The following is a 56,980-nucleotide window of genomic DNA, read 5'->3' on the forward strand; positions in this document are numbered from 1 at the left end:
ATCAGCTATCCAGGAAAAAAGAAGAAGCGGTAGGTTAGCCCAGCGATCAGGAAAAGGAACAGAAAAGGACAAAGCTCTGCGCTAGTACCGAGGCAGAGCTTTGTCTTCTTTTTGCAGCCATTGCTGTGCGTGCAGGGCGATTTCCAGACAGAGACGACGCTCAGGCGAAGCGAAATCGTCTCCGATCAACTCCGCGATTTTTTCCAGGCGATGATACAGCGTTTGCCGATGGATGAACAATTGCTCGGCGGCCGCCTGCTTGGACAGATTGGCATTCAAATAGACGTGCAGCGTCTGGGTCAGTGCTGATCCATGCTTTTCGTCGTGCGCAAGCAGCGGGCCGAGGTAATCGGTGATGAAATGGTCCAGGACAGGCTCGGCCGGAATGTGAAACAGCAGGCGAAACAACCCCAGATCGGAAAAAAACGGGCTGCTAGAGTCGCGCTGGAAGGTGAGCGCCTGCTCCGCTTCCGCCAGATGTCGTCCCGCATCGGACAAACGCTTGCCCACGCGCCCGATCCCGCAGCGAATTTGGGTGTCTGCTCCGAGCATTTGTACGGCGATCCGCTTCAAGTCAGCCCACGCCTTTTCCAATGCCCGCCGGGAATCTGCCCGCGGCTTCGGTTCGATCAGCAAAAAATAAAAGCGGTGGCCCATACAGCGGATGAACGGCAAAAAGCCTTGGCGCGTCAACAGCGAACGGTATATCGCGGTCAATTCGTGCGGCGGGAGGGCGCCTTCTGCGGCTGGTTCCGATTTTTCGCAGGAGACGATCAACGTATGGTAGCTCACTGTTTTCACGCTTCCCGACAACCCAAGGAGTGTACGCATATGATCTTCTGTCATCGGCCGATCGGCGATCAGATCGTCGAACAGTCGGTTTTCCATCACCCGGGCTTGTTCTTCGGCAAACATTTTTCGCATAAAAAACTGGGCCATGGCGGAGACGGTGTTGTCGAGCGCAAGCAGCATGTACTCGTCCGCATCCCGCTCGTACAAAATGACGCCTACATAGGCGAGCAAATGCCCCATTGCCATAACCGGCTGGTAGACGAGCTGCTTGGTCATGGATAACGGGTGGAAGCGGACGCTGGCATCACGGGTGTCCTCTTCGGCAAAAAGCGATGCCATCAGCTCGTTCATCTCTACCTGGACGGCATGGGGCAAAACGGGAACGTACTGGGCCGCGACATCCGGCGAGTAAAACAACACCTGGGTTTGCACGGCCGCCTGAAAATGCTGGAGCAGCTTGGGGATGCTTGCCGCCTGGAGGCTGAGCTGCTGCAAGCCTCGGGAATACGCCTCCAGATCACGCAAAGCCTGCATCTGGCGATTGATCAAATGCTCGTGCAAGTCTTGGGTAATATCGACAAAGCGCACGGGCTGATGGAAGATGATCAGCGGAAACTCGTGATGATCCGCCATTTCCAGCATGTCAGCGGGAATCGCCGGGATGTATTCGCCAAGCTCGATGCACAGCCCGGATGCTTTGCGCCGAATCAATTCAGCCAAATAGGCAAGCCGCTTCTCTTTTGCCCCGCCAAAACCAAGCCCTGTCGAGAGGATGAGTTCGCCGCCATTGAGAAACTGTCCCGTATCTGCTGTTTCCAGGACATGCACCCAGCGAACCGGACGAGCCAGTCCGCGGTGGCCCGCGACCACTTCTGCGTGCTGAAACAGCGGGCGTTTGATTGCTTCTGTGATCGTCAAGCGCCAGTCATTGCTCATGTGCTTCTCCTTTTCCTGCCCGTCTACGTGAAGAGAGCCTTTTTCCGAACGGACAATTGACACTATGTATGATGAATGCTACCGAATGCTTAGCGTTTTGTCTAGTGATGACAAGCTTTATTTTTGGATAAAATGGAATTGTCAAACAAATGAGCGTAAGGAGTTGAAAGGATGAACACAGCCGCTGTTGGAAATCCATTGAAAAACTACGTAGGAGGGCAATGGGTGGAGTCGCAGGCAACCCGTTTTGAGGATGTGCCCAATCCGGCGACAGGTGAACTGCTTTCCCGCGTACCGCTGTCGACGAAGGAAGACGTGGACAAGGCCGTTGCCGCTGCGAAGGAAGCTTTCGTAGGCTGGAGCGCAACTCCTGTAGTCGATCGGGCGAGGATCATGTTCCGCTTCCACAGTCTGTTGATGAAGCACGAGGACGAGCTGGCACGGATGATCACGCTGGAGAACGGCAAAAATTTGCCGGAGTCGCAGGCAGAGCTGTTGCGCGGGCTGGAAATGGTCGAGTTTGCCTGCGGGATGCCGACCTTGCTGATGGGCGAGACGCTGCCGAACATCGCGGCCAACATTGACAGCCAGTCGATCCGCTTCCCGCTCGGTGTCGTCGGCGGGATTACACCGTTCAACTTCCCGGTGATGGTTCCGATGTGGATGTATCCAATCGCGATTACGGCGGGCAATACGTTCGTTCTCAAACCTTCGGAGCGCACTCCGCTGTCCTGTATCCGCATTGCCGAATTGCTGAAAGAAGCAGGCTTGCCGGACGGCGTATTCAACGTCGTTCACGGCGCTCACGATGTCGTCAACGGCTTGTTGGAGCATCCTGATGTGAAGGCCATCTCCTTCGTCGGCTCGCAGCCTGTAGCGGAGTACGTGTACAAAACGGCGGCGGCTCACGGCAAACGCGTGCAGGCGCTGGCGGGCGCGAAAAATCACCATTTGGTCATGCCGGACACCGACTTGAAGCGGGCGGCGAAAACGATCGTCAGCTCGGCGTTCGGTTGCGCTGGCGAGCGATGCATGGCGGCGAGTGCCGTGGTCGCTGTGGAGGAAATCGCCGACGAACTGGTGGCGCATCTGATCGAAGAATCCAATGCGCTGAAGATGGGCAACGGTCTTGAGGCAGGCGTCGATCTCGGTCCGGTCATCCGTGACGCGCATTTGTCCAAAGTCCACAGCTACATCGAAAAGGGAGTGGAATCCGGGGCAGCGTTGGTGCGAGACGGACGGGAGGATGCGAAACAACAAGGGAGCGGCTATTTCCTCGGCCCGACCATTTTTGACCAGGCGGATGCGGAAATGGTCATCGTGCGCGACGAAATTTTTGCGCCTGTGCTCAGTGTCATGCGCGTGAGCAACTTTGAAGAAGGATTGGCGACGATCAGCCGTTCCCGCTTCGGCAACGGGGCGACGATTTACACGAACAACGGAAAATGGGGCAGAGAATTTGTGCAGCGGGTGGAAGCAGGGATGGTCGGCGTCAATGTCGGCGTGCCCGCGCCTATGGGCTTTTTCGCCTTCTCGGGCTGGAAAGAATCGTTTTACGGAGATCTCCACGCAAACGGCAAGGACGGCGTCATGTTCTTCACCAAGAAAAAGACGGTCACCTCCAGATGGTTTGAAGATGGCGATACAAGCATCGGCTCGCAAAAAGTGTTCGTCAAATAAAGGGGGCTTTCGCGATGGAGCAAGATCAACAGTTGCAAGAGTACGACAAGGACAGCCTGCTTGCGTCAGACCGCGAGCACATGTGGCACCACATGTCGCCCTACAATCCGAACCCGATGATCGTGACAGGCGCCCAAGGCTCCTGGATCACCGATATTGACGGCAATCGCTACCTGGATGGCATGTCGGGCCTGTGGTGTGTCAACGTCGGCTACGGGCGCAAGGAGCTGGCAGACGCCGCCTATGAGCAGTTGAAGCAGCTCGCCTATTTCCCGCTGACGCAAAGCCATGTGCCAGCGATCCGGCTCGCGGAAAAAGTCAGCGAGTGGCTGGGGGAAGAGTATCGCGTCTTCTTTTCCAACAGCGGATCGGAGGCGAACGAAGTCGCATTCAAAATCGCGCGCCAGTACCATCACCAGAACGGAGAACCAGGGCGCTACAAGTTCATTTCGCGCCACCGCGCTTACCACGGCAACACGATGGGGGCGCTGGCAGCGACAGGCCAAGCAGTGCGCAAGGAAAAGTACGAGCCGCTCGCACCAGGATTTTTGCACGTTCCGCCGCCGTACTGTTATCGCTGTCCAGCGGGAAAATCGTACGGCAAGTGCAATCTGGAATGCGCCCAGTATTTCGATCAGGTGATCAACTGGGAAGGCGAGAAAACAGTGGCTGCGGTGATTATGGAGCCGACGATTACGGGCGGGGGAGTGCTCGTCCCGTCACCGGAGTACATGCCGAAGGTGCGGGAGATTTGCGACAAGTACGGCGTCCTGATGATCGTCGATGAGGTCATTTGCGGGTTTGGCCGCTCCGGCAAACATTTTGGCCATCAAAACTTCGGCATCAAGCCGGACATCGTCACGATGGCAAAAGGAATTACGAGCGCGTACTTGCCTCTGTCGGCAACAGCCGTGCGGGCGGACATCGCCGACAAGTTCAACGAGCAGGGCAATAATGCGCACTTCCGCCATGTCAACACGTTTGGCGGCAATCCGGCCGCCTGTGCGCTCGCGTTGAAAAACCTCGAAATTTTGGAAGAGGAAAAACTGGTCGAGCGTTCGGAACAGTTGGGAGCGGAACTGCGGGCCAAGCTGGCGTTTCTCGCGGATCATCCTTACGTCGGCGACATTCGCAGCTTCGGCTTCCTGATGGGGATCGAGCTGGTGGAGGATCGCAAAACAAAAGAGCCTGCCGCACCGGCGAAGCTCACACAGGTGATCGGCGAATGCAAAAAGCGCGGACTCATCATCGGCCGCAACGGCGACACGATTCCAGGCTTCAACAACGTGCTCACCCTGTCTCCGCCGTTTTCCACGACTAGCGAGGACATCGACTTTATTGCCCGCGTCATGAAAGAAGCTTTCGATACGTTGGAGTAGGAGCGGTCTATATAGCGTACTAGAGAGAAAAAAGCAGCCGCACCCGGCGTTCCGCTTTCGTGAGCGGCCAGGTGCGGCTTGCTGTGATGCTATTTTTGGTCGTACCGTTTTTGCAGCTTGGCTTTATGGGCATCGAGAATCTCTTCAAACGGAATCTCGTACTGGTTGGCGAGCAGGATCAAGTTACCGAGCACATCCCCCAGTTCCTCGACCAACTCCTGACGCGCTTCATGCGCCGCTTTTTCCCCTTCGTCCGGCCGATCCCTGCCGATTTCAATCGCCCGTACCGCGCGGGCAAGCTCGCCTGCTTCTTCCATCAGGAAGCCGACGCGAATAAACGGCCCGTACTGCGTCCAACCGCGCTCCTCGTAAAAATCTCCTACCCATTTCTGAAATTCCGTGATATTCAAACGTATCTGTCCCTTCTAGATTTTTGTATAATTGTACTATACACCAAAAAGTGGTGCTCGCAGCCACACAACTTTGATTGGTCTAGGAGGATGACATGAAACGTATCTGTGTTTTTGCAGGTTCCAACCCGGGAGTAAACCCGGCTTTTGCCGAGTACGCAGAAGCATTGGGCAAAGAACTGGTCAAACGAGAGCTTGAACTGGTATACGGTGGCTCCAACATGGGACTGATGGGGCGAGTGGCGAATACGGTTCTCTCGGCAGGAGGGAGCGCGATTGGCGTCATGCCGACAGGATTGTTTCGCGGTGAGATCGTACATACGGGTCTGACCGAACTGCATGAAGTTGTATCCATGCACGAGCGAAAAGCGAAAATGAACGACTTGTCCGATGGCTTTATCGCCTTGCCGGGCGGCTACGGAACGTTTGAAGAAATTTTTGAAGTGGTGAGCTGGGGGCAGATCGGGATTCACAGCAAGCCGATTGGTCTTCTGAATGTCGACGGCTACTACACTCCGCTGATGGAACTGGTGCGGCACGCTACCGAGACAGGCTTCATCCCGCAGATGCAGGGAGAGTTGGTCGTGTGCGAGAGCGATCCGGCCGTGTTGCTCGATCGTCTGCGCGATTACAAGCCGCCTGTCAAAGGAAACAAATGGTCAGAGCTGACTGAAGAGTAGCCGCCATATAAAAAAGCAGTTCGCTGTTTCAAAAGGGCGAACTGCTTTGCTTTTCTGATAAAATCATTTTCATTAAACGAAAAAGCGTTGACACAAAGTAAGAGCAAGTGATAATGTAAATGATCATATATCCAAGTGAACATATAGGAATAGTCATTATATGTTTCTGCTTCATACATAAGGAGGAACGGTCATGATCAAAACAAACAAATGGCTCCAGCTTTCCGCCACAGCGGTACTGCTTTCTGCACTGGTGCTTCCGCAAGCAGCCGGAGCAGCGCAAGCGAATCAACCTGTTGCCGTATTGGCAAAAGAAACGGTGGCTGCAACAGCCAAAGCCGAATACGCCAGCTATCTTGCCCAGCAATATGGCATTTCTATTGACAAAACAGTATCGCGCAGCCAATTTTCCCAAGCGCTGGCGAAAGTTGTGGCCGCTACTCAAAGTATAACGGAAAAAGAAGCGCTCGCCAAAGCTTATGTTCCGGAAGCGAAGGCGGGAGCAACGAAAATCGCTGCCTGGGAAGCGATCAGTGCCTCTGTCAAGGCAGCGGGATTGGCTGAGCTTGCTTACACATACAGCGAGGACAAGGTAGCATCTGCCTGGAAGGAAGCAGGTCTTGCCTACCAAAAAGGCGGAGCGGTTTCGCTGCAAGCGGCACAGGAAGTAGCCGCAGCAATTGATACCGGGCTTGTATCGGCAAACACCTTGGCAGCAATCAAGGCCGAAGGCGATACGACAACTGAATTGGCGGTAGAGCTGCTGGCGAAAGTGGTAGAGTTCCACGGCGACTACAAGAACTATCTCGGGACTGTGCAGGAGTCGGGCATTTACGGCAAGCTGGCGCAAGCCTGGAGCGAATCGTCGATTATCAAGGCAGGGGAGCTGCAAAAGCTCATTGATACGGGCTTGAAGCAAAATCTGTACACAGGCTACAACTTGAAAGATGCGGCATTCGACCCGCATTTTGATCCGGCGCGCACAATCACGTACGGGCATAGCGACTTGACTCATGCGATTCAACTGATCGGCTTGCTCAAGAGCGAGGGCATCGACGCGAAAATCCAGTTTGAGCCGAAAACGTCTGCTTTTATCTACTTGAAAGAGTGGGGAGAGCCGACGCAGACAGATGATTATCAAGTGGTCCAGATCGAAAACGGCAATTTCATCGCTTATGCGAAAGAATACGATTTGAGCTTTGAGTTTGCGAGCGAGGCTGAGAAAGAGCGCTTCCAGCCGCTCGTGCTGAAATACGCCAAACGGGATCAGGAAGACACGACCGGGCTCTTGGCAGCATCCTGGTGGCAGCCGCTCTACCATTCCCGCACGGAGCTTGCCGATTATCCGGTAATTACGAACAACGTGATCAAAGAAGGTCGCTACGTCGTCCAGACGTTCTCCTTGAACGAGGAGTCGGCAAAAGTGGTTGCCGGCTTGAAAAAGCTCAGCGACAAACTGAATGTCGAGACGTACAAGTTTTGGGTAGACCAGCCGTTCTTCAATTACTTGCACGGCGAATCGAAGTAAAGTCCATCGCGATCGCTTTTCGTCCAAAAGCCTTGTTTTCCGTACGCGGGAGCAAGGCTTTTTCCTGTTGCTGTCCTGTTTTCGGCTTGCGAAGCAATTTGCCTCACCGAAAAGTGGAACCATTTGGTAAACTGGAAAAGACAAACATCCGGCAAGAGGGAAACGGGGAGAGAGTACCGTGATTGTGAAATATATGATTGCCTTGGTTTCTAGCGTATGCCTGTCAGCAACAGTGTCAGCCGCCGCCTACAGTGTGGCTCCTAGCTGGCAACAGGCGGATTCGAGTCAAGGGATGCACGCCCAAGCCGTACAGGAGCTGTCCCAGACTTCGCTGCTCGGTTTTTTGCAGACGGGCAAGTGGCAGCGAGATACTTTGCGCAGACAGCTTGGACAGCCAGTCAAAACATTTGACGGATATGAATATTTTCAAAAGGGCGTAGCCGTCAAGTGGGACGAAAACGAGCGTGCATTCGGAGTGCTGGCTGACTCTGCGTTCACGGGAGAGATCGTCCCGGGCATTACCGTCCAAACTGCGAAAAAGGAGCTTTTGCGCAAGCTGGGAACTCCACTATTCTCGCAACAGAAGCAAGAGCTGATCGGTTACGCGTATCCGAATTACTATTTGTTTGTGACGTTTGCCGGGGAAAAGGTCAAAGCTTTTTCGCTCTACCGTCGCGATCCTCTCACAGACACCCGGGCGATCCTTGATATGGCAAGACATTTGCAAGAATACGGCGAAAAGCTCGCAGAGCCGGCCAATTCCGGGTCATTTTCCATCTTTGCCGCCTGGGGCCAGCCAGATTTCACCTATCATCTGCACGGGATCGGCACGTACGCCTGGGAGTATCCGTCCAGAGGAATCGCCTATGACGGCGCCCCGGAGGATGGGACTTTGACGATTTACAGCAATTTTCCGGCGAAAAGCGAGCTGCCTGCCTTGGCGAAGCTGCCGCATGTGACGATTTCAGCGGAAGACGCGCTCTTTTTGGCGGAAAAAGAGCGAATCGAGCTGGAAAAAGCCAACGTGGCACGAGCGAAGAGCGAAGGAATTGCCTCGCCCGATCAAAAAACGATCGCGGTGCCCGATTCGGAAGGGTTGTACAGTTCGACGAACATTCGTTTTTACAATAAGGATTACCAGCCACTCGCCCAGTTGTATCCGGGACATTTTGTCAATAAGCTCACCTGGCTCGACAATAACTGGATTTTGTACGACACGATGCTGGGTGTTGGCGCGTACCACGTTCCTGCGCAAAAGAACAGTGTTATCGTCGCGATGGACAAGCAGCCGGGCGTGCCCTTCACGGTTTTTGATATCAACCAAACCCGCATAAACACAACGAAAAAAGAAATCGTCTTTGAAGTGGGGACAGAAGCGAAAAAGTTGTACACCGTCACGTACCAAATCGCGGGTGAGCGCATTTTCTTCACTTGGAAAAAATAAAGCCACCTCCCGTTGCGCGAAGCTGCGCAGGAGCTGGCAAGGCGAGCGTTGCTTCATTCGTTTCGGTCCTCTTCTTGTTCCGCGAGGTAGGAGCGCATGCCCCGCACGAACAGCTCGCGAATCACTTCCTGCTGGGTTTTGCTGCTGACGAGCGCGCGAATTTGCTCCAGTTCGGCAACCAGCTCGGAATCGAGGTGGAGATTGACGGTCTTTCCTTTGTGGCGGGGATGGATTTCTCCATGGCTGGCGACCTGGCGGATCGTCCCATCCAGAATGGTGCGCGGATCAAGCTGCTTCGGGTCGGGTATGTACAGGCACGGTGCTTCCAAAATAATATGGGTCAGTTCTTCGCTGAAACGAATGGCGAGGGGCTGCCCCTTTTTTTTGTGAAAGTCGCGTATTTGCCGGGAAAACGCCTGATTGTCCACGGTATTTTCCAGCATGATGACGGCCAGTTCCATAGTGCCTCCTTACGGGAGAGGGAGAAACAACTCTTCTTCCGGTACTGCCGGCACGACTTCTCCCGTTGTTTCCAATTGAACTTGGTAAAAAAAGCGAAGATCATGGCGCGAGACAGCCGTGACCAATGCCCAGCAAAAGTCCCGATTGGCCTGGCGGAGCTGCACGCGGTCCAAAACATCATACGCAGGGGCAAGCAGTCCTTTTTCATCTAAAAACGCCAGCACGGCTTCGCGCGGATACAGAAAGCGTTTGTTCCCTTGCTTGCTCGCGAGCAGGGGAAAAGCTTCCCGTTCATCGACGCCTTCTCCCAAGTAGCCGTTGTCCGACCAGCGCTTGATGGAGGCCATGCTGCCGTAGCGCCCCTGCTTTTGGTTCAGCAGGTCGAGAATTTCCCGCGAGGACAAATACGTTTTCCGCTGTTCCAGCTGCTCCAGATAGGCGTGCTGTTCCTGTTCCAGCTCGGCAAGCAGGGCGTGCAGCTCGGCGATTTGTTTTTTGGTCTGCTCGATTTTTTGGGCGTAGTCCCTCATCTGACAAACTCCTTTGCCGCCGTGGTTATTGTTAGCCTATTCGCTGCTGAAATCATTCATGACTGCGCGAGCGAAATGATTGCATCGCAAACATATGCTGCCGTGAAATGAAACAATCATAAAACGCGCTGCTTGCACATTGATTAATAGCAAGCATCTTATTCGAGCTGGCAAGGAGGTTGTGTATGGATGAGCGTGCCCAGTGATCTGCAAAAAAATTTTAGCGAAGTGGTGAGCGCCCTAAAACCGAAAGAGGCGGTCGATGAGGCGAATCGCTGCCTGTTCTGCTACGACGCCCCCTGTATCAAGGCTTGTCCCACATCGATTGACATTCCTTCGTTCATTCGCAAAATCGCCACAGGCAATTTGCTCGGTTCGGCGAGGACGATCATGGAATCCAATCCGGTAGGGGCAAGCTGTGCTCGTGTTTGTCCGACCGAGGAACTGTGCGAGGGTGCCTGTGTGCTCAATCACGCCTCCAAGCCAATCATGATCGGTTTGTTGCAACGCCACGCGACCGACTGGGCGATTGCGAACAAAGCCAGTCTGTTTCAGAAAGGAGAGCCTGCCGGAAAGCGGGTGGCGATCATTGGCGCGGGACCAGCCGGGCTGTCGGCGGCGCGGGAACTGGCCCGTCTCGGTTACGAGGTCACGATGTACGAGGCGAAAGAAAAAGCGGGCGGCCTGAACACGTACGGCATCGTTTCCTTCCGGCTGCCGCAGGAAGTTTCGCTGTGGGAGGTCGAGCAAGTAGAGGCGCTCGGCGTCAAAATCCACACCAACACGCGGATCGGCGTCGACATCATGCCCGATGAGCTTTTTGCCAACTACGACTCGGTTTTGCTCGCGGCAGGCATGGCCAAAGTGCCTTCGCTCCAGATTCCGGGGGAAGAGCTGGAAGGCGTTTTGGATGCGATTACATTGGTGGAGGAGACGAAAACAAAGCCGCTGTCAGCTGAGATGGTCGGCAAAAAAGTAGTCGTGATCGGCGCAGGGAACACAGCGATTGACGCCGCGACCTGTTCGAAGCGGCTGGGTGCGGACAACGTGCAAATTATGTATCGGAGAACCGTGCAGGAAATGAGCTGTTACCAGTTTGAATACGAGTTTGCCAAACAGGATGGCGTAGAGTTCCGCTGGCTGGTTGCCCCGACGCGCGTGCTTGGAGAAGGCGGGCGTGTGAGCGGGCTGGAGCTGATCCGCATGCAGCTTGGAGAGCCGGATGCCAAAGGCAGAAAACGCCCGGTTCCTGTCGCTGGCAGCGAGTTCGTGATCGAGGTGGATTTCGTAGTGAAAGCGATCGGCCAAAACCGCCATCTGCCGTTGATCGATCTGCTTGGCTTGCAGCATCAAAACGGCATCGTCGCGGTTGAGGAAGGCACGTATCGCACATCGAATCCGCAAGTATTTGCCGCAGGGGACGTGATTTTCGGCGGAGGGAAGACCGATGCGATGGTAGTGGATGCAGCCAATCACGGCAAGCGTGCCGCTCACGCGATTCACAAGGCGATCAGCGAGAAGCAGCCTGTCTGAACAAGCAGGCGGGCGCAGCAAGCAGCCCTCTGAGCCTGTTATTGCAGCAGATCAGGGGAGTACGGCGGGCATATTCTCGCCAAAAGATGGAGGAGTCCGATCATGGCCGATCTTTCTATCAATCTCGCAGGTATTCAATCCCCCAATCCGTTCTGGCTGGCCTCAGCGCCGCCGACGAACTCGGGCTATCAAGTCCAGCGCGCTTTCGAAGCGGGGTGGGGCGGTGCAGTCTGGAAAACGTTGGGAGAACCGATCGTCAACGTCACCTCGCGTTTTGCCGGATTGAATTTTGGCGGGCAACGCGTGTTCGGCTTCAACAACATCGAGTTGATTACGGATAAACCGTTGGAAGTGAACCTGAAGGAAATGGATGAAACGAAGAAGCGTTTTCCGAAACACACCTTGATTGCCTCGCTGATGGTGGAGCACAAGCAAGAGGCGTGGCACGAGATCGTCAAAAAGGTGGAAGCGATCGGCGTCGATGGCCTGGAACTGAACTTCGGCTGTCCGCACGGCATGGCGGAGCGAGGCATGGGTTCGGCGGTCGGGCAGCATCCCGACTTGATCCGCCAGCAGGTCGAGTGGGTAAAAGAAGTGGCGCAGACGCCTGTGATCGTCAAGCTGACGCCCAACATTACGGATATTCGCTTTACAGCCAGAGCCGCTTCAGCAGGAGGAGCCGATGCCGTCAGCATGATCAACACGATCAACAGCTTGATGGGCGTGGATTTGGACAAATGGCTGCCGATTCCCCACGTAGACGGAAAAGGGGCGCATGGCGGCTACTGCGGGCCTGCCGTGAAGCCGATCGCCCTGAACATGGTGGCGGAGTGTGCCCGCGATCCGTTTGTCCGCCTGCCGATTTCCGGTATTGGGGGCATCTCCAACTGGCGGGATGCGGTCGAGTTTTTGCTGATGGGCGCGACTGGCGTACAGGTGTGCACAGCGGCGATGCACCACGGCTTCCGGATTGTCGAAGACATGATCGACGGCTTGAACAACTATTTGGATCAGCGGGGAATCGCGTCAGTGATGGACATCGTGGGCAAAGCGGTACACACCTACTCGGATTGGGGCCATCTGAACCTCAACTACAAAGTAGTCGCCCGCATTCACGAAGAGACCTGTATCAACTGCAACAAATGCCATATCGCCTGTGAAGACACGTCGCACCAGTGCATCGATATCGTCAGCGATGCAGCGACTGGCAAAGAACGGCTGGTCGTGCGCGAGGAAGACTGCGTCGGCTGCAACCTGTGTTCGATCGTCTGCCCGGTAGAAGGCACGATTGAGATGGTAGAAATCCCGTCGAACCAGCCGCCGCTTTCCTGGAACCAGCGTCAGGCGGCACTTGCTGGCGGCGGCAGCTGCGAGACGTGAGTGGGACTTCTGGCATGATGGAGGCAAAAGCGGCATAGCATGTACGAGGAAAGATTGTCTCATTCACGCACGGCAGAGGAAAGGAGCGAAACAAGCGATGAAAAAATGGATTCGCAACGGGACGATTGTGACCGCGTCTGACACGTACCAGGCAGACGTGCTGATCGAGGGAGAGAAAGTCGTGGCGATCGGCTCTCAATTGCAAGCAGGCGATGCGGAAGTGATAGACGCGTCAGGCTGTTACTTGTTTCCAGGCGGGATCGACCCGCATACGCATCTCGACATGCCGTTTGGCGGCACCGTTACTTCGGATAACTTTTTCACGGGCACAAAAGCAGCGGCATTCGGCGGGACGACGAGCATCGTGGACTTTTGCCTGACGACCAAGGGAGAGTCGCTTCATTCCGCGATTGCTACCTGGCACGAAAAAGCACGGGGCAAGGCCGTCATCGACTACGGATTCCACTTGATGGTGTCCGATGCGAACGACGATGTGCTGGAAGAGCTGGAGGCGGTCGTCAACAACGAAGGGATTACTTCGCTCAAAGTATTTATGGCCTACAAAAATGTGCTGATGGCCGATGACGAGACGTTGTTCAAAACGCTCATCCGCGCAAAAGAGCTGGGGGCACTCGTCCAGGTGCATGCGGAAAACGGCGACGTGCTGGATTATTTGACCAAGCAGGCGCTGGCTGAGGGAAATACCGATCCGGTGTACCACGCCTATACACGTCCGCCGGAAGCGGAAGGAGAGGCGACGGGACGCGCGATTGCTCTTACGGCGCTGGCGGATGCCCAGCTCTACGTCGTGCATGTGTCGTGTGCCGATGCCGTTCGCCGGATTGCCGAAGCGCGTGAAAAAGGCTGGAACGTGTACGGAGAAACGTGTCCGCAATATTTGGTGCTGGACATCACGGCATTGGAACAGCCGAATTTTGAAGGAGCCAAATACGTCTGGTCGCCTCCCTTGCGCGAAAAGTGGAACCAGGACGTGCTGTGGAGCGCCCTGAAAAACGGCATTTTGCAGACAGTCGGCTCCGATCACTGCCCGTTCAACTTCTCCGGGCAAAAAGAACTCGGGCGCGGCGATTTCACGAAAATTCCCAACGGAGGGCCAATCATCGAAGACCGTATGACGATCTTGTTCTCCGAAGGGGTGCAGAAGGGGAAAATCAGCCTCAACCAATTCGTGGACATCACCTCGACGAAGGTTGCCAAGCTGTTCGGCATGTTCCCGCAAAAAGGCACGATTGCAGTCGGTTCCGATGCGGATATTGTTTTGTTTGATCCGAATGTTCAGCGGACGATCTCGGTGGAGACGCATCATATGAACGTGGACTACAACCCGTTTGAAGGAATGCAGGTGTACGGCGATGTCATTTCCGTTCTCTCGCGCGGCTCCTTCATCGTTCGCAACAAGCAGTTTGTCGGCCAGGCGGGAGCAGGGCGCTACGTCAAACGCTCCACTTTTGCCAGACCGTAGTGATTACGACAGGAAGGCGCGAGGAGGGATAGGCATGGCGGATCGAGTACGGATTGGTCTGATTCAGGCCAAAAATGAGGTGCATGGCGACGAGCCTGTGCATCTGCACAAGGAAAAGGCAATCGAAAAGCATGTGAAAATGGTGCGGGACGCCGCTGCCAAAGGGGCGCAAATCGTCTGCCTGCAAGAAATTTTTTACGGCCCGTATTTTTGTGCAGAGCAGAGCACGAAATGGTACGAGTCGGCGGAAGAGGTGCCCAACGGCCCCACAGTCCAGCAATTTTGCGCCCTGGCGAAGGAGCTTGGCACTGTGATCATTTTGCCTGTGTACGAAAAAGTCGGAATCGCCACGTACTACAATACAGCGGGCGTCATCGATGCGGACGGCACGTATTTGGGCAAGTACCGCAAGCAGCACATCCCGCATGTCGGGGTCGGCAGCAGCGGCTGCGGTTTTTGGGAGAAATATTACTTCAAGCCGGGCAATATGGGGTACCCGGTTTTCGATACCGCTTTTGCCAAAGTAGGCGTTTATATTTGCTACGACCGCCACTTCCCGGAAGGGGCGCGTCTGTTGGGACTGAACGGCGCGGAAATCGTCTTCAATCCTTCTGCGACTGTAGCGGGGCTGTCCGAGTATTTGTGGAAGCTCGAACAGCCTGCGCACGCCGTGGCAAACGGCTACTACGTCGCCGCGATCAACCGGGTCGGGACGGAAGCGCCGTGGAACATGGGCGAATTTTACGGCCAGTCGTATCTGGTCGATCCGCGAGGCCAGTTCGTCGCTGTCGGCAGCCGCGACCAGGATGAAGTGATCGTGGCGGACATGGATCGCAGCAAAATCAGGGAAGTGCGGGATACGTGGCAATTTTATCGGGATCGCCGCCCGGAAACGTACGAAGACATGGTGAAATTGCTGCCGTAATGCAAAGAGGGGGAGACGCCGGTTATGCGTCTTCCTCCTTTTCACATCGTGGGTACGTTCTGCAAAACGATGACGATACGGGAAAAAGGAGCGCTCCGGCATGAAGAGGAAAGAAACGGTCTATCGGGGAGTGGAGTATGAGGAAGCCATGCGAGTCGTCCAGGCGCAGAAGTACGAACGCGCCGAACGCCGTCATTTTACGAATGGAGCAAGCGCCAAAGCTGTGTTTGGATCAGGGGTGTACCTGGTAAGCAATCCGGTGGTTGCGGCGCAGTACGCCATTTGCCATGCCGAGACGATCGGAGACAAGGCTGTCGTGCTCAAGCAAGAGGTCGATGTGCCCGGGCTTCTCCAATTGGACGAGCGCTTTGGCGAAAACGAGCTGCGCAGGGAAGCGCTGCGGTACAGGCATTCCCCCGAAGAGCTGGAACAGCGTGTTGCGAACATGGAGCATCAGGAGTGGCTGGAATGGACAGGGGACGAGGTGCGGGCCTATTTGCTCGCCTGTGGATACCGGGGGATTCGCTATCGGATCACCCCGGACCTTACGTACTACGTCTGTTATGAGCCTGATGCGCAAATCAAAGCGATTTCGATCCTTTCTGTGCTCGAACTGTGAGAAATCACCCAAGACTATCGACGTACTCGCCGTAGTTTGGTAAGATTAGACAATATTCGAGCTTTTCCATCTATCTAGTTTGGACACAGGAGGATTGCCTACAGCTATGAATGTACTACGTAATCTCAGTACCAGGGCCAAAATGTTCAGCTTGATCATCTTGATGGCTGTCTTCTTATGTGTGGTTGGATTCACAGGCTATTTCCATGTGAAAATATCCGGTGAGCGGATGCAATCCATGTATGAAGAACAACTGCTTCCAGTGAAATGGATCAATGACTGGCGGCAAGACATCCGGGCCATCGACGGGCTGATCTACAAAATGATTCTCGATCCCACTCCTGCCGTTCTCGCCGGGTACATGGCCGAGCTGCAACAGCGAGTCGCTTCGGCAGATCAGACGTTCCAATATCTCCAGAACTCCCACCTGGACGAAAAGGAGCAGGAGAAAGTCAAGAAGCTGACAGAGCTTTTGGCGCAGTACGAGAAAGATCAGACAGAGGTTATCAATCTGATCAAGGAGCACAAGACGGATCAGGCTTACGCTTACTATCGGGCCACTGACAAAACGCTGAGCTGGATCAATCAGGAGCAGCTTGAATGGGCCAACTACAAATCGTCCCAGGCCGATATGATTCAGCAAGAGAACGCTGCCGATTCCGAGAAAGCCGTCTTGATGCTGTTTATTGTAGGAGGCGCCTCGATTGCTTTGGCATGCGTTTTAGGATATTTGATCTCTCGCATGATTTCCGAGCCGCTGCGTCTCGTAGCAACCCGGATGGAAGAGTTGGCGCAGGGCAACTTGGCGGTTGCGCCAGTCACCTATTTGGCAAAAGACGAGGTAGGCAAGCTCGGGGTTGCTTTCAATGAGCTGGTCGTCAATTTCCGTTCCTTGATCGAGCAGGTAAAAGTGGCAGGGGAGCAAGTCGCCGCTTCGTCTGAGGAGCTGTCAGCGAGCGCTGAACAGACCGTTCGCGCAACGGAGCAAGCGATGGGCAGCGTGGAGCATATTGCCGCTTCGTCAGAGGTGCAGACGCTTCGCACACAGGAAAGCGTACGCGTCATGGAGGAAATGTCGATCGCGATTCAGCGGATTGCAGACACGTCCAGTGCGGTTTCGGAATCGTCGGCGCTGGCTGCGGATGATGCCCAGCAAGGGAACACACAAATCCAGCACGCTGTCGCGCAGATCGACTCGCTGTCCCAAGGCGTCAATCACGCAGCAGACCTCGTGCAGCAGCTTGGCGTTCGCTCCCAAGCGATCGGACAAATTGTCGATGTGATTACAGGAATCGCTTCCCAAACGAATCTGTTGGCGCTGAATGCAGCGATCGAGGCAGCGCGCGCCGGAGAACAGGGCAGAGGATTTGCTGTCGTGGCAGATGAGGTGCGCAAGCTGGCGGAACAATCGGAGGAGTCTGCTCGGGAAATCGCCCGCCTGATCGGAGAAATCCAGCAGGAGACAACACAAGTGGTTTCCGTCATGCAGTCAGGTACGGAAGAGGCGAAAAGAGGGGCTGTCGCCGTTCAGGAAGCGGGGGACACGTTCCAGCGGATTGTGGCGTCAGCCAAAGACGTGGCTGGCCAAATCCAGGAAGTATCCGCAGCGACCGAACAAATGTCTGCGAGCATGCAGCAGGTTGCATCTGCCATGGACGAGATGAACAGGCTGTCAGAGGAAGCCGCCGTACATACGCAAGCCGTATCAGCGGGAGCGGAGGAGCAGTTGGCTACCATGCAGGAAATTGCTCGCTCCAGCAACAATTTGAACGAGCTGTCGCATGAATTGCAAGAATCCATCAGCCAATTCAAATGGTAGGGTAGAGCGTACCCGAACGAAGAAAAGACTGGCAACCCACGTGGTTGTCAGTCTTTTTTTGCTCATCTAATAGGAAAAGGCTCCGTCAAAAATGCGACGAAGCCGATCTTTATTTCGCAATATTTAGATAATAAATCAGGAAGCTTTTGACTCTCTTGCTTGCGATGTGATTTGCTCGTAATCTTTTTGGCTCAAAATCGTCGAGTCGCTCTTCATCATCCACGTATAAATCGCCAGCGAAATCAGCAGGCCGATGGTCCAGGCGTTGTCCCAAATGATGTGCAGGCCAGGGATGTACTTGCTGATAAACGGAATGGCGATCCCGATCAGCATCGCCCAGATCGCGCGGCTGTTGAAGCCGGTTTTGTAGGCGTACATGCCATCAGTTTTGTACAGCTCCGTCAGATGGATGCGTCTTTTGCGCACGAGCCAGTAGTCAGCGATGGCAATGCCGTCAATCGGTCCAAGCAGTGCGCCATAAGTGCCGAGCCAGAGGAAAATGTAGTTGCCGAAATTCTCCAGGATGTACCATGGCTGCATGAGCAAGGAGACGACACCGGCAATGATAGCCCCGGCTTCATAGGAAAGACGGCGCGGCGCGAGGTTTTCCACAGCACGGGCGGGCGCGACGATGTTCGCGGCGACGTTGGTAGTCAGAGTAGCGAGAATGATGCCGAGAGTACCGAGGAAGATGGCAAACGGCGAGAATTTGGCAAGAACCGCAGCCGGGTCCCACAAAGCTTCTCCATAAATGACGACAGTAGCGGAGGCGACAGCTACCCCGATGAAGGAGAAAAAGCCCATCGTTGTCGGCAAGGAAGAGGATTGGCCGACGACTTGCGCCTTTTGGCTTTTGGCGTAGCGACAGAAGTCAGGAATGTTCAGCGCCATAGTCGCCCAAAATGCGATGGCTCCGGTCAAGGCCGGGAAGAAGACGACTAAAAACTCGCTTGTCGTGGTGAACTTGGACGGAGCGGAGAGCATCGGGCCCCAGCCGCCTGCTTTGGTCAGCGCCCACACGAGCAAAGCGAGACTCATCAGGATCAAGATAGGGGCTGCCCACGCTTCCATTTTCTTGATCGCTTCTGGACCGCGATAGGCGACCCAGACGTTCAACAGCCAAAAGCCGAAGAAGGCGATCCACAGATGGCCGGGAACGCTTGCCCAATCTGTCATCGACATAAGCAACGTATCGATGGCGGCACCGCCGAACCAACAGTTGATGCCAAACCAGCCAGCTCCGATCAAACCGCGAGCGACGGCCGGAATGTGCGCGCCCTTCGATCCAAACCAGAGCCTTGCAAACACGGGATAAGGGATGCCGAATTTTGTCCCGGCATGAGAATTGAGGAGAATAGGGATAAGGACAATACAGTTTCCGAGAATGATCGTCAAAATTGCCTGCCACCAGTTCATGCCCAGCGAGATGAGTCCGGCGGCCATCGCGTACGTGGGAAGACAGATACACATCCCGATCCAGAGACTGGCGAAGTTGTAGGACGTCCACGTATGCTCTGCTTTGGTTGTCGGCCGCAGCCCTTCATTATAGAGCGGACTGTCCTTGACCAAATCCGTCCCTTCTTGGGTCAGGGTGACGATTCCATTTGATTCTGCCTGCGTCTTCATTGCTTTCCCTCCTTTTTTTGACCAAATCCGCTGGCATTCGGACAACCGCCCCCAGTTTGTCTCGAATACAAGTTGTAACATTATATTGGGGGAGAGAAGACCTAATTCCAGCTTTTTGCCGGGGAAAAAAGAACGCCTGGAACGGAAATGTTCCAGGCGAGCAGCAAGTACGAGCGTTATGCTTTTGGGAAATATTCATTCCAACGTTTGTCGACCAGTGCCGAAATTTCGGGTAGCGTTTCGACTTCATCCGGATAGAATGGCTTCATCCGCGCGTCGACGACCAGTGGCCCTTCATAACGAATCTTGTTGCGAACAATCGTCGATTTCGCGTACAGATCGTGTGCCGGATCGAAGCGGGTAAAGACGGTCCAGAGGAAGCTGCTTTGCTTCTCGGCGATCGCCGCGTCATCCACGATGCAGATCATCGGCCAGTCCGCGAGATTTTCATTGAGATAGGCCGTCAGTTCTTCACCCAGCTCTGGTCGGTCGGTGAAGCTCGGTCCGGAGATCACGAGACATCCGGGACAGAAAGCGCGAATATCGGAAATGCCCGGGATGCCGTGTCCTTTGTACTCCCGGGGAAGCTCGCGGACAGGATCGCCGATGCCGAGCATGATTCCTTTAGAGCCATGGTTCAGCTTGCGTCCGGTGTAGTCGAGCGTATCGTTCGACGTATCGTTGACGATGAGCAGGTCGCGTTCCGGCTGGAAGCGCGCCAGAATGATCTCCAGAAAATGCTTGAAGTTGCCCAGGTCACATGGCACATCTGTGACCATCAAAAACTTGGTCAGCGTCAGTTGCCCTTCTCCCATGATGCGGAAAGCGTGGGCCATCGCTTCTTTATAGTAGCTTTCGCGCACGATGGCTCCGGCCAGAGCGTGGAAACCCGTCTCGCCGTACGTCCAGAGCGCTTTTACACCTGGCATGACGACCGGGAAAAGCGGCGACAGCAGGCGCTGCAAGTATTCCCCGATGTAGTAGTCTTCCTGGCGCGGCTTTCCTACGACAGTCGCCGGATAGATGGCGTCTTTGCGGTGCCACATTTGTTTCACGTTGAAGACAGGGAAATCGTGCTCCCACGAGTAATATCCAAAGTGATCGCCAAAAGGGCCCTCAGGACGTCTAACGTGCGGCGGCACTTCCCCGGCAAACACAAATTCGGCCTCAGCGACGATCCGGTGCGGATGATTCGGCACTTCAGCCATTTTCAGCTTGTCCCCCATCAACAGCGAGGCGAAAACCAGCTCAGGCACCATTTCAGGCAACGGCGCGATCGCGGAAACAATCAGGGCAGGAGGGCCGCCGATTGTAAGGGTAACAGGCAAAGCCTGGTTTCTTTTTTCAGCTTCATGGTAATGGAAGCCGCCGCCTTTTTGAATTTGCCAGTGCATCCCTGTCGTGTTTTTGTCGTAAATCTGGATACGGTACATCCCCAGATTGTGATCTTTCGTATCAGGGTGCTCCGTGTACACGAGCGGAAGCGTGACGAATGGTCCGCCATCCAGATGCCAGCTCGTCAGCGCAGGCAGCTTGGTCATATCGACATCTGTCGTCGCGATTTGGGTCACAGGCGCTTGGGAAGCCGATACGGTTTTGGTTCCGGTGCGCATCACTTCCAGCAGCGGAGCGCGCAGATCCCACAAACTGGAGAGCTTCGGCGGCAAAAGCTTGTCCATCCCGTGCACCAGTTCGCGGACGATAGCCTCGGGCTTTGGCCCAAAAGCCATATCGACCCGCTCTACAGTCCCGAACAAGTTCGTGACCACGGGAAACGATTTTCCTTTGACATTCGTGAAAAGCAGGACAGGCCCGCCTTCTTCAATAACTCTGCGATGAATCTCGGCCAGCTCCAGATTCGGATCGACTGGTGCGTCGATCTCGACGACTTGTCCGGCGCGGCGCAATTGTTCTATGAACGAACGAAGGTTCGCGTGCATCTCTAGATACCTCCACATCCCCGTAATTCCCTTTTAACTGTACACGAACGCAGGCGATGAAGCTACCTTTTTATCGGCTTGGAATGGTAAGATGAACCAAGAGGTGAGCGATTTGTGACGACTGCCCGAAAAGCGATGTCTTTGCAAACGAGAATGATTTTGCTCGTGACTGTCGGTATTATTTTGATTATTTCGTCAGTTGGCGCCGTGTTTTCTTCGATGGTCGCTTCCTCGATTGAGGACCAAATCGGGAAGAAGGCGCTGAGCGTAGCGAAGATCGTCGCCAACGATCCCGAGTTGCGCAGAGCTTTTGACACTGCCTCCCCGTCCGCGCTGATTCAGCCGATTGCGGAAAACGTCCGGATGCAGACAGGCGCGGAATTTGTCGTCGTAGGCAACCGGGAAGGCATTCGCTATGCGCATCCGCTCCCGGATCGCATTGGCAAATCGATGGTGGGCGGCGACAATGAGCCGGGACTTGCGCATGGGCAATCGTATATTTCCAAGGCGATTGGCAGCATGGGGCCGTCCTTGCGCGGAAAAGTGCCGATTCGCGACGACGATGGCGCCGTGGTCGGGATTGTGTCTGTGGGCTTTTTGCTGGAGGATATCGAGGAAGCGATTGGCGACTACCAGTTGCAAGTGCTTTTGCTCACGCTCATCGCACTCGTCTGCGGAATTGCTTTTGCGATCTGGCTCAGCCGCTATTTGAAAAGGCTGACGTTAGGGCTGGAGCCGGAGGAGATTGCGGCGCTGTACGTGGAACGCAATGCCGTGCTCGAATCTGTCAGGGAGGGGATCGTGGCGATTGACCGGAACAATCGGATCACGATGATGAACAAGGCGGCGATCCGCATTCTGGATTTGCCGGAGGAAGACATCCACCACAAGCAAATTTGGGACGTGCTGCCGGACAGCCGCATGCCCGATGTATTGAAGACGGGCGAGCAGCAGCTTGACCGCGAAACGATTACCAGCGGCAAGGAAATCATCGTCAACCGTCTCCCGATCAAGCTTGGCGGCAAAGTCGTCGGGGTCGTCAGCAGCTTTCGGCCCAAGTCGGAAATCGACAAGCTGACATCGGAGTTGTCCCAAGTCAGACGCTATGCCGATGTGCTGCGCGCACAGACCCACGAGTTTCACAATTTGCTGTATACGATTTCCGGGCTGTTGCAGCTCGGTTCGGTACAGGAGGCAATCGAACTGATCACGAGCGAGACTTCCGCGCAGGAAGAGCTGATCCTCTTTGTCGCTAGGCGAATCCCTGATCCGATGATCGGCGCTCTGTTGCTCGGCATGCACAACCGCGCGAAGGAGCTGAAAATCCAGTTTGTCATCGATCAGGACAGCGAGGTAAAAGGGCTGCCGCCGCATATCAACCGCCAGCAAGTGATCGTGCTGCTCGGCAATCTGATGCAAAACGCGCTCGAAGCCGTCAATGAAGCGGGCGTCCAGCAAAAGCGCGTGGACATTTACTTGGCAGATACGGGGGAAGAGCTGTTGTTTGAAATCGCCGATTCCGGGCCAGGTGTGTCGGATGAGCTGCGCGATGCGATTTTTGCCTACGGCTTTTCCACGAAAGCAGGGGAGGAGCGCGGGCTTGGTCTGGCAAAAGTGCGCGGCATGATCGAAGAGATGGGCGGCTATATTCTCGTGGGAAAAAGTGATTGGGGCGGGGCGCTGTTTACGGTGTCGCTGCCAAAGAGAAAGGAGGAAGGACAGTGAAGCAAAAGCTGGAAGTGCTGATCGTCGAGGACGATTTGCGCATTATCGACATTAACAAAAGATTCGTCAGCAAACTGGATGGCTTTGAAGTCATCGCTACGGCGACCAATGGCAGTGACGCCAAAGAGCTGCTCGCCTGCACGCGGCCTGACCTGGTGCTTTTGGACGTCTATTTGCCTGACATGCTGGGAACCGAGCTGGTCTGGTACATCCGCCAGCACTATCGGGATGCAGATATCATCATGATTACGGCAGCCAAAGAGATGGAGATGGTTCAGGAGGCGCTGCGTGGCGGCGTTTTTGATTACATCGTCAAGCCGCTCGTCTTTGAGCGCTTCCGGGAGCGGCTGGAGAGCTATCGCGCCCATTTGCTGCGGACGCGAGAGGCAAAAGAGGTAGACCAGGACGTCATCGACCAAATCATGACCAGACGTTCCCTCAGCCCCAAAGGGCGGGAGTCAGCCATGCCAAAAGGAATCGACCTTTTGACGCTGGAAAAAGTCATGGAGGCGATCAGGCAAACCGGAGACAAAGGCGTCTCGGCAGAAGAAATCGGCCGCGAAATCGGCACGAGCCGCACGACTGCCAGACGGTATTTGGAGCATTTGGTGCAGGAGAAGCAGGCCAGGGCTGATTTGATCTACGGAAGTGTCGGCAGGCCAGAGCGGAAGTACCGTTTTTTGCCCGAGCAGGCGTGAACAATATGAACAAAAAGTTGCTAATTTTCAAAATATAACTTATGCACGAAAACTATTCCCCCCGAATCCCGCATGATACGTTAATGGCAAGCGTGACAGCGCTTACAAAAACAACGGGCTGAAGGGGGATTTTTGTTTGAAAAAGAAAAGAAGCGTGATCATCACTTTGTCGGCGTTCATCACACTGGCTCTGGCAGCATGTGGCGGTGCAGGAAGCGGCACGTCCACGCAAGGCTCCCAGCCGACACCTGCTGCATCTGCCTATCCGGAAAAAACGATCGTGTTTGTCGCTCCCTCTGGTGCAGGAGGCGGCTGGGACAAAACAGCCCGCTCACTCGGCAAAGTGTTGAACGAGAGCAAGCTGGTGACCGAAGCGATTACGGTCGAGAACAAGCCTGGCGGCGGCGGAACCGTATTTATGGCCGAGTACGTCAGCAAGGACAAAGGCAACGCCTACAAGCTGTTCGTCAGCTCGCCCCCGATCCTCATCAACCACAACAAAAAAGAGGGAAACAGTCCGTTTGGCTTCCAGGATGTGACCCCGCTGGCGCAAATGACGAAAGATTTCGGCGCTCTGGTCGTCCGGGCTGACTCGCCGTACCAGGATATGAAAAGCTTTTTGGAAGAGCTGAAAAAAGACCCTGCGAAAATGACGCTGGCTGGCGGTTCAGCGCCCGGATCGATGGATCATCTCGTAAGCGTCTTGCCCGCTGCCAAGTACGGAGTTGACCCGAAAATCGTCAAATACGTCTCCTACGACGGCGGCGGAGAAGCGATTGCAGCGCTCCTCGGCGGGAATGCGGACATGATTGCGACAGACGCGTCCGGCGTCGGAGAATACGTGAAGGCGGGCAAAGTACGGGTGCTCGGCGTTACTTCAACAGAGCGGATGGGCGGAGAGTTAAAAGACGTTCCCACATTGAAAGAGCAAGGAATCGACGCCGTCTTCACGATTTGGCGAGGGGTGTTCGGCCCGCCAAACATGCCAGCAGATGCCAAGGCGTACTGGGACAGCAAGCTGAAAGAACTGTCAGAGAGTGAAGCGTGGAAAAAGGAGCTGGCTGCAAACGGCTGGGAGAGCGAATACAAGGATGCCGCTGCTTTTGCCACCTTCCTGGAAGAGCAGGATGGGCAAGTAAAAGAGCTGCTGACGTCGCTCGGCATGGCGAAATAAGGCGTTGACTGCTGGGGGGAGAAGGAGGTTGTCATGAATCTGAGATTTGACCGCTACGGCAGTATCGCATTTGCCCTGATCGGCGCTTTTTTTATCACACAGAGCCAGTATATCTCCACGAGCGCATACGGCAGCCAGGTTGGCCCGAATCTGTTCCCGCTCGGCTTGGGCCTACTGCTTGTCGTGCTCAGCCTGCGCCTGTTTTGGGAAACTTTCCAGTCGAAGTACCGTTCTGACTCCAAAGCGGAAGCGGGACTAATGTACAAGCGCTTTTTCACGATACTGGCCGCGACGTTGTTGTACGTGCTGCTTCTGGAAATGATCGGATATGTGATCGCTACGGCTTTGTTCCTTTATGCAACATTTTTGGTCATGGGCAGCAAAAGTCAGCTGAAATCGCTTGTCGTCTCCCTGGCGTTTTCCGTCGGAGTATACGTGGTGTACGTGCAACTGCTGAAAGGGACGCTGCCGGGGCTGCCTGCCTGGTTGAGCGTCTAAGGAGGGACATATAGTGAGCGCTCTGCACTATTTGGCAGATGGATTTCTCATTGCATTCCAATGGCAAAATTTGATTTATGCGTTTATCGGGGTGCTGATCGGGACGGCTGTAGGCGTGCTGCCGGGGATTGGCCCGATGAGCGGCGTGGCTTTGCTGATGCCAGTGACGGCGTCGCTTACGGCGGGCTTGCCCCCCGAGATGGCGGCGGCGAGCGCTCTGATTTTGCTTTCAGGTGTGTACTACGGGGCGATGTACGGAGGATCGACGACATCGATTTTGCTGAACACGCCCGGTGAATCGTCTTCGGTTGTCACGACGCTGGACGGGTATCAGTTGGCAAGGCAGGGGCGAGCCGGGGCGGCCCTGTCGATTGCCGCCATCGGTTCGTTTGTAGCAGGCATCGTTGCGCTGATCGCGCTTGTGTTTTTGGCCGATCCGCTTTCTGATATGGCGTTGCAGTTCGGCCCGGCGGAGTATTTTTCGCTTATGCTGCTCGGACTGTGCGCGGTAAGCGGACTCGGAGGCAAGTCGATGACCAAGGCGCTGATGATGACCGTGCTTGGCCTTTTGCTGGCAACGATCGGGATCGACAACGTGTCGGGAGTGGCGAGGTTTACGTACGATATTCCCGATCTGTACCAAGGGCTGGAGTTTTTGACGATAGCGGTCGGATTGTTCGCGCTCGGAGAAGTGTTCAAAACGATTTTGGAAAGGGATCAATCTGCGCAGGAAATCATCAAAGTCGGGCGGATTCTGCCCAGCAAGCAGGATCTCAAGGAGAGTGCTGCTCCGATTGCTCGCGGCTCCTTGCTCGGATTTTTCATCGGCGTCCTGCCTGGTGCAGGCGCTACGCTGGCCTCGTTTTTTTCCTACATTTTGGAGAAAAAGTGGAGCAAGCACCCGGAGCGCTTCGGAAAAGGCGAGATTGCCGGAGTGGCTGCTCCCGAGTCCGCCAACAACGCCGCGTCAGGCGGAGCGATGATCCCGCTTTTGACATTAGGCATCCCGGGGTCCGGGACAACCGCGATCTTGATGGGCGCTTTGCTCATGTACAATGTGCAGCCAGGGCCGCTTTTGTTCAGCGACCACCCGCAAATCGCCTGGGGTCTGATCGCCAGCATGTTTATCGGAAATTTGATGCTGCTCGTGCTGAACATGCCGCTGGTCAAGATTTTTGCCAAAATCATCGAGACACCACCGCACTTTTTGCTCCCGATGATTATCGCCATCTCGGTGTTCGGGGTGTACGCGGTACAGATCAGCACGTTTGACCTTATCTTGCTCGTCCTGTGCGGTCTGGCTGGATATTTTCTGAACAAAAACGACTTCCCGCTCGCTCCGCTTGTGCTCGGTCTTGTACTCGGCCCGATGATCGAGAACAACATGCGCCGTGCCTTGACGACTTCCAACGGGGATTTCACGATTTTTTACACCAAACCACTCTCCGCGCTCTTTCTTGTATGTGCCCTCGCCTGGCTGGTCGTGCCGCTCGTCATGAAGCGGCGGGGAAAAACCGTTGTGATTAATGAAGAAGCGTAAAGCGCAGGGCCGATTTTCACGGATTCAACCTTGACAGGTATTGCCTCTCCCCTTATCATAGGAAAAATTTAGCGAAGCTGTTCTGTTTGGGCAAGCAAGCAGAACAGCAGAGGAGAGACGATGATGTTGACGATCGAACCCGTTACACTCGAAGGAAAACTCGTAAGACTGGAACCGTTGCGTCCCGAGCATGCGGAGGGAATTTTCGCATCCGGAGACTTTCCGGAAATCTGGAGCAATATGTCTGTCGAGATTCGAACGCTGGCGGACGCAGAGGCTTTTATCGCGAATGCGCTGAAAATGGAGGAAACCGGAACGGAGCTGCCTTTTGCCATCCGCAATCGCGCCGACGGCACCGTTATAGGCAGCACGAGATTTTTGGCGATTTCGGCAAAAGATCGCGGGCTGGAAATCGGCTTCACCTGGTTGACCCCCAGCGTCTGGAAAACGGGCGTCAACACGGAGTGCAAGTGGCTCTTGCTGCGGCACTGCTTCGAGCAACTGGGATGTATTCGCGTCCAACTGAAAACCGATGCGCGCAATGTCAACTCACAGCGGGCTATTGCGCGGATCGGCGGCATCCGGGAAGGCGTGCTTCGCAATCACATGATCAGACGGGACGGCTTGTTCCGCGACTCGGTGTACTTCAGCATCATCGACAGCGAATGGCCGGGAGTGAAGGAACGGCTGGAATTGTTGCTGTTTGGTGAATAAAAGGGCGTAGCGATTGTAGGCGCAGATTCTCCTGTGTACAATAGGGGTGAACATTGGAGAAAACTCCACATGCGTTTAGAAAAGAGGGTATACATGAGACTCCGCATCTTGCCGACTGGCTACGTGTTGCTTGTCGGGGATCTTGTCGCCTTTTTGCTGTTTGCTTACTATGGGAAGCTGGCTCATAATCTGCCTGTCACGATTTGGGGAATAGGCGAGACATTGGCGCCATTTTTAATCGGTTGGATCGTCGCCATGTTTGTGTTTCGCACGTATGGGGAGCGGGTCTATTCATCTTGGTGGCGGCAACTGCTCACGATGCTGTTCACGTGGACGCTCGCGGCACCGATTGGCCTTTTGATCCGCGCCTGGTGGACGGGCGTGCCGATCACCCTGATTTTTGCTGCCGTCGCGTACTTTGTGACTTTGGCGTTTCTCTTAGGCTGGCGTCTTCCTTTTGCCATCGTCCATCTCCTGTGGAAAAAGACGAGACATCAGACTATTCACTAATAAACCGTCCCAAATTGGTTACGCTATCCTGTGATGACAGCAGGAGGTGAATCATTTGGGCAAGAACAACAACAGCAAGGACCTGGGCAAAAATCGCGGAAAAACGTTGGATCATAACGATCAAAACACGAACCTGCGCCAATCCCAGCACAACGATCGGAATGAAGGTACTGCCAAAGACCGCTGAGCATTCAGCGGTTTTTTCATGGGCACGCAGCCTTTTTTCGGGAAATACAGGCGCCAGCATAATGGCTAGAAACTGACAGAGTCAGTCTGGGCAAATCGTTCGACAAGCAGCAAGATGTGTTATAATAGGTCTTGTTTTTCAAGCGAGTGGAGGGGAAAACCGTATGACGGAACCGATGCATGACGTACAGCCGGTGACCTTGTCGTCACAGGCATTTTTCATTTTGTGTCGACTGTACGACGGATGCTACGACGAACTGAGCAAAAACGAACAGGTTCGCGAGCTGGTAGAGTCGATCGGAGATATGCTTTTGGCCGGAGTGGAGACGCTGGAAAAGCAAGAGATAAAGCCAAAAACGATCACCTTTCCACTGACGGTGCAGCAAGCCTTTTTTTTGAGAAGACTTATCGTGGAGCTGCTCGCTTCGGCACCTGCTGGCAATGACGCAAAGACGACGCAATGGCTTCAGGAATGCTTGACGGCTTTGTCCGGGGGCGGTGCCAAAGCGGATGCGCACTAGAAAACAGCTTCACGTCATCACAAGCGGCAAACAGTCGCTGGAGAGCGTCATGCGAATGGCCGAGGCTGCCTATGCGGGAGGGATGGATTTCCTGCATATTCGCGAAAAGCAGCGGACAGCCAAAGAATGCATGGACTGGGTTCGGGCGCTGGCGAATGTCGTCCCGCTCTCTGCGCTTGTCGTCAATGATCGGGTCGATGTAAGTGCCGCGTCAGGCTGTGCTGGCGCTCATCTGGCTTATCACAGTCTTGCGGTCGGCGATGCCCGGCGAGTTTTGCAACCGGAACAAAAGGTGGGACGCTCTGTCCATTCCTACGAGGAAGCGGAACAGGCGGCGGAAGCAGGGGCAGACTATCTTTTGTATGGACATATTTATCCAAGCGCTTCCAAGCCAAACCTCGCGCCGAGAGGAACGTTCGAGCTGGCGAAAATAACCGCAGCGTGGACGATCCCGGTCATTGGGCTTGGCGGGATTACGCCAGAGCGCACAGGCGAGGTGCTTGCAGCAGGCTGCGCTGGAGTTGCTGTACTATCAGGAATTACCAATGCCACAGATGCGAAGCTGGCTGCTTTGGCCTATCGGGAGGCGTTGGATCGCTGGGAGGGGAATGCGAGATGAGAGACAGGCAAACACTTCGGGACAAAATGGGCGTTTACTTTGTCATCGGCACACAAGATTGCGGCTTTTCGCGCGAGAAAACGGTGGAGATCGTTCGCGAGGCGCTTGCGGGCGGAGTGGGCACGTTGCAGCTTCGTGACAAAGGCAGCAAGCTGACTTCCGAAGAACGCTGCGAACTCGGACGGCAGCTCCAGGAGCTGTGCCGCGAGCATCAGACGTTGTTCTTCGTCAACGACGATGTAGACTTGGCCGTTCGCTTGCAAGCAGACGGTATCCACGTCGGACAGGATGACATGCACTTGGCCGAGGTGAGAGCCATGGTCGGCGAAGCGATGTACATCGGGATATCGGCAGGCACGGTAGAGGAAGCGATTGCGGCGAAAAACGGCGGAGCGGACTGCATCGGAGTGGGAGCGATGTTTGCCACTTCTTCGAAGGCAGATGCCGGGGAGCCGATCGGGCCGGCAGGACTGCGGGAAATCCGCGAGGCTGTTGGCGCTGAGCTGCCGATTGTCGGGATCGGGGGCATCACTCTCGAAAACGCGAAGCAAGTATGCCAGGCCGGGGCAGATGGCGTTGCCGTGATCAGTGCGATCAGCAGAGCCGAATCGCCGAAGCAGGCTGCGGAAGACTTGCTGCGGATTGTACGATCGATCTAGCACGGACAAAGAGACGAATACATATGGTAGGGTAACATTACTCATTCAAGAAGGAACCCGATACTGGCGACCAGAAGGAGGTGGAACCGATGAAAAATCGGATTTACCGGATCGGATACGAATGGGTCAGCAAGAGGGAGTTGCTTGAACGACTGTACATGAACGATTGCATCCTGATTGAACATAAACGGCTCCAGCCACCGCCAGACGATCAGGATGCCGATGTGCCGCCGGAAAAAGAAGTCCATGCTGTCCTGATTCGCAGTCAGCGGCGTCCGGGCGAGTGGGTCACGTTTAACGGGCTGTACGAAATTCAAACCCGCGAACCGATTCCGTGGATTGATTCTCCCCTGGAGTATCACCAGTTCGGAACGGAGTTGATCCCGGGCAACATTCGCCGGGAAAAAGCGCCCCAAGCCAGGATTCCAGCCAGAACGAAGCTGCAGATTGCCGCCGTTCGTCAGGATACGGTTTTTGTCACAGTGCCTGGCCATCCTTCCAGACGATACGAAATGTCATTGGCTCACGCGCGCTTTGCCAAAGATTTTCCGACCGAGTTGGAAATGAAGCTGCAAGTGTATGCGTTTCCACCGCGGCACGACATCTTCGTCGACTGGCTATTGAAGGAAGGGCGCAAATCAGGGATCATCTCGCGACCGAATCAGGAGAGAGTGGAAAAGTCCGCTTTTCAAGTATGGGATGACTTGCGCAAGGAGTATGGACTAAGCGTCAGCGCAGCGTTGCTCGCCATCAAGCAGGCGCTGATCGTACTGGATCGGGCAGGTGTGGAGACGGACTTTCCGTACCCGGTTCAGGAGCGATCCGACTTGTCTTTGTTTAGTGAAACCGAACGCGATGCTTTTTACTCATACCAATCCGTGCGCTGCGCCATGGCGGCAGTGGCAGCCCTTTTGACCGTCGATCCAAAAGACCCTTTGCAGGACACATTGCTGATGGACATTATGCTGGAACAACAAATCAATCGCAGGCGTGACTGAAGCGTCTGCGGTTTTTTGGTTTTTGGCAAGGACGTTGTATAATGGAAGGGTAACCCATTTAGAAAAGGACGTGGACAAGCATGTACGTATCGATGAACAGGCTGAAAGTTCCTGCTGACTACCAATCCCACCTCGAACGGGCGTTTGGCGGCGGTGGCGAACGGATGAAAGAGGTTCCCGGTTTCCTTGAATTTCTTTTCCTGGCTCCAACAGAAGGAGATGAGTATATCGTCTTCACCAAATGGACAGACGAGGAATCATTCCAAAACTGGACGCAAAGCGAAGCCTTCAAGCGGGCCCATTCTGGGACAAACCAAAACAGTCCGGTAAAATCGGACTTGCGCAACTACCATGTGAAAGCTAACTCCTAGAATGTAGGCAAAAAGAAGCATTTGTCTTTGCTGGACAAATGCTTTTTTTCGTAATGATTGAACAATAAAGGTTTTTTTACCAAACTCATGCTTGATCGTGATATGATAGAAGGAGATAGGAAAGCGGTTTCATCTGCTGTGAAAATGAGCAACCGCTCATCCAAGCAAACCCGGGTGCCAGGATGGCGGAGCGCATCGCGAGAATCTATCTGTTTTGCGTGACACTTTGCTTTACATCATGTCGGTTTTGTGTCCATAATAGAATCACTATTATACATACTTGAACGATGGCCTCAATGAAGCAAGAAGAAAAGGAGTCAGAGCGTTTTGAAAAATCGAATAAGTAAGTATCTTACTCATTTGGCCCCTGCTGCGGTGGCCAAAACGTTTTCCTTTCTTTCTGATAAACACGACCACTCTGCTTCGCTTCTGGGAGACCGCGCACAAACTGAGGCTTTGCTAGTCCAACTGCTTATTCGTTGGGCGGAAGCCGTGAAATCAAACGATTCTACGGCTTTGGAACAAGAAGTTAACGAAATGGCTTACAAGTGCTTCCTGCACGGATTGAATGTTGCCACCCTGGTACAGTGCATCCGAGTATGCCGGGACAGCATCATGGAGCAGATGAACTATGATGCTGCCACATTCGTTTCGAGCGAAGCCGAGCAGCTGGAGCTTTTGCGGGAACAATTCGCTTTTTATCAGGCGATGGATCAGTTGATCGCACAAGTGGTAAGCATCTACAATGAAGAAAAACAACGAGAAAATACCGGAACATCTGTGGAAAAGGCGCAAGGGGAACAGTTTGCCGTCCTTGCCGAGCAAGAGCTGGTACAACTGGTTTTGCATTCGAGCGATATCGCTGTCTTGATGATTGACCGCAGCCTGAAAATCATTGAGGCAAACCATGCGCTGTGCCACCTGTTTGGCGTCAAACGCGAGCAAATTATTGGAAAAAACATCGATGAAGCATTTTTGCCGCATGAGAGCGAGCGCTTTGTGCAATGGGTCGTAGAGCGCGGTCAGTCGGGCCATTACATGGCAGAGTACAACTCGAAGTGGACGACAGTCAGCACCAGTCCGATTTTTTACATGGGCGAAATGTGGGGCGCTATCGCTGTGCTTCGCAACATCACGGAGAACAAACGATACGAAGAAGAGCTGAACAAGCGGGAAGCACTGGCGGCGGTCGGGCAATTGGCTGCCGGGATGGCGCACGAGATCCGCAATCCGCTCACTTCGATCAAAGGCTTTATTCAACTGTTGCGCGAGCAAGGAAATTCTGCGCGCAGCGAGTCGTATTTTTCCGTCATCTTGACGGAGATCGAGCGCATTGACGGTTTGCTGAATGACGTGCTGGTTTTGGCCCGGTACAGGGATGACAAAATTGTTTCCGAGCGCTTTCTTGTGCTGGACGAGCTTTATGGGGTCATTCGTTTACTGGAGCCAGAAGCCAATCGCAGAGGCATCAAACTGGAGCTGGATATTACACCCGGTGAATGGTACGTTTTTGGCTATCGTTCCCGGATCAAGCAGGCCATCCTGAATATCATGAAAAACGCGTTTGAAGCTTTGCTGACACAAGGCAGCGTTGTGCGCGTCACCGTGTACGCCTCGATCAGCCAAGTCGTCATCGTCGTGGAGGACAACGGACCAGGTCTTAGTCCTGCTTGTCTGGAAAATTTGTTCGTGCCGTTTTACACGACCAAACAAGAGGGAACGGGGCTCGGCTTGTCCACGACACAGCGAATCATTGCCGATCACGGAGGCGAGATTTTTGCGGAGAACTCGCCGCGATTGAATGGAGCACGTTTTGAAATTCGCCTGCCGCTATCTGTTGCAGCGAGAACATAAGCAGACACGAGCAAAAGACGGATGATTCATCCGTCTTTTTTGCATGCGCGAAAACAGGGCTGGGTCGAAGCGGCCTTCCCTTGCGTCAAAAGACAGAGAGAAATCGCTTTTTTAGTTTTCAAACTGGTCATGTAGTCCTTTGTTTTGAAAAGGTTGCAAGTCTTTTGAATCAATTTTTTGTCGAGTTGTTGTCAAACCGTGTCGTTCAGTGGAATAATTTACAAAAAGACGGAACGGAGTGAACATCAAGTGATCCGCATGCTGCTGAAAAACGAAAAGAGGTGGAGCTACTGGGAGGTATGGTATGACGAAACAGACCGTTTGTATTCGGTACATTACGGTCATGTGGGAGAAATCGGCGACCATTACGCGATTGTGGCTGAACAAATCGAGGGAAAGCCGAAGCACGTCCTGAAAGTCTGGGCGGAAGAAATGAAGGAGAAGGGCTACGTCGAGCTTGCGGAAGAAGACTTGCAAAAGCTGATCGTTTGCTTCCCGCATCTGTCGGAATCAGATGTGGAGATGCGCTATTTCATTGAACAGTTGCTGGATGAATGTCTCGGCAAAACCGGAAATGGGCATTGCGATGGAGGAGATGACAGCGAGGGCAAGCTTGCTGTTTGCTGCCGCGTGATCGATCTGGAAAAAGCCGTGGTTGCCGTCCAAGAGGCCATGGCTATCGCTCGTTTGGAAGAGGGGATGTCGCTGTGGACTTTGCAGGACGACGGCACTCGCATCGCCCTGCATGTCTCTGTCTGAAAATTTCCGTTATTTTACAATTTTGAGCCGCAGAGCCTTGGCGACTGCCTGTGTTCGATCTTCCACACCCATTTTTTGTAAAATGCGGTGGACGTGTGTTTTTACTGTGCCTTCCGATATAAACAAGTTTTGGGCGATCTGGTCATTGCGATACCCGTAGGCGATTTGCTGGAGGACATCAAGCTCGCGGTCTGTCAACTCGTCGAGCAAAGCCGAGGGGGCAACGGTCACGTCCGCGACGCTTGGCTGAGCCTTCAAGGCTTCGGCGAGCGCCTTGGCGGCTGTTACCGTATGGAAGAGAGCTTCCCCCTGGGAGGCTCTGCGGATCAGATCGAGCATCTCCTGCGAATCGGCGTCTTTGAGCATATAGCCGACGGCGCCAGCGCGGATTCCTTCCACGACGTAATTGTGATTGTCAAAAGTAGTCAAAATCAACACTTTGACGGCGGGATGCATGCGCATGATCTCTCGGGTTGCTTCGATCCCTGATTTTTTCGGCATCTGGACGTCCATCAGCACGACATCCGGCGTGATTTTCCCCACCAGCTCCACGGCTTCTTCCCCGTCCGAAGCTTCCCCGACTACCTGCATATCCGGCTGCATCTGGATCACGTACCCCAGCCCTTGGCGAATCATAGTTTGATCATCTACGAGGACCACACGAATATTTTTGGTTGAATCGGTCATGTTCGCATGCTCCCTTCTTTTTCCAAATGCTCGATTGGCAATGTGACATCGAGTCTGAATCCATGCGGTTCTTTTGCGAAGTAAGACAGGCTGCCGTTCAACTGTTTAATCCGCTCGGCGATTCCCGTCAGCCCAAATCCAGGCTGGATATGATCCTCGGGCGTAATGTTGCCATCGTCCTGAATCGAGAAAAACAGCGAATTGCCCCGTTGTTCAATCATAACCAAAATTTCCTTCGCGTTGGAGTGGCGCAATGTATTCGTAATTGCTTCCTGTAAAATTCGGTAAAACGTGATCGTCAGCTCCTGGGAGAGCGGAATGTCCAGATCGGCGGAAAGCAGCTCCATTTTGATCCCGGTATGTTTTTGGGCCTGGGACAGCAACGCGCGCAGCGGAGTCAGTCCGAGCGACGTTTTATCCATGGCGAGCGTATGCACGGAGGTGCGGATTTCGTCCAGGCTTTGTTTGGCTACACCGAGCATGTTGCGCACCGCTTCCTGCGCGTGTTCCGGGCCGTCTTGAAGCATGTATTTCAAGGCGTGCAACTGGACGATCAGCGAGGTCAGACTGTGACCCAAAGCGTCGTGAATATCCCGGGCAATCCGCGTTCTTTCTTCCAGAACGGCTACCTGCAAAGAATGCAGAGCAGCTTCTTGCAGTTGGGAGTGGGCTTCCTGCAACTCCGTATGGGCCTTTTGCAGCTCTTCCAGATGGGACTGATTGGTTTTGTACGCTTCGTTTTGAATCCGGTATCCGCGCGCACCGATATAGCAGCCGATGTACGTGAGGATAAACGGAATGATATGCGGGAATTTAAGGATGCCGTCAAAATACAAAAACAACGTGGTGCACGCGCCAAAAAAAGTCGCGTAAGCCAGCGCACGCCGTCCCTCAATGTAAAAGCCGATAAACACCGCAAGCGGTAGCATCAATCCGAAGCTTTCTCCCCCGGCAACAATGCCTTTTAGCAAAGACATGATGCCGAGCATGATCGTCACTAGCTCAAATTGGTACGGCTTCCAGTTCCTTTTTGAAATCCAGAAGACCACAATGTAACAAAAGAATAGTACAATCGTAAGTGAAAACTGTAAGGGAGTCTCGCGCATGAACGAGTCAGGCAACAAGGCAAGCACAATCAAAATGGAGAACCAGATGATCAGCAAACGTTTTTGAACTGCTTTTATACTCAGTTTCAGCAAACAGATGTCCTTCTTTCTCTGGCCGGATGATCATTTACTTTCATTCTAGCATGGGGTGTCGTCTATCTCCAGATAGACGCCGTCCACCTGGAAATCAACCTGCTGATAGACTTCACTACCCATGACGAAAGGTAGAATAAATCTTGCAAATAAAGATTAAGATTGGCTAGGATGAGTATGGGTCATGAGGGATAGTGAGGGAGGCTTTCATGAAAGAACTGATTCAGTTGGCAAAGCTCCTGAGAGAAGCGAGCGCCTTGTTTACTTCAATCTCCAAAAAAGAACTGGACTCAAGCGAGCTGAACTGGCAGCAAGTGCTGATTTTGGAACAGATCAGCAGCGGTGCTAAGACAATGGGGGAGATTTGCAAGGCTGTCGATCTTTCGTACAGTACAACTTCAGGATTGATCAACAGGATGGAGCAGGAAAATCTGGTGCGTCGTTTTCGGGATCAAACCGACCGTCGAATTGTCTGGGTATCGTTGACGGAACGCGTGTCTGAACAACAGGAAATGAAGCTGGAAGATCCTCACGCGATCTCATCTCTTCATGCGCTGCAAGAATTGTTCTCCCAAAAGAAGGAAATAACCGGCTGATTGTCACTTTGGGCAAACGACGATGCCCAAAGGAAACGATTGGCCATGTCAAGTTTTCTAGAAGAGGTGAGTGGATTTGAATCTGTCTGAACTCTCGATTAAACGCCCGGTCACGATGATTATGCTGACCGTGGCCATGCTGATTTTCGGTTTCGTCTCCTTGCCTCGTTTGGCGATCGACCTGATGCCGGAATTGAATTTCCCGGTTGCCGTGGTCGTTACGTCCGTGGATGGGGGTTCGCCTGCCGAGGTAGAAAAACTGGTGACGAAGCCGATAGAAAATGCGCTAGGTACAGTCTCGAACCTGGACAGCATTTCATCTGTTTCCATTGAAGGGGCTTCACAGGTCATTCTCATGTTTAACTGGGGAACAGACCTCGACCAAGCTACTCTCGACATGCGGGAAAAAGTCGACCAGGTGCGAGGAGCCTTGCCAGATTCGGCAAGAGCGCCGCGCGTACTGCGCATCGACCCGAACAGTCAGCCGATCATTCAGTTCGCCGTAACAGGTGAGCAGGATGTCAACAAGCTGAAAAAAGTAGCGGAAGATATGATCCAATCGCGCCTGGAGCGCATTGACGGCGTCGCGGCTGCTTCCATCAGCGGCGGTCAAGATCGCGTCGTGGATGTGATTGTAGATCCAGCCAAGCTCTCTGCGTACGGCTTGTCTCTGGAGCAAATCCAGCAGGCACTGTCAAGCGGCAATCTGTCCGGTTCCGCTGGTTCTGTACGGGAAGGCGACAGCAAAATGAACATCCGTGTTCAGGGTGAATTTGCCAACGTCGAGCAAATTGCGCTGACGCCGATTTCTGTGGGAGGCAGCTCGATTCGTCTGAGCGACGTCGCCCAAGTAAAAGATACGTTGGAAGACATCACGCAACTGAGCTACGTAAATGGCAAGCCGAGCCTTGGCATCTCCATTACGAAGGCTTCTGGCGGCAACACGATCGAGGTTGCCGACGAGGTGAAAGCAGAGCTGGAAAAGATCAAAGCCGATCTTCCGGAACATATGGAAATCATCACGACGCTTGACACTTCGACCTACATTAAAGATTCGATCTACACGACAGCAGAACACGCGCTGCTCGGTGGACTGGTCGGTATCATCCTGCTGTTCTTCTTCTTGGGCAGCCTGCAATCCATGCTGATCGCTGTCATCGTGTTGCCTGTATCGATTGTCGCGACCTTCCTGTTGATGTACATGACTGGACAGACGATCAACCTGATCTCGCTATCCGGTTTGACGCTCGGTCTCGGCTCCTTGATTGACTTTGCGGTCGTTATGCTGGAGAACATTTTCCGCCAGCGTGAACAAGGCAAAGGCATGATGGAAGCGGCGCTCACCGGTTCCAAAGAAGTAGGTACAGCCGTTATGGCGTCTGCCTTGGCGCAAATTTGCGTATTTTTGCCGATTGCCCTGACGGAAGGGATCGCATCCGAGCTGTTTGGACCGCTGGCATTGACAGTCGTGTACTCGCATATTGCGGCACTCGTCTTCTCGATCCTTTTGGTGCCGATGCTCAGCTCGCGTATTTTGAAAAAAGTACCGAATCATGCGAATCACGAAAACTATCGGGGAATCAACCCGGTTACTTGGTTCAACATCGGCTTTGGCAAAGTGGAAAAAGGCTATCAAAAACTGTTGGTATGGGCATTGGGCCACAGAAAAACCGTTTTGTTCTCCTCGGTTATCATGATGGTCGGCTCGCTGGCTCTGACTCCGCTGATCGGCGCAGAGTTCATCCCGAGCATGGACCAGGGGCAGATTTCCGTATCGATCAAAATGCCAAACGGTACAGTTCTGGCTGAGACGGAAAAAGTCGCGAAGCAAATTGAAGACATCGTAAACAAAGTGCCGGAGAAAGACATTGTGGCAACATCAATCGGCAGCAACGGTTCGCCAATTGCGAGCACACTGTCCTCCAACCAGGCGACGATCACATTGATGCTCGTCGATGTGACTGAGCGGAAACGCTCCTCCAATGAGATTGTCATGGATTTGCAGAATCAGCTGAAAACGATTCCCGGACCGGAAATCAAGGTCAGCGCTGCACAAGGCATGTCCACAGGCTCGCCGATCCAGCTGACTGTTCGCGGTGACGATTTGGCTGTCCTGAAAGACATCAGCTCGATCGTCAAAGGCGAAGTGGAGAAAGTGCCTGGCACAAGCAACGTGACCACCAGTCTGGAAGCGTCCCGTCAAGAATTTGAAGTGAAAGTGGACGCTGAAAAAGCGAGCTTGTACGGACTGACAACTGGACAGATTCTCTCCAGTGTCCGCACAGCCTTCCAAGGTCAAACGGTCACCAAATACCGTACAGGCGACAATGAGATTGACATTAACCTGAAGCTGCCGGAAAATTATCAGGAAGATATCAACTACTTGAACAACTTGCGGATTGCTGCGCCAGGTGGAGCGCAAATCGCTTTGACATCGGTTGCGTCGATTAGCAAGGTAGACGTACCGCTGACGATTAACCGCTCGAATTTGACGCGTGAAGTGCAAATTACGAGTGATCTGGCAGGGCGCGACCTGAACTCTGTTACACAAGAAATTACGGCGAAAATGAACAAGCTGAACCTCCCGGATGGCTACAAACTGGAGTTTGGCGGACAAAGCGAGGACATGGCTGAATCGTTCGGCAGTCTCGCACTGGCTATTCTGCTCTCCGTAGTGCTTCTGTACATGGTTATGGCTGCCCAGTTCGAATCGTTCTACAGTCCGTTTATCATCATGTTCTCGGTTCCGCCGACAGTGACAGGCGTTCTGCTTGGACTGCTGGTGACAGGAACGACGATCAGCGTATCCGTGTTGATCGGTTACATTCTCCTGATCGGTCTGGTCGTGAACAACGCGATCGTGTTGATCGACTACATCAACCAGTTGCGGGCAAAAGGCTGGGAGCTGCGCGAAGCGATTCTGCACGCCGGACCAATCCGTCTGCGTCCGATTTTGATGACGACACTGACGACGATTCTCGCGATTGGACCGCTGGCGTTCTCGGGCGGTTCGGGTACAGAGACACAAGCTCCGATGGCCGTCACGGTTATTTTTGGTCTGAGTTTTGCCACCTTGATTACACTGGTTCTGGTGCCGGTCGTGACTGCGTGGTTTGACGATATGGGCAAAAAGCGTCGGGAAAGACGCGAGAAACGCAAAGCAAAGAAACTGTTGAAACAAAAGAAAACCGTTCCCGCTTTGGAATCGTAAGAAGCGTTTGTGGGATGAGGAGGGACATTCATGAAACTTAGCATAAAACCCGTCATTTTGGCCGTATTGGCGATCAGCCTCGTGGCAGGTTGTTCCAGCCCGCAAGCGGAACCAGCACAGCAAGAAACGGCGGAAGCGGCGGCAACACCTGTGCAGATTGAAACGGTGACGACAGGTTCTGTGACAACCGAGTCAGGTCTGACGGCCAAACTGGCACCGAGCGAAGAGGTGCAAATCTCCCCGAAAATGGGCGGGAAAATTACTTCTTTGCCTGTCAAACTCGGTCAGTATGTGACCAAAGGCCAAGTGTTGTTCAAACTGGATGAAAAAGAACTGCTCAACAGCGTCAAGCAGGCGGAAGCTGCCTACCAGCTGGCGCAGGCAAGCTTGAATCAGGCTGGAAGCAGCTCGGATCAAGGCTTGGTGCAGGCGAAAAACGGACTGAAGCAGGCGGAAGTTGCTTTGGCCGATGCCAAGGTGAACCAGCAGCGGATGAATCAGCTTTTCACGCAAGGTGCGATCTCAGCGCAGCAAATGGAACAAGCGAACATTCAGCTGACCAACGCGCAGATGGCCTATGACAACGCCCAGCAAAGTGTGCAGGTTGCCCAGCAAAAGTCCGGTGTGCAAGTATCCGCAGCATCTGCCAAACAGTCTGCTGTCAGCTTGCAAAACGCTCGCGAGCAACTGGCTAATGCGACTGTGACTTCTCCCATCAACGGATTTGTCTCCAGCGTAAGCGGAGCGGTCGGACAAATGACAGGTCAACAGCCAGTCGTCGTCGTGGTCAATACGAATCCGCTGTTGGTGAAAGCCAACCTGTCCGAAGCAGACATCACCAAAGTCAAAGTCGGGACAGTCGTAAAAGTAAACGTACAATCGACAGGCAAGACGCTTGATGCCAAAGTAACGGCGGTCAGCCCTGTGATGGATTCCGCGCTCAAGGCGTATCCAGTGGAAATCAGCATCCCGAATCCTGCCAACGAGCTGAAATCGGACATGGTCGTCAATGTGACGTTCCCGTCCGAGGGAGCGAGCGAAGCGAAAGCGCTCGTCATTTCCCGCAAAGCAGTGTTTGATCGCGACGGCAAACAGTTCGTGTTCAAACTGGAGGGCGACATTGCGAAGCAGGTGGAGGTTGTCACCGGCAAATCTTCCAGCGACAAGATCGAAGTAACAAGTGGTCTGGCTGAAGGCGACAAGCTTGTCGTAACGGGAATCACTTTGCTTCAGGACGGCGGCAAGGTAAGCGTTCAGGAGTAAAGGCGGCTGTACAGCCAGCGCTTGTGCTTGTAATTCGAGTAAGGGAAGCGCGAGTGATTAACAAAAGAACGAAAAGAGGCGGATGGAAATCCGTCTCTTTTTTTTGCATGGAACGACGAGGAGGAGCCGTCTGGGAAAGAAATTAAATTACATAACATATATTACGTAACCTTAAATGTCACGGATTTAAGGCAAAGTGTCGGTTCCACTTTTGAAGGGGGGAAAGATTCGCTACAATAAGGAATATAGTGGATGAAACAACCTTTCGGAGGTACATATGACTGGGAATCTTACGGTGTTTTTGGCGTTTGCAGCGGGTTTTCTCTCGTTTATTTCGCCGTGCTGTCTGCCGCTTTATCCGTCCTTTTTGTCCTACATAACAGGGGTTACCGTGGATGAAGTGAAGAAGGGAAGAGCGGTTTTTCAAAAGCAGGCGTTATTACATACGCTTTTTTTCATTATTGGCTTTTCGATCATTTTTATTGCCTTGGGGCTTTCTACCTCTTGGATCGGCAGCCTGTTCGTCAATCAAAAGGATCTCATCCGGCAGCTTGGCGGCATTTTGCTGGTCGTTATCGGGCTGATCATGCTGCAAGTGTTTAAAATGGACTGGATGATGCGCTCTTTCAAGGTCGATTTAAAATCAAGACCTTTGGGGTATACTGGGTCCATACTGGTGGGAATGACCTATGCTGCTGGATGGACGCCTTGTGTGGGACCAATCCTCTCCGGCATTATCGTGCTTGGGGTAACCGATCCGTCCCGGGCGTTGACGTACACATTGGCCTATACACTCGGCTTTGCCATTCCGTTTTTCGTCATGACATTCTTCATCAGTAAAGTGAAAGCGATCGTCAAATATTCGGATCAATTCATGAAAGTCGGCGGGGGCGTCATGATTTTGTTCGGCGTGCTCTTGTACACCGACAAATTGACGGACATTACTCGCGTGCTCATTCAATTGTTCGGAGGCTTTACCGGATTTTAGATCAGGTCATGCAGAGGTGACGAAATGAAAAAGCTGTTGCTGGTTGTGCTGATTGTTGCGGGAGTTGGAGCAGCTGTGTGGGAAAAGCCCCAGGAGTCAGCGCCAGTCGTAGCCAACGTACAAAAACCGGAAGTAGGCTTTATGGCGCCGTCCTTTACTTTGACCGGGCTGGACAACCAGACGTACAAAGTTGAGGGCAAGCGAAGCAAGCCAGTCGTTCTCAACTTTTGGGCATCGTGGTGCGGGCCGTGCCGGATGGAAGCGCCTGACCTGCAAAAAATGTACGAGAAGTACGGCGGGCAGATCGACATGTACGGGGTGAATGTCACGAGCAATGACAGCCCTGAGGCAGCGCAAGCGTTTGTGCAGTCCTACAAGCTGACTTTTCCCATCCCGATGGATGTCAGTGGCTCCGTGTCGAACCGCTATCTCGTCCAGGCATTTCCCACGACCTACCTGATTGACACAGAAGGAATCGTCCGCAAAAAGATTATCGGGATGATCGACGCAGGCACATTGGAGCTGGAACTTCGCCAGCTTTTGAACGGCAAAAAATAAAGAGTGGAAACCGAACCGCGGGCGACAATTTGCCTGCGGTTTTCTTTTGCTGGGCGCGCTTGGGAGTGCCTGCCTATTTTGCACAGGGTCATTCCGTTTTGTATGTTTGCCTAAAGAGCGGGGTTGTTCTCCTTCATAGACTAGAGCACCAGGGCAAAGGGAGGGGAGCGAATGGCCAAGGGCAGAGGCAAGAAAGTAAAGAAGAAAAACAGTCGGCAGCATCCCAATCAGTTGCATCTTAAAATCGTGACGTCCAGTACATGCCTGGCGTGCAAACAGCAATGCGAGCGTGGCTTGGCGTATTTGGAGCGCATGTCCCAGCCTGGTGCGATCGGAAACGGGGTTCCCTGTATTCTTACCAAACCAAAGGCGTAGAGCGAGGCAGAGGCGCCCGACGGTCAGGAGATAATCCCAGCAGATGGAGCGGCGGGGTTATCTCTTTGTGCTTTTCGGGCGCAAGCCTCTCTCTGGCGGCACAGGACGCCATGTATTATACTGGAGAAAGCGTATTTGGCACAGAAAGGAGCTGTTTTCATGCGTCCCTTGCAAATCTCACCGGACACCGCCGTTAAGCTTGCAGAAGCCCTGAACGTTCCCCTGGAGCGGCTGATGCATATGCCGCAACACATTCTTTTGCAAAAAATGATGGAACTGGCCAAGCAGGAACAGGAGACAAACAAGCAAGAACCTGACCCATCCGAGTAAGGCGAAGAGGACTTTTCGCAACCGCCGTGGAAAAGATACAAGAACAAGTCCATACATATACTGGAGGAGAGCAAATGGCTGCAAATGTCGCACACAAGTTTCGCACAGGGTTGAAACCGCAAGCTTTCATCGAAGGCATGACCAAAAATCAGGATACGTTCCAAAACTGGTCAGAGGCGTTTGCTTGGGCAGATGAACAGGACCAGGCCTTTTTTGCCTCGTTGCAGCATCGGGATGATCTGAGATGTTTGATTTTGGCAGCAGAATGGTGCGGAGATGTGGTCAGAAACTTGCCGGTCGTTCTCCACGCTTTAAAAGAAACAGAGATGCCTGTTGAAATTTTGGTCATGGAAGACCACCTCGACCTGATGGATGAATTTCTCACGATGGGCGGTCGCGCCATTCCAGTCGTCATTTTCGCAGATACTGGCGGACACGTGCTGGCAAAATGGGGCCCGAGACCTAGCCACGTACAGGCAATCATGACAGCGTTCAAACAGCAAAACCCAGATCGCAACGCCCCTGACTACGAAGAAAACATCAAGGTCGCTCGCGCAGAAATGCTCAAACAGTACGGAGAAGGCACGGGCTACCAGCAAGTCATTGTCAAAGAACTGAGAGAGCTGCTCTCCTCGATTTAACAAACGCGAACAACATACAGGGCGGAGTCGCGGCTCCGCCTATTTTCATGCAGAGAGGCTGAGATTGGATGCATTATTACGGAAACGAAACGATCATGTCCCTGGAGCAAGTTTTGCGTCTGGAGCCTTCCGAAGTGCGGATTTTAGAGTGGGTGCGCACCTATGAGTTTTTGGAAAATCGCTTTGGGGTAGATGAGTCCGTGCCTTATTTTTTGGAGATCAAATGCGAGGCAGACCACGTCATGATTCGCAAAAACCGCATCATGGACTTTCCGGACTACTCCTGTGAGGAGCAACTTTCGTTTGGGGAGGTGGAGCAGGCGCTTGCTGTTTTTCAACAATGGGCACAAGATATTTTAAAGCATGTCGTAAGCCCGTAAGAAAATGAGAAAAACCTATTGACGAAACTTGTGGTCCATGATAGAGTAAATAACGTCGTCTCGGACAAGCGCAAGCGGTAAGGAAGAGGCGCACGTTATTCAGCTGGGGAGATAGTGAAGTGGCTAAACACGGCAGACTGTAAATCTGCTCCCTCCGGGTTCGGCGGTTCGAATCCGTCTCTCCCCACCATTGATTTTCTAGCAGAAATGTGCTAGTATGTAACTACAGTTTTCTACATGCCGGTGTGGCGGAATGGCAGACGCGCGCGACTCAAAATCGTGAGGGAAACCGTGGGGGTTCAAGTCCCTTCACCGGCACCATATCTGAAAGACGACTCTTGGAATGTTTATTCCGAGAGTTTTTTTGTTTGCTTGTGGCGGCGGTCAGAAATTTAAGTGCATAATGCATGGCGCAATAAACGCTCAAGAAATTGCTCCAAAACGTCACTCGTGAAACCACAAGAAACTATAGGAATCCCACATGAACTTCGAAAATTTCGCCAGATTATGGGGATATTTGGTACAATAGTAATCGTTTACTTTTGAGTTGCTGGCAAGGGAAGAGAGGGCTGTATGAATAAGTGGGAGTACATTGTGGGAGCTGTTCTTGGTGTTATCTTTTTAGTCATATCGTATCTGATCGCGAGGTTTGTGTTCGGCTATCTTTCCTGGGCGGCGACGGGATTAGCTTTGGTGCTGCCACTCTATGCGTTTTATGCCTATATGACAAGGGTGGATGATCGCTCGACGGAAATATTGCGGTTTGTGAAAATTTCGTTTTCTGGTTCGCTCGTTTTTCTCGTTTCTTCATGGGCGTGCATCCAATATTTCGCCCCTTTTTTGGTCGCAGACATTGGCGATGTTGTCCTTCCTTAATTTACACTCTGCGGATGGCGGGAGCCTTTCTGGTGGTGTTTTTAATCGCAGGCGCATTGATTTCCAACCGCCCGCATTCGTGAGCGGGGCAGGGGTGGACAAAAGGATGGGGAGGCGGTATACTTATTATTGTTAAATATTTGAAGTGAGTAACTTTTCTCATTGTTGCGCTTGTTGCTGCAGGATGTGTGGCTTGATGGAGAAAAGTGAACTTGCGGGTGTAGTTCAATGGTAGAACTCTAGCTTCCCAAGCTAGTAGCGTGGGTTCGATTCCCATCACCCGCTCCATAGAGGTAGTGCGTGAAAACTTTGAGAGATCAAGTTTTTTTCTTTTTGTGTTTGTGTGGGCATTGGGATGAGGGGAAAAGGCAACATGTCTTGGGGATGGTCTGGGGGCAGATTTACTGAATGTTTTTCTTGGATCCAGTTTGTCCAAATTCAAGGCAGCTTTCAGGTTAAGAGTTTTTATAGGTGCGCATATATGTCTGTAATTTTTTTATAATTAAGTCGTTCCCGGAGCACTTTGAAATCAAAACCTGCTTTCATTAACAGAGATTTACAGAGTGGTAGCTGTGTGTTGCAAATCGTATAGGCGAAGGTGTTTAAAATCTGTTTCTTTTAAGAAAGTTCCTCCATGCAGCTATTGGGGTGGTATAGTAAAGGGCATTTCATTCTCCCGGAAGAAAATATTAGGGGATCTTTAGCGGAGAGAGTGTCCATCAACAGCGCAGGCCGCTGCAATGATGGAGTTTATCCGATACACATTGGGACACCGCATGACTTTTTGTAAACAGTAACAAGCGACTTTCATCTGCTCACTTGTCTGCTGATCATGACGGGTCTGTCCGGATGAACAGTAGCGAGGGAGACAGTGGTTAGAATGCTTACGACAGCAGGAATCAGGTTGACAAGCAAGGCGCTGGGGAAGATTTCGCCTGCTGGTCTAGCTGGATTAAGAAAATAGTAGAGAATCGCACAGAGGGCCTTTTCCAAAAGCGAGAAGGCTTTTTTCATGGGGGCTGCTGTTACGGCTCCCTATTCATCAAAAACTTGGCATTTCAGAAAATAAACACTAGCAAAAAGCACCTGAATGGTGCTAAGATTTTTATGCCCGTTGTTAAGCTCTAACTTATCATCCGTTGACTGATCGCCGTGTGCGACGAAAGCCGCCTGCACGGTGAAGGCTCGTTATAAAACCGACAGATAGAGAAGGCATAAGACGAGAATAGCGGACCAGCAGTAATTAGTGCAGCTAATTCAACAGCTGTCATTGACTCTTCGTTTGGAGAGGATTCTGTTCCACGGACGATTACAGTTACAGCAAACGATCAAAACGGCAATCCGATTCAGGGCTATCAGTTTACATTTGATATCACTTTGACTCAAAGCGATATCAATACTCCAGAAGCGTACGGGATGTTCATTGGCGGTTCTCCATCTGGCATGCCATTCACCGCAACCACGACAAACGTGATGTTGCCAGTCACTGACGCTAACGGTGAAATCACTTTCCAACTCGGGTTATTGACACAACCGCTTGAAGTTGGGGACAGTATTTCAGTTCAGATCAAAACAAATGATAATTCCACTGACATCGGAAGTGCTTTTCTGTACAGCAAATAATCCAGGTGAGTCCTTAACAGAACAGTAGTAGGGAGCTGCAATTGCGGCTCCTTTTTCTTTTGCCAACAAGACTGACAGCGCGTCCCGATCTGACCTGGGCTTTTGTTGCCACAAAGGGGGAGAAGGCGGGGAGAAACAAGGATGAAGAGAAAGACCTACCAAAATAGATTACCGGTATCCTGGCGGCTATCAGCAAGATCGAAACGGAAATCAAGCAGCTGATATCAAAAAAAGGAATGTTGCCAGGTTTGCACTGTTACATGAGGCGTGTTCTGGCGCCTATTTTACTTGGCCAGCAGACTGAGTCTCGTGCCACGGTGAAGATCTAGAAGGAGGATGCGACGAGGGGCCTTCCGTTTGGGTTTGGAAAAGAATCTGGAAGCAGCGAGCGGAGGGAGCTTGCAAATTAGGCGACAGCAAGATAACACCAACAACAAAACAAACTAATTTTAATCGTAACAATGGGAAAACTACCAAGAAAACGCTGGATAGGGGAACACGCATGATATCGGAATGTAAGCGATTTTTACTCGGTAGACCCATGAAATCAAGCGAGCTTGCCGCAGAAAAGTTAAATAAAGTCAAAGCTTTGGCTGTTCTTTCATCTGATGCCCTGTCTTCTGTCGCTTACGGGACCGAACAGATTCTCATCGTGTTGATTACGTTGGGTGCGGCAGCAATGTGGTACTCTATCCCGATATCGATTGCGGTGATCGGTCTTTTGACCATACTCATTTTGTCTTACCGCCAAACCATCTTTGCTTACACAACAGGCGGCGGGGCATACATTGTCGCAAAGGACAATTTGGGAACCACTTCTGGCCTGGTTGCGGGCGGCTCGTTACTTGTGGACTACATTTTAACGGTTGCGGTTAGTACGTCTGCTTCCACAGACGCGATTACTTCGGCATTTCCCGTGCTGCATGACCATCGTGTGCTGATTGCCCTGTTCATGATTACCATCGTAACGGTACTAAATTTACGTGGAATAACAGAATCCGCAACGGTTTTAATGTATCCTGTCTATTTGTTTGTCGTCGCTATTCTTGCGTTAATTATTGGCGGCGGGTATCAATGGATCGCGGGAAATGTCCAAGCGCATCCCCCTGAATACGGGGCCGTTGTTCCGGGTATCACGTTATTTTTGCTTTTGAGGGCATTCAGCTCAGGCTGTTCGGCATTAACAGGAGTAGAAGCCGTGTCAAATGCCATTCCTAACTTCAAGGAGCCAGCACCGAAAAATGCCGCAGCGACGCTTTTGTTGATGGGACTGATCCTTGGCGTCATGTTCATGGGCATTAGCTTGCTGGCGTATTTGTACGGGATTTCGCCAAGACGAGCGGAAACGGTGGTATCTCAAATCGCTTCGGCGGTTTTTGGACGTGGAATCATGTATTACTCGATTCAAACGGTCACTGCGCTTATTTTATTTCTGGCCGCCAATACGGCTTTTGCGGCCTTTCCGTTACTCGCCTTTATGTTAGCCAAAGACAGATTTATGCCAAATATGTTCATGGTCCGGGGAGATCGTCTTGGGTTTTCAAACGGGATCATCTTTTTGGCGATCCTTTCCGCCATTTTGGTGATTGCTTTTGAAGGAGAAACGGAAAACCTCATTCCTTTGTATGCGCTAGGGGTTTTTATCCCGTTTACTTTGTCACAGGCAGGTATGATGAAACGCTGGATTTCGAAAAAACCGCCAGGGTGGCTGACGCCTTTTCTCATTAATACGTTGGGAATGCTAACGACGCTGACGATTTGCCTGATCTTTTTGGTGACGAAACTGTCGCAAGTATGGTCGATTTTTGTATTCCTTCCTATTGTTATTTTCATCTTCCGGAAAATTAACCAGCATTATCGAGAGCTGGCAGATGAGTTGCGACTTGATATCCAAACAGAAAAACCCGATCCAAAAGGGAGCGTCATCGTGATTCCGGTGGCCGGGATTTCGCAGGTGGTTAAAAATACGATTAGTTATGCTCAGTCCCTGTCAGACGACATTGTCGCTGTCTACGTCGGGTTCAGCGATGAAGACATGAAAAAAATGGAGGAGAAGTGGGCGCTGTGGAATCCCGGAGTGCGCTTGATTATCTTGCGTTCGCATTATCGCAGTATTATTAGACCTTTGTTTAAGTTTATTGACACGGTGGAGTGGAAAAAGGCAGAGACGGATCATGTGACTGTCATGATTCCGCAGTTTATTACGAAGCGCTGGTGGCATAATTTGTTGCATAACCAGACGAGTTTATTGATCCGAGCGTATTTGTTCGCCCGCCAAGATGTAAAAATCGCTACAGTTCCGTATCGATTAAAGAAATGAAGTAGAGGGCGATTGCTGCATGCAGCCGAAGAAAAACCTTGATCCCTCAAGGTTTTTCTTTTTGTGTTTGTGTGGCGATGAACATGGGCAGGCAAAAATCGCGCTTGGCGATATCGTGGACAAGGGCGTTGAGCTTTTGCTGCGCGACAAATCGCAGGCAAAAATTTTGCCCGATCCCCAGGCGTAATCTCTTTCTTGTGGGCGGTTGTCTTGCGAGCACCCACCCGTTCCCATGCACTTGATCGGTAGCCAAAAACAGCTTCATCCAGTATAATAATGAGAATAATTATCATCGAACTGGATGAATTTGGGCTTGAGGTGCATGCAAAATGAGTGCGGCAAACTTCCATGACAACTTTCAGTCTTATGTAGAGCGGCTCGGCGTACAAGCGCCTCACGGAAACGAGCAGGATCCAGCCACTGTGCCCGCAAGCGACGGAGAAGGCTATATCCGCCGGGTGATCCCGCGCAACGATATCGAGCTTGTGGTCGCGAAGCACGCCTTTTATCGCGAGCAGCAGCTTTCGGTGCAAACGACAGCCCCGATGGTGGAGCTGAATTTTTGCATGCAAGGCGCTCGTGCCCTGCATATCAAGGGCAGACAGCATGAGTTTACGACCGGAACGTGTTCGCTGCAATTTATGGGGCAGTTTGAGGCGGCTTTCGAATACAGGCGGGACGATCCGTTTTACATGCTGGGCATCGGGATTCCGGTGACGACTTTCCGCGAGTTCATGGCCGACGCGGAAGGGGGGACGGACGTAGAGTTCTCGCAAGTTCTCGGGCAGTCGCCTTTTCGGATTTGGCAAGAAAAAATCTCGCCGGCGGCTACGGTTGTCGCCGAGCGCTTGATTCAGGGAGCGTTGCAGCCGCGAACGAGGAATCTGGAGCTGCAATGCGGGGCTTTGGAGCTTTTCTCGATGGCTTTTCGTTCTTTTTTGACGGAATCAAACCCGGAGGCGGACAGTCTCTCCAAAAGCGATCGGGAAAAAATCCGGCTGGCGAGAGACATTGTCGTGGAAAACATGGCAGAGCCGCCGTCGCTGCTTGCCTTGTCCCGCATGATCGGCTTGAACGATTACAAGCTGAAGGTCGGCTTCAAGGCTATGTACAACAACACAGTGTTCGGCTTTTTGCGCGAAAAACGGCTGGAGAAGGCGTGGCAGCTGCTCCAGTCGGGCGACATGAACGTCACCGAGACGGCAAGCGCTGTCGGTTACTCGAACACGAGCTACTTCGCCGAAGCGTTTCGGGAGAAGTACGGAGTGAATCCGGGAGCTTTTGTCAGACAGACAGCCGCTTGGGCGAAGCAGTAAAAAGGATAGGGATGAGAAGCCGTTCGATGCCTAACGTGTGGGCGTCGGGCGGTTTTTTTCGTGCAGCGAGGCTTGTCCCGGTTTTTTTGTGAAAAGGATATCCGTACAACCAGCAAAGTAGTCCGTCTGGTGGTGGAACGGACTGGCGATGTTTAGTATCTTACCTTTTAGTGATAATGATATTCATTCACATATTATCGTGTGTATTTCCTGCCAGATGAAGGATCGACACAAAAAGGAGAGAGACAAGCGCATGGCAAAAAATGCCTCATTTTGGTTCAAACTCGTGTTCCTCGCGGCTTTGCTCGTGACAGGATGCAGCAGCAACGGAAGCAGCGAGAAAGCAGCGCCAAGGGAGCAAAGCAACCAGACAGCCACTACTGCGGCCGCGACCACGCAGGATAACACCGCAACCGCAGTCGCCTATCCGAAAACAATCAAGCATTTGGCTGGCGAAACGGTCATTCCGCAAAAGCCGTTGAAAATCGCCACGCCGTACATTGCCTTCGTGGATTATCTCGCGGTTTTGGACGAGTATCCGATCGCCGCACAAGGCGTGGCGACGATCCAGCGCAATTTTCCCGTCCTGAGCAAGCGGTTGGAAAACAAAGACATCGCGGATCTCGGCATGGAGGTCGATCTGGAAAAGCTGCTGGCGATGGCGCCGGACGTAATTATCGCGGCGAATGACATGACAGATCAATACGAAAGCTTGTCGCGGATCGCACCGACCGTCATCCTTCCCCAGGCTGGCGATTGGCGCGAGACGTTGGAACAAATCGCACAGGTCATCGGCAAGGAAGACAAGGCGAAGAGCGTCTTGGCGGATTTCGACCGCAAATCGGCGGAATACAAGGAGAAGCTGGCGTTTCGCAGTCAGGAGTCGGTCATGTTTGTGATGTACAATGAAAAAGATACGTTCACGACATGGAACGACGGACGGTTTGACCCGTTTTACGTCGGCCTCGGTCTGAAACGCGTGGATGGCAACCAGGCGCAAGGACAGCTTTCCATTGAAAGTCTGGCTGCTTTGAACCCGAATCATCTGTTTGTGATCAACAACTGGCAAACGCCGATCGCCGGAGGGGTCAAAGCCGCTCTGAAAGACAACAAAGTGTGGAACAGCCTGAACGCGGTGAAAAACAATCATGTGTACGAGCTGAAAGACCCGTCTTTGCCTGGCCCGATGGCGCTTGCCAAAATTCAGGGGATCGAAGACATCATGCAGGCGATGGGCCAGTAATCTTTTGACCGAATCGCGTCCGCTCTCGACGTGAACCAGCGAAAGCGCTATTGCCCAGGCAGTGGCGTTTTCGTTTTTGGCTTTTGCTTTTCGCCTATATTCGGTACACTTGTTTTAATTCAACTGGACTGGAAATGGAGTGGAACGAGTCGTGGCCAAGCAAGGAAAAACGAATGCGATGCGAATCTTGGAGAAAGAAAAGATCGAATATGCCATGCTGACCTACCAGACGGACGACGGAAAAATTGACGGAATTTCCGTGGCGCAAAAAATCGGCAGGGAAGCGGGTGTCGTCTACAAAACATTGGTTTCCCAAGGGACGAGCCGTGCTTACTACGTGTTCGTCATTCCCGTGGAAGCCGAGCTGGACTTGAAAAAGGCGGCAAAAGCGGTTGGCGAGAAAAAAATCGAAATGATCCCGGTGAAGGACATTACCGCTGTAACCGGGTACGTGCGCGGCGGCTGTTCGCCCGTGGGGATGAAAAAACTGTTCACGACGATCGTCGACAGCAGCGCCGAACAGATGGGGCGGATCATCGTCAGCGGCGGACAGATCGGCATGCAGATTGAGCTGGATGTGGCTGGTTTGCTCCAAGCGACAAAAGGGCGGCTGGCTGACGTTTCCGGAGCGCCAAGTGAATAAAAGGCTCTTGTCTTGTCTGGATTTCCAAAACCTCATTGACACATCGGAATAATAGTAATAATCTAAACGGAGAAAATCTGTTACCGCCGATTGGTCAACCAAAGGCTCCTGTTCGCTACAGGGGCCTTTTTGCGTCCAAAAAAAGCGGGTAACACCAATGCCGACGGTGTAGGATTGAGGAGGAGAGACGATGGGACAAAAAAGACAGCTAAAGCTCGGAGCCATGATCCACGGGATCGGCGGCCATATGGGAGCATGGAGGCACCCGGATGTGCAGGCGGATGCGAGTGTCAGCTTCGCTTTTTACAGCCAACAAGCGCAAAAGGCAGAGGCGGGGAAGTTTGATCTCGTCTTCGTCGCGGATGGCTTGTATATTAACGAAAAATCGCTGCCGCATTTTTTGAACCGCTTTGAGCCGATTTCGATTTTGTCGTCTTTGGCCGGGGTCACGGGAAAGATCGGATTGGTGGGCACGGTGTCGACTTCCTACAGCGAGCCGTTTACGGTAGCCCGGCAATTCGCCTCGCTCGATCTGATCAGCGGCGGCCGCGCAGGCTGGAACGTAGTCACTTCTCCCTTGGAAGGGTCAGCGAAAAATTACGGCAACAAACCGCACCCGGACCACGCCTTGCGCTACCGGATCGCCGAGGAGTACTTGACGGTGGCAAAAGGACTGTGGGATTCGTGGGAGGACGACGCCTTCGTGCGGGACAAACAAACAGGCGTCTTTTTCGATCCGGCGAAAATGCATCGCCTGGATCATCAAGGGGAGTTTTTTGCTGTGCAAGGCCCGCTCAATATCGCCAGGTCCAGTCAAGGGCAACCCGTTATTTTTCAGGCAGGCTCCTCAGAAAGCGGCAAAGAGCTGGCAGCCAAGTCTGCGGACGCCGTCTTTACCGGGCAGGAAACGCTTGAGGACGCCCGGCGTTTTTATCGGGAAGTAAAAGAGCGGGCGGCAGCCTATGGCCGAAGCGAAGACGACATCCTGATTTTCCCCGGGATCAACCCGATCATCGGCAAAACGCCAGAGGAAGCCAGGCGCAAGCATGCGGAGCTTGCCAGTCTGATCGGCATTGAGCAGGCGCTGCATTATTTGGGCCGATTTTTTGACCACCATGATTTCTCCCAATATCCGCTGGACGAACCGTTTCCAGAGCTGGGCGAGGTAGGCAACAACAGCTTCCGCAGCACGACAGACAAAATCAAGCAAAAGGCGAGGGAAGAAAACTGGACGCTGCGCCAAACCGCGCTCTACACGGCGACACCGGAAGGCGAGTTCATCGGCACTCCCGAGCATATTGCCAATCTGATTGAGCATTGGTTTTTGCAAAAAGCGGCAGACGGATTCATTGTTCAGGCGAATGTCCCGCGTGCCTTGGACGATTTCGTCGAGCTGGTTGTCCCGATTTTGCAAGAGCGAGGCTTGTTCCGCACCGAATATGAGGCGGACACGCTGCGCGGTCATCTCGGGATTTCTGTTCCCGCCAATCGCTATGCGCTGGAACAAGGCAAAAAGCCGGATGCAGCAGACGTCCATTCGTAACGCCAAAAGCATCTGCCAAAGGAAAAGAGCTAATCAGGACATGAGTCTGCGGGAGCATTTCATCCAGCACCGCAGGCTTTTTTCATGGCAAAAAAAGCTCCTTCTCGCGCCAAACGCATCAGAAGGAGCTTTTTCATCGGTGGAGAAAAGGCAAGGCGTATTCCTATTACTTGACCGTTAATTCGAGAAAGGCTTCCTGCAACAGTTCGTAAGACAGCAAGCGCTTCTGGAATGGCTTGATCGGGGTATGGATGATCAATTCCTCTACCTGATGCTTGGAAGCGATGGCCAACAGCTTTTCGCGCACCGACTCTTTTGTGCCGGCAATGACATTCGCTTCCTTTACTTCAATCGTGTAGTCCTCGTCGGATTGCTGCCCATACTCTTCCGCCTTTTTCAAACTCGTGACCGTGACGATTTTCCCGCTTTTCAGATGAATTTTGGCCACTTTCGTATCGGCGGCAAGCTGGACGGCTTCTGCCTCGGTTGGCGCGACAATGACGGAAACAGCCAGGATCGCAAGCGGAGTGGCCCGTTTGCCAGGGCGAAACTGCTGTCGGTACGCGGCAAAGGCGGCTTGGCAAACCGTCTCGTCCTGGTTGATAAACAGCGCGAACACATACGGGACTCCGCGCTCTGCGGCAAGCTGTGCGCTGGCTACGCTCGTGCCCAGCAAGTAGATCCCGACTGGCTCATCCGGAATCGGCACTGCTTTCAAGCCGTACAGCGGGTGTGCCGGATGAAGCTCGTCGTGCAGGAACAGCTCAAGCTCCGCCAACTTTTCTTCGAGAGAGGAGCCGGATGTTCCCGGCTGCTGCAACGCCTTGGTCGAGAGCGGCAGTCCACCCGGCGCGCGGCCGATCCCGAGATCGATCCGCCCCGGAGCGAGAGAAGCGAGGACGTGAAAATTTTCCGCTACTTTATAAGGACTGTAATGCTGGAGCATGACGCCGCCTGAGCCGATGCGGATGCGGCTTGTTTTGGCCAACAGATGAGCGATCAGCACCTCTGGCGATGAGCCGACGACATGATCGAGGTCGTGATGCTCCGCCACCCAGAACCGATGGTAGCCCCACGCTTCCGCCTTTTGCACCAGTTCAATCGTGTGCTGGAGGGCTTCTGTTGCTGTTTCTCCTTCTTGAATCGGACTTTGATCGAGAATGCTCAAAGTAAGTGCCACGGTTTCTCTCCCCTAACGATGCGATTCTAAGGCCAAGCAAACACAAAAAGCCCCTTGCAAGTAAAAATCGCGAAGGGGCTTCTGGTGGTCCAGTCAGCTTATTTCCTTAGTTGTTTACTCGGATTTTAACGATAACGTATGCCGCTGTCAATGCAATCGTGAAAAATGCCTGCAGACCGTACGTTGAATTTACGCAGAAAAATGCGTTGACGAAACAGATTGGGGATGATAATATCCCTAGTAATCCGATACGAATTTAAAAAGTCATCGACCAGACCACTGGAGAGGCTTCCTGCTTGGCATCATACAGCAGGAAGTCTTTTTGTTTACCGGAGACGGAGAGAAAAAGCAGCGAGAAGATAGGGAGGGAATGGAAGTGTCTGATGGACAGGAGAAAAAAGTCGTCGTGTGGGGGCGAGAAGGTTGCTCCTATTGTGAAAATGTGAAAGCTATTTTGGAAACGAACAACCAGCTGTACGAATGGATCGATGTAGCAGGAAAAGACGTGCTGCGCGACGTTTTGGAAGTCAAGTACGGCACGCGCTTGATTCCGCTGGTGGAGATTGGCGGCGAGGGGAAATATGAAGCCTTGCTCTACAACCAGCTGGATCGGCTGGAGTCTCTCCTGGATCGTTAGTTCGTTAGTTGCTTCCTGGCCCGAACAACCGCACAAAAGACAAAAGGCAGCGGAAGCAACTTCCCATAACCGGATCGATAAGGCGACAGACCGCTTGCGGTCACATTCCTTTTCAGGAAAACGTCCCGACGTGTTTCCAAAGAAAAAGTCAGCTTGGCTAGGAGGAGATTGGATGGGAATCGGAGCGGCGGTTTGGAAGGAGCAGTCGCCGGCTGGCAGCCCGAGCGAGGCGAAAGAGGGCATGATCGCTTTTCAGCAAGTAAGCAAAACGTTTGAAAGCGGCGGCAAAACCGTCGAAGCGTTGAAAGACGTCACGCTCACGGTGGAAAAAGGCGACATTTTTGGCGTCATCGGCTTTAGCGGGGCAGGAAAAAGCACCTTGCTGCGCACCGTCAATTTGCTGGAGCGTCCCACAGCTGGCTCCGTCATTGTCGACGGAAAAGACTTGAGCAAGCTTTCGGTCAAAGAGCTGAGAAGCGTCAAGAAAAACATCGGCATGATTTTTCAGCAATTCAATCTGCTGGAGACCAAAACCGTGTTTGACAATGTAGCGATGCCGCTGGTGCTCGGCGACACGCCGAAAAAACAGATTCGCGAGCGCGTCGATGAGCTGCTGTCTTTCGTCGGTTTGACGGACAAAGCGGGCAGTTACCCGAACCAGCTCTCCGGCGGCCAGAAGCAGCGTGTCGGGATCGCCCGCGCTCTTGCGACCAACCCTTCGATTTTGTTGAGCGACGAGGCGACATCCGCACTCGACCCGCAGACGACCGAATCGATCTTGCAACTGTTGCAGCGCGTGAACAAAGAGTACAACATCACGATCTTGATGATCACGCATGAGATGAACGTCATCAAGGAGATTTGCAATCGCGTGGCCGTCATGGAGCATGGGGCGGTTGTCGAGCAAGGTAGCGTCCTCGATGTTTTTGCCAATCCGCAGACGGAAGTGGCACGCAATTTTGTCAAATCAGTCGTGCGCGATGATATTCCGCCAAGCGTGCACAAGCTGCTCGCAGCCAAACGGGGCAAGTCGAAAATTATCAAGATTCACTTCATCGGCGAAAGTACGGGACAGCCGATGCTCTCCCAGGTGGCCAAACGCTTCAACAGCGACGTGAACGTACTGTTTGGCAGCATCACAGAGCTTGCGGGCGTGCCTTTTGGCAATCTGATCGTGGAGCTTGCTGGCAACGAGGCGGACATAGCCCGCGCGTATCACTACATTCAGCAACAAAATGTGACGGTGAAGGAGATTGTTTCGTGATGGAAGTCAGTTCTGAGCAAGTTTTTCAGGCGCTGTATGAAACGGTCTACATGGTAAGTGTGTCACTGGTGTTTGCGACCGTGATCGGTTTGCCGCTCGGCATTTTGCTCGTCGT

General features: G+C 53.0%; 56 protein-coding genes and 3 tRNA genes (2 of these 59 only partly in view). 49 read left to right on the forward strand and 10 right to left on the reverse strand.

What is annotated here, in order from left to right:
* On the forward strand, nt 1-33 hold the 3' end of the coding sequence (locus tag EDM60_RS19305; RefSeq protein ID WP_122965495.1) for a S8 family serine peptidase. Its footprint begins 2,220 nt before the window's first position; 33 of the gene's 2,253 nt are visible here — the last part of the coding sequence; its start codon lies beyond the left edge, outside the window; the stop codon is at nt 31-33.
* Nucleotides 34-81: 48 nt separating this feature from the next.
* On the opposite strand, the gene EDM60_RS19310 is transcribed toward EDM60_RS19305, so the two are convergent.
* Nucleotides 82-1,728 (reverse strand): PucR family transcriptional regulator, encoded by a 1,647-nt coding sequence (locus EDM60_RS19310; RefSeq protein ID WP_122965402.1) that lies wholly within the window; start codon nt 1,726-1,728, stop codon nt 82-84.
* A 171-nt stretch (nt 1,729-1,899) separates the two neighbouring features.
* Here EDM60_RS19310 and EDM60_RS19315 point away from each other — a divergent pair, with 171 nt between their 5' ends.
* Both EDM60_RS19315 and EDM60_RS19320 read left to right on the forward strand, forming a co-directional pair.
* Nucleotides 1,900-3,408 (forward strand): CoA-acylating methylmalonate-semialdehyde dehydrogenase, encoded by a 1,509-nt coding sequence (locus EDM60_RS19315; RefSeq protein WP_122965403.1) that lies wholly within the window; start codon nt 1,900-1,902, stop codon nt 3,406-3,408.
* A gap of 14 nt (nt 3,409-3,422) precedes the next feature.
* The gene (locus EDM60_RS19320) at nt 3,423-4,787 is read left to right on the forward strand and encodes an aspartate aminotransferase family protein (RefSeq protein WP_122965404.1); all 1,365 of its coding nucleotides are present in this window, start codon (nt 3,423-3,425) and stop codon (nt 4,785-4,787) included.
* Between the two features lie 89 nt (nt 4,788-4,876).
* Here EDM60_RS19320 and EDM60_RS19325 read toward each other — a convergent pair whose 3' ends face one another.
* Complete coding sequence (locus tag EDM60_RS19325) at nt 4,877-5,197, reverse strand: MazG nucleotide pyrophosphohydrolase domain-containing protein (RefSeq protein WP_122965405.1); 321 nt, start codon at nt 5,195-5,197, stop codon at nt 4,877-4,879.
* A 95-nt stretch (nt 5,198-5,292) separates the two neighbouring features.
* On the opposite strand from EDM60_RS19325, the gene EDM60_RS19330 reads away from it, so the two are divergent.
* From EDM60_RS19330 to EDM60_RS19340, 3 genes are all read left to right on the forward strand, one after another.
* Nucleotides 5,293-5,877, forward strand: coding sequence for an LOG family protein (locus EDM60_RS19330; RefSeq protein WP_122965406.1), 585 nt, complete (start codon nt 5,293-5,295; stop codon nt 5,875-5,877).
* 193 nt (nt 5,878-6,070) lie between these two features.
* On the forward strand, nt 6,071-7,405 hold the full coding sequence (locus EDM60_RS19335) for a hypothetical protein (protein ID WP_167470341.1): 1,335 nt from the start codon (nt 6,071-6,073) through the stop codon (nt 7,403-7,405).
* Between the two features lie 178 nt (nt 7,406-7,583).
* A complete protein-coding gene (locus EDM60_RS19340) occupies nt 7,584-8,849 on the forward strand; it encodes a hypothetical protein (RefSeq protein WP_122965407.1) in 1,266 nt (421 codons plus the stop codon).
* A gap of 53 nt (nt 8,850-8,902) precedes the next feature.
* On the opposite strand, the gene EDM60_RS19345 is transcribed toward EDM60_RS19340, so the two are convergent.
* Nucleotides 8,903-9,310, reverse strand: a complete 408-nt coding sequence (locus EDM60_RS19345) for a hypothetical protein (RefSeq protein ID WP_122965408.1) — start codon at nt 9,308-9,310, stop codon at nt 8,903-8,905.
* A gap of 9 nt (nt 9,311-9,319) precedes the next feature.
* The gene (locus EDM60_RS19350; RefSeq protein WP_122965409.1) at nt 9,320-9,841 is read right to left on the reverse strand and encodes a hypothetical protein; all 522 of its coding nucleotides are present in this window, start codon (nt 9,839-9,841) and stop codon (nt 9,320-9,322) included.
* A 189-nt stretch (nt 9,842-10,030) separates the two neighbouring features.
* Here EDM60_RS19350 and EDM60_RS19355 point away from each other — a divergent pair, with 189 nt between their 5' ends.
* The 6 genes from EDM60_RS19355 (at nt 10,031) to EDM60_RS19380 (ending at nt 17,600) form a co-directional block, all read left to right on the forward strand.
* Nucleotides 10,031-11,374 carry an NAD(P)-dependent oxidoreductase gene (locus tag EDM60_RS19355; protein ID WP_122965410.1) on the forward strand — a complete coding sequence of 448 codons (1,344 nt, stop codon included), beginning with the start codon at nt 10,031-10,033 and terminating at the stop codon, nt 11,372-11,374.
* 102 nt (nt 11,375-11,476) lie between these two features.
* Nucleotides 11,477-12,754, forward strand: a complete 1,278-nt coding sequence (preA, locus tag EDM60_RS19360) for an NAD-dependent dihydropyrimidine dehydrogenase subunit PreA (RefSeq protein ID WP_122965411.1) — start codon at nt 11,477-11,479, stop codon at nt 12,752-12,754.
* 97 nt (nt 12,755-12,851) lie between these two features.
* The gene (gene hydA / locus EDM60_RS19365; protein ID WP_122965412.1) at nt 12,852-14,237 is read left to right on the forward strand and encodes a dihydropyrimidinase; all 1,386 of its coding nucleotides are present in this window, start codon (nt 12,852-12,854) and stop codon (nt 14,235-14,237) included.
* Between the two features lie 34 nt (nt 14,238-14,271).
* Nucleotides 14,272-15,162 (forward strand): nitrilase-related carbon-nitrogen hydrolase, encoded by an 891-nt coding sequence (locus EDM60_RS19370; protein WP_122965413.1) that lies wholly within the window; start codon nt 14,272-14,274, stop codon nt 15,160-15,162.
* A 100-nt stretch (nt 15,163-15,262) separates the two neighbouring features.
* Nucleotides 15,263-15,781, forward strand: a complete 519-nt coding sequence (locus EDM60_RS19375) for a hypothetical protein (RefSeq protein WP_122965414.1) — start codon at nt 15,263-15,265, stop codon at nt 15,779-15,781.
* A gap of 106 nt (nt 15,782-15,887) precedes the next feature.
* On the forward strand, nt 15,888-17,600 hold the full coding sequence (locus tag EDM60_RS19380; protein ID WP_122965415.1) for a methyl-accepting chemotaxis protein: 1,713 nt from the start codon (nt 15,888-15,890) through the stop codon (nt 17,598-17,600).
* A gap of 135 nt (nt 17,601-17,735) precedes the next feature.
* Here EDM60_RS19380 and EDM60_RS19385 read toward each other — a convergent pair whose 3' ends face one another.
* Together EDM60_RS19385 and EDM60_RS19390 are read right to left on the reverse strand one after the other, a co-directional pair.
* On the reverse strand, nt 17,736-19,226 hold the full coding sequence (locus EDM60_RS19385) for an NCS1 family nucleobase:cation symporter-1 (protein ID WP_122965416.1): 1,491 nt from the start codon (nt 19,224-19,226) through the stop codon (nt 17,736-17,738).
* A gap of 176 nt (nt 19,227-19,402) precedes the next feature.
* Nucleotides 19,403-21,166, reverse strand: a complete 1,764-nt coding sequence (locus tag EDM60_RS19390) for a UbiD family decarboxylase (RefSeq protein ID WP_122965417.1) — start codon at nt 21,164-21,166, stop codon at nt 19,403-19,405.
* Nucleotides 21,167-21,301: 135 nt separating this feature from the next.
* On the opposite strand from EDM60_RS19390, the gene EDM60_RS19395 reads away from it, so the two are divergent.
* The 15 genes from EDM60_RS19395 to EDM60_RS19460 all read left to right on the forward strand — a co-directional run bounded on the left by EDM60_RS19395 (nt 21,302) and on the right by EDM60_RS19460 (nt 33,992).
* Complete coding sequence (locus EDM60_RS19395; RefSeq protein ID WP_217365764.1) at nt 21,302-22,891, forward strand: ATP-binding protein; 1,590 nt, start codon at nt 21,302-21,304, stop codon at nt 22,889-22,891.
* The gene (locus tag EDM60_RS19400) at nt 22,888-23,589 is read left to right on the forward strand and encodes a response regulator (RefSeq protein WP_122965419.1); all 702 of its coding nucleotides are present in this window, start codon (nt 22,888-22,890) and stop codon (nt 23,587-23,589) included. The genes EDM60_RS19395 and EDM60_RS19400 overlap by 4 nt, the downstream gene beginning before the upstream one ends.
* Nucleotides 23,590-23,725: 136 nt before the next feature.
* A complete protein-coding gene (locus EDM60_RS19405; protein WP_122965420.1) occupies nt 23,726-24,763 on the forward strand; it encodes a Bug family tripartite tricarboxylate transporter substrate binding protein in 1,038 nt (345 codons plus the stop codon).
* A 33-nt stretch (nt 24,764-24,796) separates the two neighbouring features.
* Nucleotides 24,797-25,261, forward strand: a complete 465-nt coding sequence (locus tag EDM60_RS19410; protein WP_122965421.1) for a tripartite tricarboxylate transporter TctB family protein — start codon at nt 24,797-24,799, stop codon at nt 25,259-25,261.
* Between the two features lie 13 nt (nt 25,262-25,274).
* On the forward strand, nt 25,275-26,801 hold the full coding sequence (locus tag EDM60_RS19415) for a tripartite tricarboxylate transporter permease (RefSeq protein WP_122965422.1): 1,527 nt from the start codon (nt 25,275-25,277) through the stop codon (nt 26,799-26,801).
* 123 nt (nt 26,802-26,924) lie between these two features.
* On the forward strand, nt 26,925-27,515 hold the full coding sequence (locus tag EDM60_RS19420; RefSeq protein ID WP_122965423.1) for a GNAT family N-acetyltransferase: 591 nt from the start codon (nt 26,925-26,927) through the stop codon (nt 27,513-27,515).
* Between the two features lie 93 nt (nt 27,516-27,608).
* Entirely contained in the window at nt 27,609-28,025 is a 417-nt protein-coding gene (locus EDM60_RS19425; RefSeq protein ID WP_122965424.1) for a DUF3054 domain-containing protein, read from the forward strand.
* Between the two features lie 55 nt (nt 28,026-28,080).
* On the forward strand, nt 28,081-28,212 hold the full coding sequence (locus EDM60_RS29480; RefSeq protein ID WP_255679059.1) for a hypothetical protein: 132 nt from the start codon (nt 28,081-28,083) through the stop codon (nt 28,210-28,212).
* Nucleotides 28,213-28,375: 163 nt separating this feature from the next.
* Nucleotides 28,376-28,732, forward strand: coding sequence for a hypothetical protein (locus EDM60_RS19430; protein ID WP_063230933.1), 357 nt, complete (start codon nt 28,376-28,378; stop codon nt 28,730-28,732).
* Nucleotides 28,722-29,351 carry a thiamine phosphate synthase gene (locus EDM60_RS19435; RefSeq protein ID WP_122965425.1) on the forward strand — a complete coding sequence of 210 codons (630 nt, stop codon included), beginning with the start codon at nt 28,722-28,724 and terminating at the stop codon, nt 29,349-29,351. The genes EDM60_RS19430 and EDM60_RS19435 overlap by 11 nt, the downstream gene beginning before the upstream one ends.
* Nucleotides 29,348-30,010: a thiamine phosphate synthase gene (gene thiE / locus EDM60_RS19440; protein ID WP_122965426.1), complete on the forward strand. Its 663-nt coding sequence runs from the start codon at nt 29,348-29,350 to the stop codon at nt 30,008-30,010. Before EDM60_RS19435 ends, thiE begins: the two co-directional genes overlap by 4 nt.
* Before the next feature lie 89 nt (nt 30,011-30,099).
* Nucleotides 30,100-31,008: a hypothetical protein gene (locus EDM60_RS19445; RefSeq protein WP_122965427.1), complete on the forward strand. Its 909-nt coding sequence runs from the start codon at nt 30,100-30,102 to the stop codon at nt 31,006-31,008.
* Between the two features lie 80 nt (nt 31,009-31,088).
* Nucleotides 31,089-31,379, forward strand: coding sequence for an antibiotic biosynthesis monooxygenase family protein (locus tag EDM60_RS19450; protein ID WP_122965428.1), 291 nt, complete (start codon nt 31,089-31,091; stop codon nt 31,377-31,379).
* Between the two features lie 492 nt (nt 31,380-31,871).
* On the forward strand, nt 31,872-33,233 hold the full coding sequence (locus EDM60_RS19455) for a two-component system sensor histidine kinase NtrB (RefSeq protein WP_233454133.1): 1,362 nt from the start codon (nt 31,872-31,874) through the stop codon (nt 33,231-33,233).
* A gap of 258 nt (nt 33,234-33,491) precedes the next feature.
* Nucleotides 33,492-33,992 carry a hypothetical protein gene (locus tag EDM60_RS19460; protein ID WP_233454134.1) on the forward strand — a complete coding sequence of 167 codons (501 nt, stop codon included), beginning with the start codon at nt 33,492-33,494 and terminating at the stop codon, nt 33,990-33,992.
* Nucleotides 33,993-34,001: 9 nt separating this feature from the next.
* Here EDM60_RS19460 and EDM60_RS19465 read toward each other — a convergent pair whose 3' ends face one another.
* Together EDM60_RS19465 and EDM60_RS19470 are read right to left on the reverse strand one after the other, a co-directional pair.
* Nucleotides 34,002-34,679 carry a response regulator gene (locus EDM60_RS19465; RefSeq protein WP_122965431.1) on the reverse strand — a complete coding sequence of 226 codons (678 nt, stop codon included), beginning with the start codon at nt 34,677-34,679 and terminating at the stop codon, nt 34,002-34,004.
* Entirely contained in the window at nt 34,676-35,878 is a 1,203-nt protein-coding gene (locus tag EDM60_RS19470; RefSeq protein ID WP_122965432.1) for a sensor histidine kinase, read from the reverse strand. Before EDM60_RS19470 ends, EDM60_RS19465 begins: the two co-directional genes overlap by 4 nt.
* Nucleotides 35,879-36,087: 209 nt before the next feature.
* Here EDM60_RS19470 and EDM60_RS19475 point away from each other — a divergent pair, with 209 nt between their 5' ends.
* The 13 genes from EDM60_RS19475 to EDM60_RS19535 all read left to right on the forward strand — a co-directional run bounded on the left by EDM60_RS19475 (nt 36,088) and on the right by EDM60_RS19535 (nt 45,384).
* A complete protein-coding gene (locus EDM60_RS19475) occupies nt 36,088-36,474 on the forward strand; it encodes a MarR family winged helix-turn-helix transcriptional regulator (RefSeq protein ID WP_063230942.1) in 387 nt (128 codons plus the stop codon).
* Nucleotides 36,475-36,550: 76 nt separating this feature from the next.
* Nucleotides 36,551-39,685 carry an efflux RND transporter permease subunit gene (locus EDM60_RS19480; RefSeq protein ID WP_122965433.1) on the forward strand — a complete coding sequence of 1,045 codons (3,135 nt, stop codon included), beginning with the start codon at nt 36,551-36,553 and terminating at the stop codon, nt 39,683-39,685.
* A gap of 30 nt (nt 39,686-39,715) precedes the next feature.
* Nucleotides 39,716-40,948, forward strand: a complete 1,233-nt coding sequence (locus EDM60_RS19485; RefSeq protein WP_122965434.1) for an efflux RND transporter periplasmic adaptor subunit — start codon at nt 39,716-39,718, stop codon at nt 40,946-40,948.
* 277 nt (nt 40,949-41,225) lie between these two features.
* Nucleotides 41,226-41,936 carry a cytochrome c biogenesis CcdA family protein gene (locus EDM60_RS19490; RefSeq protein WP_122965435.1) on the forward strand — a complete coding sequence of 237 codons (711 nt, stop codon included), beginning with the start codon at nt 41,226-41,228 and terminating at the stop codon, nt 41,934-41,936.
* A gap of 24 nt (nt 41,937-41,960) precedes the next feature.
* Nucleotides 41,961-42,494: a TlpA family protein disulfide reductase gene (locus EDM60_RS19495; protein WP_122965436.1), complete on the forward strand. Its 534-nt coding sequence runs from the start codon at nt 41,961-41,963 to the stop codon at nt 42,492-42,494.
* A 171-nt stretch (nt 42,495-42,665) separates the two neighbouring features.
* A complete protein-coding gene (locus EDM60_RS19500; protein ID WP_122965437.1) occupies nt 42,666-42,869 on the forward strand; it encodes a hypothetical protein in 204 nt (67 codons plus the stop codon).
* A gap of 159 nt (nt 42,870-43,028) precedes the next feature.
* Nucleotides 43,029-43,199, forward strand: coding sequence for a YycC family protein (locus EDM60_RS19505; protein ID WP_122965497.1), 171 nt, complete (start codon nt 43,029-43,031; stop codon nt 43,197-43,199).
* 74 nt (nt 43,200-43,273) lie between these two features.
* Nucleotides 43,274-43,840 (forward strand): thioredoxin family protein, encoded by a 567-nt coding sequence (locus EDM60_RS19510; RefSeq protein WP_122965438.1) that lies wholly within the window; start codon nt 43,274-43,276, stop codon nt 43,838-43,840.
* A 68-nt stretch (nt 43,841-43,908) separates the two neighbouring features.
* Nucleotides 43,909-44,220: a hypothetical protein gene (locus tag EDM60_RS19515; protein WP_122965439.1), complete on the forward strand. Its 312-nt coding sequence runs from the start codon at nt 43,909-43,911 to the stop codon at nt 44,218-44,220.
* 105 nt (nt 44,221-44,325) lie between these two features.
* Nucleotides 44,326-44,410 (forward strand) — tRNA-Tyr (locus EDM60_RS19520).
* Nucleotides 44,411-44,459: 49 nt separating this feature from the next.
* Nucleotides 44,460-44,541: transfer RNA gene (locus tag EDM60_RS19525), tRNA-Leu, on the forward strand.
* Nucleotides 44,542-44,793: 252 nt separating this feature from the next.
* The gene (locus EDM60_RS19530; RefSeq protein WP_122965440.1) at nt 44,794-45,096 is read left to right on the forward strand and encodes a hypothetical protein; all 303 of its coding nucleotides are present in this window, start codon (nt 44,794-44,796) and stop codon (nt 45,094-45,096) included.
* 214 nt (nt 45,097-45,310) lie between these two features.
* Nucleotides 45,311-45,384: transfer RNA gene (locus EDM60_RS19535), tRNA-Gly, on the forward strand.
* A 519-nt stretch (nt 45,385-45,903) separates the two neighbouring features.
* On the opposite strand, the gene EDM60_RS28415 is transcribed toward EDM60_RS19535, so the two are convergent.
* A complete protein-coding gene (locus tag EDM60_RS28415; protein ID WP_141254257.1) occupies nt 45,904-46,110 on the reverse strand; it encodes a hypothetical protein in 207 nt (68 codons plus the stop codon).
* 1,111 nt (nt 46,111-47,221) lie between these two features.
* Between EDM60_RS28415 and EDM60_RS19540 the strand changes: the two genes are divergently transcribed.
* The 6 genes from EDM60_RS19540 to EDM60_RS19560 all read left to right on the forward strand — a co-directional run bounded on the left by EDM60_RS19540 (nt 47,222) and on the right by EDM60_RS19560 (nt 53,784).
* Entirely contained in the window at nt 47,222-49,039 is a 1,818-nt protein-coding gene (locus EDM60_RS19540) for an APC family permease (protein ID WP_122965441.1), read from the forward strand.
* Between the two features lie 19 nt (nt 49,040-49,058).
* Nucleotides 49,059-49,226: a hypothetical protein gene (locus EDM60_RS28775; protein WP_167470342.1), complete on the forward strand. Its 168-nt coding sequence runs from the start codon at nt 49,059-49,061 to the stop codon at nt 49,224-49,226.
* 142 nt (nt 49,227-49,368) lie between these two features.
* Entirely contained in the window at nt 49,369-50,355 is a 987-nt protein-coding gene (locus tag EDM60_RS19545) for a helix-turn-helix domain-containing protein (RefSeq protein WP_122965442.1), read from the forward strand.
* A 253-nt stretch (nt 50,356-50,608) separates the two neighbouring features.
* The gene (locus EDM60_RS19550; RefSeq protein WP_122965443.1) at nt 50,609-51,598 is read left to right on the forward strand and encodes an ABC transporter substrate-binding protein; all 990 of its coding nucleotides are present in this window, start codon (nt 50,609-50,611) and stop codon (nt 51,596-51,598) included.
* A 178-nt stretch (nt 51,599-51,776) separates the two neighbouring features.
* A complete protein-coding gene (gene ybaK, locus EDM60_RS19555; RefSeq protein WP_122965498.1) occupies nt 51,777-52,241 on the forward strand; it encodes a Cys-tRNA(Pro) deacylase in 465 nt (154 codons plus the stop codon).
* A gap of 190 nt (nt 52,242-52,431) precedes the next feature.
* The gene (locus EDM60_RS19560; protein ID WP_122965444.1) at nt 52,432-53,784 is read left to right on the forward strand and encodes an LLM class flavin-dependent oxidoreductase; all 1,353 of its coding nucleotides are present in this window, start codon (nt 52,432-52,434) and stop codon (nt 53,782-53,784) included.
* Nucleotides 53,785-53,950: 166 nt separating this feature from the next.
* Here EDM60_RS19560 and EDM60_RS19565 read toward each other — a convergent pair whose 3' ends face one another.
* Entirely contained in the window at nt 53,951-54,964 is a 1,014-nt protein-coding gene (locus EDM60_RS19565; protein WP_122965445.1) for an LLM class flavin-dependent oxidoreductase, read from the reverse strand.
* Between the two features lie 376 nt (nt 54,965-55,340).
* Between EDM60_RS19565 and EDM60_RS19570 the strand changes: the two genes are divergently transcribed.
* The 3 genes from EDM60_RS19570 to EDM60_RS19580 form a co-directional block, all read left to right on the forward strand.
* Entirely contained in the window at nt 55,341-55,601 is a 261-nt protein-coding gene (locus tag EDM60_RS19570; RefSeq protein ID WP_233454211.1) for a glutaredoxin family protein, read from the forward strand.
* Nucleotides 55,602-55,842: 241 nt separating this feature from the next.
* A complete protein-coding gene (locus EDM60_RS19575; RefSeq protein WP_141254259.1) occupies nt 55,843-56,865 on the forward strand; it encodes a methionine ABC transporter ATP-binding protein in 1,023 nt (340 codons plus the stop codon).
* Nucleotides 56,865-56,980 carry the start of a methionine ABC transporter permease gene (locus EDM60_RS19580; protein ID WP_122965447.1) on the forward strand. It continues 535 nt past the right edge of the window, so the window shows 116 of its 651 coding nt (coding positions 1-116); its start codon is at nt 56,865-56,867; its stop codon lies off the right edge, out of view. The genes EDM60_RS19575 and EDM60_RS19580 overlap by 1 nt, the downstream gene beginning before the upstream one ends.

The organism is Brevibacillus parabrevis (assembly GCF_003710905.1).
Lineage (GTDB): Bacteria > Bacillota > Bacilli > Brevibacillales > Brevibacillaceae > Brevibacillus > Brevibacillus parabrevis.

What these genes read in the sequence shown, in the direction of transcription:
- EDM60_RS19310 (WP_122965402.1), bottom strand. Translation starts at nt 1,728, where the DNA reads ATGAGCAATGACTGGCGCTTGACGATCACAGAAGCAATCAAACGCCCG.
- EDM60_RS19315 (WP_122965403.1), top strand. Translation starts at nt 1,900, where the DNA reads ATGAACACAGCCGCTGTTGGAAATCCATTGAAAAACTACGTAGGAGGG.
- EDM60_RS19320 (WP_122965404.1), top strand. Translation starts at nt 3,423, where the DNA reads ATGGAGCAAGATCAACAGTTGCAAGAGTACGACAAGGACAGCCTGCTT.
- EDM60_RS19330 (WP_122965406.1), top strand. Translation starts at nt 5,293, where the DNA reads ATGAAACGTATCTGTGTTTTTGCAGGTTCCAACCCGGGAGTAAACCCG.
- EDM60_RS19335 (WP_167470341.1), top strand. Translation starts at nt 6,071, where the DNA reads ATGATCAAAACAAACAAATGGCTCCAGCTTTCCGCCACAGCGGTACTG.
- EDM60_RS19345 (WP_122965408.1), bottom strand. Translation starts at nt 9,310, where the DNA reads ATGGAACTGGCCGTCATCATGCTGGAAAATACCGTGGACAATCAGGCG.
- EDM60_RS19350 (WP_122965409.1), bottom strand. Translation starts at nt 9,841, where the DNA reads ATGAGGGACTACGCCCAAAAAATCGAGCAGACCAAAAAACAAATCGCC.
- EDM60_RS19355 (WP_122965410.1), top strand. Translation starts at nt 10,031, where the DNA reads ATGAGCGTGCCCAGTGATCTGCAAAAAAATTTTAGCGAAGTGGTGAGC.
- preA (WP_122965411.1), top strand. Translation starts at nt 11,477, where the DNA reads ATGGCCGATCTTTCTATCAATCTCGCAGGTATTCAATCCCCCAATCCG.
- hydA (WP_122965412.1), top strand. Translation starts at nt 12,852, where the DNA reads ATGAAAAAATGGATTCGCAACGGGACGATTGTGACCGCGTCTGACACG.
- EDM60_RS19370 (WP_122965413.1), top strand. Translation starts at nt 14,272, where the DNA reads ATGGCGGATCGAGTACGGATTGGTCTGATTCAGGCCAAAAATGAGGTG.
- EDM60_RS19375 (WP_122965414.1), top strand. Translation starts at nt 15,263, where the DNA reads ATGAAGAGGAAAGAAACGGTCTATCGGGGAGTGGAGTATGAGGAAGCC.
- EDM60_RS19380 (WP_122965415.1), top strand. Translation starts at nt 15,888, where the DNA reads ATGAATGTACTACGTAATCTCAGTACCAGGGCCAAAATGTTCAGCTTG.
- EDM60_RS19385 (WP_122965416.1), bottom strand. Translation starts at nt 19,226, where the DNA reads ATGAAGACGCAGGCAGAATCAAATGGAATCGTCACCCTGACCCAAGAA.
- EDM60_RS19390 (WP_122965417.1), bottom strand. Translation starts at nt 21,166, where the DNA reads ATGCACGCGAACCTTCGTTCGTTCATAGAACAATTGCGCCGCGCCGGA.
- EDM60_RS19395 (WP_217365764.1), top strand. Translation starts at nt 21,302, where the DNA reads ATGTCTTTGCAAACGAGAATGATTTTGCTCGTGACTGTCGGTATTATT.
- EDM60_RS19410 (WP_122965421.1), top strand. Translation starts at nt 24,797, where the DNA reads ATGAATCTGAGATTTGACCGCTACGGCAGTATCGCATTTGCCCTGATC.
- EDM60_RS19420 (WP_122965423.1), top strand. Translation starts at nt 26,925, where the DNA reads ATGTTGACGATCGAACCCGTTACACTCGAAGGAAAACTCGTAAGACTG.
- EDM60_RS19425 (WP_122965424.1), top strand. Translation starts at nt 27,609, where the DNA reads ATGAGACTCCGCATCTTGCCGACTGGCTACGTGTTGCTTGTCGGGGAT.
- EDM60_RS19430 (WP_063230933.1), top strand. Translation starts at nt 28,376, where the DNA reads ATGACGGAACCGATGCATGACGTACAGCCGGTGACCTTGTCGTCACAG.
- EDM60_RS19435 (WP_122965425.1), top strand. Translation starts at nt 28,722, where the DNA reads ATGCGCACTAGAAAACAGCTTCACGTCATCACAAGCGGCAAACAGTCG.
- thiE (WP_122965426.1), top strand. Translation starts at nt 29,348, where the DNA reads ATGAGAGACAGGCAAACACTTCGGGACAAAATGGGCGTTTACTTTGTC.
- EDM60_RS19445 (WP_122965427.1), top strand. Translation starts at nt 30,100, where the DNA reads ATGAAAAATCGGATTTACCGGATCGGATACGAATGGGTCAGCAAGAGG.
- EDM60_RS19450 (WP_122965428.1), top strand. Translation starts at nt 31,089, where the DNA reads ATGTACGTATCGATGAACAGGCTGAAAGTTCCTGCTGACTACCAATCC.
- EDM60_RS19460 (WP_233454134.1), top strand. Translation starts at nt 33,492, where the DNA reads ATGCTGCTGAAAAACGAAAAGAGGTGGAGCTACTGGGAGGTATGGTAT.
- EDM60_RS19465 (WP_122965431.1), bottom strand. Translation starts at nt 34,679, where the DNA reads ATGACCGATTCAACCAAAAATATTCGTGTGGTCCTCGTAGATGATCAA.
- EDM60_RS19475 (WP_063230942.1), top strand. Translation starts at nt 36,088, where the DNA reads ATGAAAGAACTGATTCAGTTGGCAAAGCTCCTGAGAGAAGCGAGCGCC.
- EDM60_RS19485 (WP_122965434.1), top strand. Translation starts at nt 39,716, where the DNA reads ATGAAACTTAGCATAAAACCCGTCATTTTGGCCGTATTGGCGATCAGC.
- EDM60_RS19490 (WP_122965435.1), top strand. Translation starts at nt 41,226, where the DNA reads ATGACTGGGAATCTTACGGTGTTTTTGGCGTTTGCAGCGGGTTTTCTC.
- EDM60_RS19495 (WP_122965436.1), top strand. Translation starts at nt 41,961, where the DNA reads ATGAAAAAGCTGTTGCTGGTTGTGCTGATTGTTGCGGGAGTTGGAGCA.
- EDM60_RS19500 (WP_122965437.1), top strand. Translation starts at nt 42,666, where the DNA reads ATGGCCAAGGGCAGAGGCAAGAAAGTAAAGAAGAAAAACAGTCGGCAG.
- EDM60_RS19505 (WP_122965497.1), top strand. Translation starts at nt 43,029, where the DNA reads ATGCGTCCCTTGCAAATCTCACCGGACACCGCCGTTAAGCTTGCAGAA.
- EDM60_RS19510 (WP_122965438.1), top strand. Translation starts at nt 43,274, where the DNA reads ATGGCTGCAAATGTCGCACACAAGTTTCGCACAGGGTTGAAACCGCAA.
- EDM60_RS19515 (WP_122965439.1), top strand. Translation starts at nt 43,909, where the DNA reads ATGCATTATTACGGAAACGAAACGATCATGTCCCTGGAGCAAGTTTTG.
- EDM60_RS19530 (WP_122965440.1), top strand. Translation starts at nt 44,794, where the DNA reads ATGAATAAGTGGGAGTACATTGTGGGAGCTGTTCTTGGTGTTATCTTT.
- EDM60_RS28415 (WP_141254257.1), bottom strand. Translation starts at nt 46,110, where the DNA reads ATGAAAAAAGCCTTCTCGCTTTTGGAAAAGGCCCTCTGTGCGATTCTC.
- EDM60_RS19540 (WP_122965441.1), top strand. Translation starts at nt 47,222, where the DNA reads ATGATATCGGAATGTAAGCGATTTTTACTCGGTAGACCCATGAAATCA.
- EDM60_RS28775 (WP_167470342.1), top strand. Translation starts at nt 49,059, where the DNA reads ATGCAGCCGAAGAAAAACCTTGATCCCTCAAGGTTTTTCTTTTTGTGT.
- EDM60_RS19545 (WP_122965442.1), top strand. Translation starts at nt 49,369, where the DNA reads ATGAGTGCGGCAAACTTCCATGACAACTTTCAGTCTTATGTAGAGCGG.
- EDM60_RS19550 (WP_122965443.1), top strand. Translation starts at nt 50,609, where the DNA reads ATGGCAAAAAATGCCTCATTTTGGTTCAAACTCGTGTTCCTCGCGGCT.
- ybaK (WP_122965498.1), top strand. Translation starts at nt 51,777, where the DNA reads ATGCGAATCTTGGAGAAAGAAAAGATCGAATATGCCATGCTGACCTAC.
- EDM60_RS19560 (WP_122965444.1), top strand. Translation starts at nt 52,432, where the DNA reads ATGGGACAAAAAAGACAGCTAAAGCTCGGAGCCATGATCCACGGGATC.
- EDM60_RS19575 (WP_141254259.1), top strand. Translation starts at nt 55,843, where the DNA reads ATGATCGCTTTTCAGCAAGTAAGCAAAACGTTTGAAAGCGGCGGCAAA.